52 protein-coding genes (2 of these 52 only partly in view) are annotated in these 57052 nt (G+C 71.5%); 34 read left to right on the top strand and 18 right to left on the bottom strand.

Annotation, left to right across the window (positions count from 1 at the left end; genetic code table 11):
• Window positions 1-703: the 5' portion of an amino acid permease gene (locus ACFZBD_RS13115; RefSeq protein ID WP_391139680.1), read on the bottom strand. Its footprint begins 653 nt before the window's first position; only the first 703 of its 1356 coding nucleotides appear in the window; it begins with the start codon at window positions 701-703; its stop codon lies off the left edge, out of view.
• Window positions 704-898: 195 nt separating this feature from the next.
• Between ACFZBD_RS13115 and ACFZBD_RS13110 the strand changes: the two genes are divergently transcribed.
• Together ACFZBD_RS13110 and ppgK are read left to right on the top strand one after the other, a co-directional pair.
• A complete protein-coding gene (locus ACFZBD_RS13110; protein ID WP_391139425.1) occupies window positions 899-1903 on the top strand; it encodes a 4-hydroxy-3-methylbut-2-enyl diphosphate reductase in 1005 nt (334 codons plus the stop codon).
• Between the two features lie 34 nt (window positions 1904-1937).
• Window positions 1938-2678, top strand: coding sequence for a polyphosphate--glucose phosphotransferase (gene ppgK, locus ACFZBD_RS13105; RefSeq protein WP_391139424.1), 741 nt, complete (start codon window positions 1938-1940; stop codon window positions 2676-2678).
• 24 nt (window positions 2679-2702) lie between these two features.
• On the opposite strand, the gene ACFZBD_RS13100 is transcribed toward ppgK, so the two are convergent.
• Complete coding sequence (locus ACFZBD_RS13100; RefSeq protein WP_391139423.1) at window positions 2703-3317, bottom strand: DUF6542 domain-containing protein; 615 nt, start codon at window positions 3315-3317, stop codon at window positions 2703-2705.
• A gap of 204 nt (window positions 3318-3521) precedes the next feature.
• Here ACFZBD_RS13100 and ychF point away from each other — a divergent pair, with 204 nt between their 5' ends.
• From ychF to ACFZBD_RS13085, 3 genes are all read left to right on the top strand, one after another.
• The gene (ychF, locus tag ACFZBD_RS13095; RefSeq protein ID WP_391139422.1) at window positions 3522-4610 is read left to right on the top strand and encodes a redox-regulated ATPase YchF; all 1089 of its coding nucleotides are present in this window, start codon (window positions 3522-3524) and stop codon (window positions 4608-4610) included.
• A gap of 189 nt (window positions 4611-4799) precedes the next feature.
• A complete protein-coding gene (locus ACFZBD_RS13090; RefSeq protein WP_319342634.1) occupies window positions 4800-5084 on the top strand; it encodes a type II toxin-antitoxin system prevent-host-death family antitoxin in 285 nt (94 codons plus the stop codon).
• Entirely contained in the window at window positions 5081-5335 is a 255-nt protein-coding gene (locus ACFZBD_RS13085) for a Txe/YoeB family addiction module toxin (protein ID WP_391139421.1), read from the top strand. The genes ACFZBD_RS13090 and ACFZBD_RS13085 overlap by 4 nt, the downstream gene beginning before the upstream one ends.
• 33 nt (window positions 5336-5368) lie before the next feature.
• Here ACFZBD_RS13085 and ACFZBD_RS13080 read toward each other — a convergent pair whose 3' ends face one another.
• The 3 genes from ACFZBD_RS13080 to ACFZBD_RS13070 form a co-directional block, all read right to left on the bottom strand.
• Window positions 5369-6097: a HEAT repeat domain-containing protein gene (locus ACFZBD_RS13080; RefSeq protein WP_391139420.1), complete on the bottom strand. Its 729-nt coding sequence runs from the start codon at window positions 6095-6097 to the stop codon at window positions 5369-5371.
• A complete protein-coding gene (locus tag ACFZBD_RS13075; protein ID WP_391139419.1) occupies window positions 6094-6474 on the bottom strand; it encodes a CPCC family cysteine-rich protein in 381 nt (126 codons plus the stop codon). Before ACFZBD_RS13075 ends, ACFZBD_RS13080 begins: the two co-directional genes overlap by 4 nt.
• A 252-nt stretch (window positions 6475-6726) precedes the next feature.
• A complete protein-coding gene (locus tag ACFZBD_RS13070; RefSeq protein WP_391139418.1) occupies window positions 6727-7155 on the bottom strand; it encodes a nuclear transport factor 2 family protein in 429 nt (142 codons plus the stop codon).
• A gap of 153 nt (window positions 7156-7308) precedes the next feature.
• Here ACFZBD_RS13070 and ACFZBD_RS13065 point away from each other — a divergent pair, with 153 nt between their 5' ends.
• Window positions 7309-7791: a cupin domain-containing protein gene (locus tag ACFZBD_RS13065; RefSeq protein WP_391139417.1), complete on the top strand. Its 483-nt coding sequence runs from the start codon at window positions 7309-7311 to the stop codon at window positions 7789-7791.
• Between the two features lie 19 nt (window positions 7792-7810).
• Here the strand turns inward: ACFZBD_RS13065 and ACFZBD_RS13060 are convergent, their stop codons facing one another.
• Window positions 7811-8941: a pyridoxal-phosphate dependent enzyme gene (locus ACFZBD_RS13060; RefSeq protein WP_391139416.1), complete on the bottom strand. Its 1131-nt coding sequence runs from the start codon at window positions 8939-8941 to the stop codon at window positions 7811-7813.
• 191 nt (window positions 8942-9132) lie between these two features.
• Between ACFZBD_RS13060 and ACFZBD_RS13055 the strand changes: the two genes are divergently transcribed.
• Together ACFZBD_RS13055 and ACFZBD_RS13050 are read left to right on the top strand one after the other, a co-directional pair.
• Window positions 9133-10704, top strand: a complete 1572-nt coding sequence (locus ACFZBD_RS13055) for a S8 family serine peptidase (protein WP_391139415.1) — start codon at window positions 9133-9135, stop codon at window positions 10702-10704.
• A 472-nt stretch (window positions 10705-11176) separates the two neighbouring features.
• Window positions 11177-12226, top strand: a complete 1050-nt coding sequence (locus ACFZBD_RS13050) for a DUF4190 domain-containing protein (RefSeq protein WP_391139414.1) — start codon at window positions 11177-11179, stop codon at window positions 12224-12226.
• A gap of 117 nt (window positions 12227-12343) precedes the next feature.
• On the opposite strand, the gene ACFZBD_RS13045 is transcribed toward ACFZBD_RS13050, so the two are convergent.
• The gene (locus ACFZBD_RS13045) at window positions 12344-13732 is read right to left on the bottom strand and encodes a glycosyl hydrolase family 18 protein (protein WP_391139413.1); all 1389 of its coding nucleotides are present in this window, start codon (window positions 13730-13732) and stop codon (window positions 12344-12346) included.
• 256 nt (window positions 13733-13988) lie between these two features.
• Between ACFZBD_RS13045 and ACFZBD_RS13040 the strand changes: the two genes are divergently transcribed.
• From ACFZBD_RS13040 to ACFZBD_RS13020, 5 genes are all read left to right on the top strand, one after another.
• Entirely contained in the window at window positions 13989-14741 is a 753-nt protein-coding gene (locus ACFZBD_RS13040; protein ID WP_391139412.1) for a GntR family transcriptional regulator, read from the top strand.
• A 571-nt stretch (window positions 14742-15312) separates the two neighbouring features.
• Window positions 15313-15492, top strand: a complete 180-nt coding sequence (locus ACFZBD_RS13035) for an SPOR domain-containing protein (protein WP_391139411.1) — start codon at window positions 15313-15315, stop codon at window positions 15490-15492.
• Between the two features lie 24 nt (window positions 15493-15516).
• Window positions 15517-15948: an NUDIX domain-containing protein gene (locus ACFZBD_RS13030; protein ID WP_391139410.1), complete on the top strand. Its 432-nt coding sequence runs from the start codon at window positions 15517-15519 to the stop codon at window positions 15946-15948.
• Between the two features lie 264 nt (window positions 15949-16212).
• Window positions 16213-16632 carry an ATP-binding protein gene (locus tag ACFZBD_RS13025; protein WP_391139409.1) on the top strand — a complete coding sequence of 140 codons (420 nt, stop codon included), beginning with the start codon at window positions 16213-16215 and terminating at the stop codon, window positions 16630-16632.
• Between the two features lie 147 nt (window positions 16633-16779).
• On the top strand, window positions 16780-19353 hold the full coding sequence (locus tag ACFZBD_RS13020; RefSeq protein ID WP_391139408.1) for a SpoIIE family protein phosphatase: 2574 nt from the start codon (window positions 16780-16782) through the stop codon (window positions 19351-19353).
• 106 nt (window positions 19354-19459) lie between these two features.
• Here ACFZBD_RS13020 and ACFZBD_RS13015 read toward each other — a convergent pair whose 3' ends face one another.
• Together ACFZBD_RS13015 and ACFZBD_RS13010 are read right to left on the bottom strand one after the other, a co-directional pair.
• A complete protein-coding gene (locus tag ACFZBD_RS13015) occupies window positions 19460-20167 on the bottom strand; it encodes a PspA/IM30 family protein (protein ID WP_391139407.1) in 708 nt (235 codons plus the stop codon).
• 34 nt (window positions 20168-20201) lie between these two features.
• The gene (locus ACFZBD_RS13010; protein WP_391139406.1) at window positions 20202-22451 is read right to left on the bottom strand and encodes a TPM domain-containing protein; all 2250 of its coding nucleotides are present in this window, start codon (window positions 22449-22451) and stop codon (window positions 20202-20204) included.
• On the opposite strand from ACFZBD_RS13010, the gene ACFZBD_RS13005 reads away from it, so the two are divergent.
• The 13 genes from ACFZBD_RS13005 (at window position 22452) to ACFZBD_RS12945 (ending at window position 40747) form a co-directional block, all read left to right on the top strand.
• Window positions 22452-23603 (top strand): hypothetical protein, encoded by a 1152-nt coding sequence (locus ACFZBD_RS13005; RefSeq protein WP_391139405.1) that lies wholly within the window; start codon window positions 22452-22454, stop codon window positions 23601-23603. It begins immediately after the preceding gene.
• Window positions 23604-23861: 258 nt separating this feature from the next.
• A complete protein-coding gene (locus ACFZBD_RS13000; protein ID WP_391139404.1) occupies window positions 23862-26471 on the top strand; it encodes an ABC transporter substrate-binding protein in 2610 nt (869 codons plus the stop codon).
• A gap of 313 nt (window positions 26472-26784) precedes the next feature.
• Window positions 26785-28686, top strand: coding sequence for a translational GTPase TypA (typA, locus tag ACFZBD_RS12995; RefSeq protein WP_391139403.1), 1902 nt, complete (start codon window positions 26785-26787; stop codon window positions 28684-28686).
• 436 nt (window positions 28687-29122) lie between these two features.
• The gene (locus ACFZBD_RS12990; RefSeq protein WP_391139402.1) at window positions 29123-30742 is read left to right on the top strand and encodes an ABC transporter substrate-binding protein; all 1620 of its coding nucleotides are present in this window, start codon (window positions 29123-29125) and stop codon (window positions 30740-30742) included.
• A gap of 126 nt (window positions 30743-30868) precedes the next feature.
• Entirely contained in the window at window positions 30869-31798 is a 930-nt protein-coding gene (locus ACFZBD_RS12985; protein ID WP_391139401.1) for an ABC transporter permease subunit, read from the top strand.
• A complete protein-coding gene (locus ACFZBD_RS12980; protein WP_391139400.1) occupies window positions 31791-32735 on the top strand; it encodes an ABC transporter permease subunit in 945 nt (314 codons plus the stop codon). Before ACFZBD_RS12985 ends, ACFZBD_RS12980 begins: the two co-directional genes overlap by 8 nt.
• 14 nt (window positions 32736-32749) lie before the next feature.
• Window positions 32750-33808: an oligopeptide/dipeptide ABC transporter ATP-binding protein gene (locus ACFZBD_RS12975; protein ID WP_391139399.1), complete on the top strand. Its 1059-nt coding sequence runs from the start codon at window positions 32750-32752 to the stop codon at window positions 33806-33808.
• Window positions 33801-34946 carry a dipeptide ABC transporter ATP-binding protein gene (locus tag ACFZBD_RS12970; RefSeq protein ID WP_391139398.1) on the top strand — a complete coding sequence of 382 codons (1146 nt, stop codon included), beginning with the start codon at window positions 33801-33803 and terminating at the stop codon, window positions 34944-34946. Before ACFZBD_RS12975 ends, ACFZBD_RS12970 begins: the two co-directional genes overlap by 8 nt.
• Before the next feature lie 159 nt (window positions 34947-35105).
• Window positions 35106-36731 carry an ABC transporter substrate-binding protein gene (locus ACFZBD_RS12965; RefSeq protein WP_391139397.1) on the top strand — a complete coding sequence of 542 codons (1626 nt, stop codon included), beginning with the start codon at window positions 35106-35108 and terminating at the stop codon, window positions 36729-36731.
• Between the two features lie 78 nt (window positions 36732-36809).
• Window positions 36810-37733, top strand: coding sequence for an ABC transporter permease subunit (locus ACFZBD_RS12960; RefSeq protein ID WP_391139396.1), 924 nt, complete (start codon window positions 36810-36812; stop codon window positions 37731-37733).
• Window positions 37726-38712, top strand: a complete 987-nt coding sequence (locus tag ACFZBD_RS12955) for an ABC transporter permease subunit (protein WP_391139395.1) — start codon at window positions 37726-37728, stop codon at window positions 38710-38712. The genes ACFZBD_RS12960 and ACFZBD_RS12955 overlap by 8 nt, the downstream gene beginning before the upstream one ends.
• Window positions 38713-38718: 6 nt before the next feature.
• Entirely contained in the window at window positions 38719-39702 is a 984-nt protein-coding gene (locus ACFZBD_RS12950; protein WP_391139394.1) for an oligopeptide/dipeptide ABC transporter ATP-binding protein, read from the top strand.
• Window positions 39695-40747 (top strand): dipeptide ABC transporter ATP-binding protein, encoded by a 1053-nt coding sequence (locus ACFZBD_RS12945; protein ID WP_391139393.1) that lies wholly within the window; start codon window positions 39695-39697, stop codon window positions 40745-40747. Before ACFZBD_RS12950 ends, ACFZBD_RS12945 begins: the two co-directional genes overlap by 8 nt.
• 22 nt (window positions 40748-40769) lie before the next feature.
• Here the strand turns inward: ACFZBD_RS12945 and ACFZBD_RS12940 are convergent, their stop codons facing one another.
• On the bottom strand, window positions 40770-42941 hold the full coding sequence (locus tag ACFZBD_RS12940) for a prolyl oligopeptidase family serine peptidase (protein WP_391139392.1): 2172 nt from the start codon (window positions 42939-42941) through the stop codon (window positions 40770-40772).
• Window positions 42942-43107: 166 nt separating this feature from the next.
• On the opposite strand from ACFZBD_RS12940, the gene ACFZBD_RS12935 reads away from it, so the two are divergent.
• The 4 genes from ACFZBD_RS12935 (at window position 43108) to ACFZBD_RS12920 (ending at window position 46974) form a co-directional block, all read left to right on the top strand.
• Window positions 43108-43302, top strand: coding sequence for a hypothetical protein (locus ACFZBD_RS12935; protein ID WP_137993529.1), 195 nt, complete (start codon window positions 43108-43110; stop codon window positions 43300-43302).
• A gap of 41 nt (window positions 43303-43343) precedes the next feature.
• Window positions 43344-44234 (top strand): N-acetyl-1-D-myo-inositol-2-amino-2-deoxy-alpha-D-glucopyranoside deacetylase, encoded by an 891-nt coding sequence (mshB, locus tag ACFZBD_RS12930; protein WP_391139391.1) that lies wholly within the window; start codon window positions 43344-43346, stop codon window positions 44232-44234.
• 8 nt (window positions 44235-44242) lie between these two features.
• Window positions 44243-44587 carry a DUF6113 family protein gene (locus ACFZBD_RS12925; RefSeq protein WP_391139678.1) on the top strand — a complete coding sequence of 115 codons (345 nt, stop codon included), beginning with the start codon at window positions 44243-44245 and terminating at the stop codon, window positions 44585-44587.
• Between the two features lie 332 nt (window positions 44588-44919).
• Entirely contained in the window at window positions 44920-46974 is a 2055-nt protein-coding gene (locus ACFZBD_RS12920; protein WP_391139390.1) for a hypothetical protein, read from the top strand.
• Window positions 46975-47067: 93 nt separating this feature from the next.
• Here ACFZBD_RS12920 and ACFZBD_RS12915 read toward each other — a convergent pair whose 3' ends face one another.
• From ACFZBD_RS12915 to ACFZBD_RS12905, 3 genes are all read right to left on the bottom strand, one after another.
• On the bottom strand, window positions 47068-48642 hold the full coding sequence (locus ACFZBD_RS12915; protein ID WP_391139389.1) for an alkaline phosphatase D family protein: 1575 nt from the start codon (window positions 48640-48642) through the stop codon (window positions 47068-47070).
• Window positions 48639-49217: a phosphoesterase gene (locus tag ACFZBD_RS12910; protein WP_391139388.1), complete on the bottom strand. Its 579-nt coding sequence runs from the start codon at window positions 49215-49217 to the stop codon at window positions 48639-48641. Before ACFZBD_RS12910 ends, ACFZBD_RS12915 begins: the two co-directional genes overlap by 4 nt.
• A gap of 288 nt (window positions 49218-49505) precedes the next feature.
• The gene (locus ACFZBD_RS12905; RefSeq protein ID WP_391139387.1) at window positions 49506-49730 is read right to left on the bottom strand and encodes a hypothetical protein; all 225 of its coding nucleotides are present in this window, start codon (window positions 49728-49730) and stop codon (window positions 49506-49508) included.
• Between the two features lie 116 nt (window positions 49731-49846).
• Between ACFZBD_RS12905 and ACFZBD_RS12900 the strand changes: the two genes are divergently transcribed.
• Together ACFZBD_RS12900 and ACFZBD_RS12895 are read left to right on the top strand one after the other, a co-directional pair.
• Window positions 49847-50686: a Scr1 family TA system antitoxin-like transcriptional regulator gene (locus tag ACFZBD_RS12900; RefSeq protein ID WP_391139386.1), complete on the top strand. Its 840-nt coding sequence runs from the start codon at window positions 49847-49849 to the stop codon at window positions 50684-50686.
• Window positions 50658-50933 (top strand): DUF397 domain-containing protein, encoded by a 276-nt coding sequence (locus ACFZBD_RS12895; protein WP_391139385.1) that lies wholly within the window; start codon window positions 50658-50660, stop codon window positions 50931-50933. Before ACFZBD_RS12900 ends, ACFZBD_RS12895 begins: the two co-directional genes overlap by 29 nt.
• A gap of 64 nt (window positions 50934-50997) precedes the next feature.
• Here the strand turns inward: ACFZBD_RS12895 and ACFZBD_RS12890 are convergent, their stop codons facing one another.
• The 4 genes from ACFZBD_RS12890 to ACFZBD_RS12875 all read right to left on the bottom strand — a co-directional run bounded on the left by ACFZBD_RS12890 (window position 50998) and on the right by ACFZBD_RS12875 (window position 55117).
• Window positions 50998-52686 (bottom strand): alpha/beta fold hydrolase, encoded by a 1689-nt coding sequence (locus ACFZBD_RS12890; protein ID WP_391139384.1) that lies wholly within the window; start codon window positions 52684-52686, stop codon window positions 50998-51000.
• A gap of 167 nt (window positions 52687-52853) precedes the next feature.
• Window positions 52854-53177, bottom strand: coding sequence for a hypothetical protein (locus ACFZBD_RS12885; protein WP_391139677.1), 324 nt, complete (start codon window positions 53175-53177; stop codon window positions 52854-52856).
• Window positions 53178-53285: 108 nt separating this feature from the next.
• Window positions 53286-54119: a tetratricopeptide repeat protein gene (locus tag ACFZBD_RS12880; protein ID WP_391139383.1), complete on the bottom strand. Its 834-nt coding sequence runs from the start codon at window positions 54117-54119 to the stop codon at window positions 53286-53288.
• Window positions 54116-55117, bottom strand: coding sequence for a GNAT family N-acetyltransferase (locus tag ACFZBD_RS12875; RefSeq protein WP_391139382.1), 1002 nt, complete (start codon window positions 55115-55117; stop codon window positions 54116-54118). Before ACFZBD_RS12875 ends, ACFZBD_RS12880 begins: the two co-directional genes overlap by 4 nt.
• Window positions 55118-55229: 112 nt before the next feature.
• On the opposite strand from ACFZBD_RS12875, the gene fdxA reads away from it, so the two are divergent.
• Both fdxA and ACFZBD_RS12865 read left to right on the top strand, forming a co-directional pair.
• Window positions 55230-55550: a ferredoxin gene (gene fdxA / locus ACFZBD_RS12870; RefSeq protein WP_003985062.1), complete on the top strand. Its 321-nt coding sequence runs from the start codon at window positions 55230-55232 to the stop codon at window positions 55548-55550.
• 84 nt (window positions 55551-55634) lie between these two features.
• Complete coding sequence (locus ACFZBD_RS12865; RefSeq protein WP_391139381.1) at window positions 55635-56741, top strand: bifunctional succinyldiaminopimelate transaminase/glutamate-prephenate aminotransferase; 1107 nt, start codon at window positions 55635-55637, stop codon at window positions 56739-56741.
• A 231-nt stretch (window positions 56742-56972) separates the two neighbouring features.
• On the opposite strand, the gene ACFZBD_RS12860 is transcribed toward ACFZBD_RS12865, so the two are convergent.
• A protein-coding gene (locus ACFZBD_RS12860) for an ATP-binding protein (RefSeq protein ID WP_391139380.1) crosses the window boundary here: on the bottom strand, window positions 56973-57052 show its 3' end. The gene runs 373 nt beyond the window's last position; only the last 80 of its 453 coding nucleotides appear in the window; its start codon lies off the right edge, out of view; it ends in the stop codon at window positions 56973-56975.

The raw sequence follows: 57052 nt of genomic DNA, 5'->3' as shown, positions 1-57052 counted from the left end.
TCGCCGAACCGCCGGTGACCTCCTCGGCGAAGGAGGCGATGGCGTCGAAGCCGAGGTACGACAGCACGGCCACCGACACCGCGCCGAACACGGCGGCGAGCGAGAACGACGCGTCACCGACGAGCGGCGACCACCAGTCGCGCCGTGCCCCGTCCCGTACGAGCACGGTCACGGCCGACGCGACGAAGATCAGCAGCACCACGATCTCCATCGCGAGCACCGCGAAGCCGACCCGCGCCGCCGCGCGTACGCCCCACAGGTTGAGGAGGGTCGTGATGATCACCGCGATCCCTGTCCACACCCACCGGTCGACCTCCGGAACCAGCGCCTCCATGGCGATCCCGGCGAAGAGGTAGGCCACGGCGGGGATGAGGAGGTAGTCGAGCATCGCCATCCACCCCGCGATGAAACCGGGGCCCTCGCCCAGCCCCTTGCGGGCGTAGGTGAAGACGGAACCCGCCTGCGGGGCGACCCGCACCATCAGGGCGTAGCTGAAGGCGGTGAACGCCATGGCGACCGTCGCGACGAGGTAGACCAGCGCCACCGCGCCGTGCGACTTGGCGTCGAGGGTGCCGAAGACGCCGACCGGGGCCATGGGCGCGATGAAGAGCAGTCCGTAGACGACGAGGTCACGGAAGCCGAGCGTCCGCCGGAGCCCGGTGTGCTCCGCGACCGGCGGATCCTGCGGTGATTCCTGCGCCATGGGGTCAGTCTCGGCCACGGAGCGGATCATCCGCCTGACCGACGCGACCGTACGAGCCCGTACGCGCCGCGACCCGCCCGTAGCGCGCACGACCCGCTCGTACGCGCGCGTGCGGAGGGCGACCGGGGCGGGTCGGGGTCGTGAGGGGGGCGTACGGGTGGCTGCGCGCCGGGGCCCTCATGGCGCGGCCTTACGATGGGACGCATGACTGCTACGCCCGCGACCAACCGCCCGAAGCGTGTCCTGCTCGCCGCTCCCCGCGGCTACTGCGCGGGCGTCGACCGTGCCGTGATCGCCGTGGAGAAGGCCCTGGAGCAGTACGGGTCGCCGATCTACGTCCGCCACGAGATCGTCCACAACAAGTACGTCGTCCAGACCCTGGAGCGGAAGGGCGCGATCTTCGTCGACCAGGCGACCGAGGTGCCCCCGGGCAACATCGTCATGTTCTCCGCGCACGGCGTGGCGCCGACGGTCCACGACGAGGCCCGGCAGGGCCGGCTCGCGACCATCGACGCGACCTGCCCGCTGGTCACCAAGGTGCACAAGGAGGCCGTCCGGTACGCCGACGCCGACTTCGACATCCTGCTGATCGGCCACGAGGGCCACGAGGAGGTCATCGGCACCTCCGGCGAGGCGCCCGACCACATCCAGCTGGTCGACGGCCCGGAGGACGTGGCGAAGGTGGAGGTGCGCGACCCGTCCAAGGTCGTCTGGCTCTCCCAGACGACCCTCTCCGTCGACGAGACGATGGAGACGGTGGACGCGCTGCAGGAGAAGTTCCCGCAGCTGATCTCCCCGCCGTCGAGCGACATCTGTTACGCCACGCAGAACCGGCAGATGGCCATCAAGGAGCTCGCCGGACAGGCGGAGCTGGTGATCGTGGTCGGCTCGAAGAACTCCTCGAACTCCATCCGCATGGTCGAGGTCGCCAAGCAGGCCGGTGTGCCGGAGGCGTACCTCGTCGACTTCGCGAGCGAGATCGACGAGGCGTGGCTGGAAGGCGTCACGACGGTCGGTCTCTCCTCGGGAGCCTCGGTGCCGGACGTCCTGGTCGAGGAGGTCCTGGTGTGGCTCTCCGAGCGCGGCTACGCCGACGTGGAGATCGTGAAGACCGCCGACGAGTCCCTGACGTTCTCGCTCCCGAAGGAGCTGCGCAACAAGGATCTGCGGGCGGAGGCCGCCGCGCTCCTGGAGGAGTGAACACCGGACGGCGTTTCCCCCTACCGTTGATTCCATGAACGTTTTCGGAGTGGACATCGGCGGCTCGGGCATCAAGGGCGCTCCCGTGGACCTGGAACGGGGAGCCCTCGCGGAACCGCGCCACAAGGTACTGACCCCGCATCCCGCGACGCCGGACGACATCGCGGGATGCGTCGCGGAGGTCGTGGAGCACTTCGGCTGGTCCGGGCCGGTGGGCGTCACCTTCCCCGGCGTCGTGACCGGCTCCACGATCCGTACGGCGGCCAACGTCGACAAGGGATGGGTCGGCGTCGACGCGGGCAAGCTGTTCGGGGACCGGCTCGGGGGCCGGGCGGTGACGGTCCTGAACGACGCGGACGCGGCCGGGGTCGCGGAGATGACCTTCGGCGCCGGGCGGGACCGTCAGGGCACGGTGATCATGCTGACGCTGGGTACGGGCATCGGCTCGGCCCTCTTCGTCGACGGGCGGCTCGTGCCGAACACCGAGCTGGGCCACCTGGAGCTGAAGGGGCACGACGCGGAGAAGCGTGCCTCGGTGAAGGCGAAGGAGGACGAGGACCTCAGCTGGGAGCACTGGGCGCGGCGGCTGCACAAGTACCTCGCGCACGTGGAGATGCTGTTCTCGCCGGATCTGTTCATCCTCGGCGGGGGAGTGAGCCGCAAGGCGGACAAGTTCCTGCCGCTGATCGAGGGCATCGAGGCCGAGATCGTCCCGGCGGCGCTGCAGAACGACGCGGGGATCGTGGGCGCGGCGATGGCGTCGAAGCGGAGCTGACGGCGCGCCCCGCCTTCGCCGCGCTTACGGGGCGGGGCGGCGGCGCTGGAGGGGGCGGGCGCCGGTGCGCCGGCGCCGCCCCATGTCCCGTACCTTCCGGACGCTGCTGATCAGACCCGCGACGAGCGTGCCCCCGTACAGCCACCCGGCGTGGACGGCGAGGGCGGTGACGACGGCCATCGCCTGGCCGCCGAAGCCGCCCGAGCCGCCGGCGATGGGGATGACGCCCACGGCGAAGGCGATGGGCACGCTGATCGGGGCCGTGACCAGGTCCGCGGTGCGGACCCAGAGCGCGGTGAGGGCGCTGACCGGGAGGAACAGCAGTCCGTACACGACCGGGGATCCGTCGAGGAGCAGCTGGTCGAGAAAGCCGAGCACGAGCATGACGGCGGAGGCGAAGAGCCCGGCGCCGAGACCGGTCAGGCGGGGACCGGGCAGCCGTTGGCCGGCGGACGCCGCGGGGGCGACGGGCTTGGGGCGGGCGGGCGCGGCGGCGCGCTCGACCCGGCCGCGGCCGGTGGGGCCGGGGCGGGCGGCGACGCGGTAGACGGCGGCGCCCTCGACGAGCGCGCCGGGCGGGGTCAGAGGGGCGTGCGGCCGCCGGCGGCCCTGAGGCTGACTTGTCCTGTGCTGCTCCACTCCACCAACGTAGGTCGGGTAGGGGTCGGTCACCGCCGTGGGACACGCCCTTTGGGTGACCTTGAAGTCGATATCGACCGAGAGTCGACGGGGAACGCACGTCGCTGGCCGGTTCGCCACGCCCGTAAACTGAGGGATCGGCCCACCGTCCACACCGTGGCCCACACCGCGTCCACCGCATCCATCGCTAGGGAAGTCGCCAACGTGTCGCTCACGATCGGAATCGTCGGCCTGCCGAATGTCGGCAAGTCGACCCTGTTCAACGCCCTGACCAAGAACGACGTGCTGGCGGCCAACTACCCGTTCGCCACGATCGAGCCCAACGTCGGCGTGGTCGGGGTTCCCGACCCCCGCCTGACGAAGCTGGCGGAGATCTTCAGCTCGCAGCGGGTCCTGCCGGCGACGGTCGACTTCGTCGACATCGCGGGCATCGTCCGCGGCGCGAGCGAGGGCGAGGGCCTGGGCAACAAGTTCCTCGCGAACATCCGCGAGTCGGACGCGATCTGCCAGGTCATCCGGGCCTTCAAGGACGAGAACGTCGTCCACGTCGACGGCAAGGTCTCGCCGAAGGACGACATCGAGACGATCAACACCGAGCTGATCCTCGCGGACCTGCAGACGATCGAGAAGGTCCTGCCGCGCCTGGCGAAGGAGGCGCGGATCAAGAAGGACGTGGCGCCGAAGGTCGCGGCGGTCGAGGCGGCGAAGGAGATCCTGGAGAAGGGCGACACCCTCTTCTCGCAGGGCATCTTGCAGGGCTCGGAGAAGGCGGAGCTGCTGCACGACCTGCACCTGCTGACGACGAAGCCCTTCCTCTACGTGTTCAACGTGGACGAGGACGAGCTGACGGACGACGCCTTCAAGGACGAGCAGCGCGCGCTGGTCGCCCCGGCCGAGGCGATCTTCCTCAACGCCAAGCTGGAGCAGGACCTCGCCGAGCTCGACGAGGAGGACGCCATGGAGCTCCTCCAGTCCGTCGGCGCCGAGGAGCCGGGCCTGGCGACCCTCGCCCGCGTGGGCTTCGACACCCTGGGCCTCCAGACCTACCTCACGGCGGGCCCGAAGGAGTCCCGCGCCTGGACGATCAAGAAGGGCGCGACGGCCCCCGAGGCGGCCGGCGTGATCCACACGGACTTCCAGAAGGGCTTCATCAAGGCCGAGGTCATCTCCTTCGCGGACCTGGTCGAAACGGGCTCGGTGGCGGAGGCCCGCGCGGCGGGCAAGGCGCGCATGGAGGGCAAGGAGTACGTGATGCAGGACGGTGACGTGGTGGAGTTCCGCTTCAACGTGTGATCGGCTGGTTACTACGAGCTGGACGCTTCGGCGAGTTCGCAGGTGACAGGGGGTTGGCTTCTCGGGGAGTCGACCCCCTGTTGTTTCCCGTGTCGGACGGTGCTGGGAATCCTTCGTCAGGCAGTCACTCCGCCCGACACTGCCGACAGTGGTACGTTATTCGGTACCACTGTCGGGATAGGGTAGGTCATGTCCATAACCGCGAGCGAAGCCCGCAAGGCGCTCTTTCCGCTGATCAAGAAGGTCAACGACAACCACGAGGCCATCGAGATCGTCTCGAAGCACGGCAATGCGGTGCTCGTCTCGGCCGAGGACTATGCGGCGCTGCGCGAAGGCTCGTACCTCCTGCGCTCTCCGGCGAACGCTCGCCGGTTGCTCAAGGCGTACGAGAACGCCCTGGCCAACATCGACGTGTCCGAGCGGGAGCTGATCGACCCCGACTCGCCGGATGCGGCACGTGAGGGTGCCGCGTGAGGCTCGTCTTCGAGGATCAAGGCTGGGAGGACTACACGTCGTGGCTCAAGAACGACCGCAAGATGCTCGTTCGGATCAACAAGCTCATCGAGGACGTCAAGCGTGACCCCTTCACGGGGATCGGTAAGCCCGAGCCGCTGAAGTACCACTTGCCCGGAGCATGGTCCCGACGGATCGACGACGAGCACCGCCTCGTCTACTTGGTGACGGGCAAGGAGATCGTCATTCTCGCTGCTAGGTACCACTACTGATCACTGGGTTTTCGGTGTCCTGGCATTGCCCTTCTAGTCCGGATACAGGTCGGTATGGTCGATCCAGGTAGGGGCGACGAAGATGTTGTCGCCGACGGGGGCTTCGGAGGCTTCCAGCAGAGACCAAGTGCGGGACTCTTCGACCAACTGCTCCCAGGGCGCGGTCCAGTCGAGTTCCCAGTCCAGGCCGGGGCCGGAGACGCCGTACGTGCCGCTGGCGTCCACCCGCCAGAACTGGGAGTAGAGGATCACCTGGGCGTGGTCGGCCAGGTCGTTGATGATCTGGGTGAAGTGGGCCGAGGGCCAGCCGGGGGCGTCGTCCGCCGCGGTGGCTCGTAGGTGTGCGGTGAGCGGCGGGACGACGGGGGTGCGCGCGCCGAGTGCGGTCAGGGCCCAGCGGATGCCTTCCGGCTCGCTCCAGTCCGGTGGCGTCGCTCGTTTCAGGCAGGCGCGATAGGCGCGGCGCACGGGCTCGACCGCGCCGTCGATCTTCAGGCCTGCCAGGGCCATCGCCGCCCATTCTCGGACGGTGGAGTCGTCGCTGTGCAGGAGGGCGATCAGGGCGGGGCCGCAGCGTGCGTCCGCGACCTCTTCGAAGACCTCGATGGCGGTCAGCTGCCCGAAGCCGCCGAGGGATGGCAGTCCGTCGATGACGGCGGGAAGGGCGTCGGAGCCGATGCCGATCAGTTCAGCGCGGGCGTCGTACGACGGACCGGCCGAGTCGTCCAGCTGCTGGACGAGTCTCTCGATGTGGGTGGTCATGGCTGGTCCCGGCGCCAGAAAATAGGCAGCCACCAGCAGAGCACCGAGCGGTCCTCGGGCCACGGGGCACGGTCCTCGGTTGCCCAGTCCTCGAAGGAGTCGCGCGTCAGGTCGATGGGTCGCCAGGCGGGGTCGAGCGGTTCGTCCTCGGCCGGCGGGCGGACGAACCGGCGGCCGTGCTCGTCGCAGGCGCCGAAGTCCTGGTAGTTCCGCTGGGCCTCGATCAAGGAGACCTTGTTCGCGCCGCCGGGCATGGTCGGCCAGCGGAACTGGACCCCGTCGTCCTCCCAGAAGCAGATGGGGCAGATCTCGTACGAGCCGGGCGTCGCGCCCAGCACGTGGTGTCCGCAGCAGGGGCAGGGGTGGGAATCGCTCACCTGCGCAGTCTCGTGGCGGGTCCTGCCGGTGCGCCATGGATTTCTCCGCCTCAGGACCCTCGACCAGTCCGCAGCCAGTCCGCAGGACCACCCCTCACGGCCGGCAGGGAGACTGCCTCAGATTTTGACGACCTCCACGGAAGGGCCGCACAGGAGTGGCCCTCCTGAGGGGGGCCTTCTTGATCCCTACTCGGCGTGTGGAGGGTGCTCGCCGGCGCGAGGGCGCGGCCTCCCGTCCGCGCCCCCCGCCCCCTACGTCGCCGGCAGCAACCCCAGCTGGTCCAGGAACTCCATCTGGTCGAAGTAGAGCCGGTAGCTCACGATGCGGCCGTTCGCGACCGTCGCCAGGTCGATGCCGCGCATCGTGAGGTGTTTGTCCGTCGGCGGGAGGGTCTCCCCCGTGGGGAGTGCGATCGGGCCGGTGTTGCGGCCGCTGTAGATGCCCTCGTCGATGGCGGTGTCGCCGACCTCGTACGCGTGCAGGGACGTGTACGTCGCCTCCGGGACGGCCTCCGTCATCAGGCGCCAGTACTCGACGATGGCCTCGCGTCCGCGCATCTCGCCGCCGTCCGGGGTGTACGCGACGGCGTCCTCCGCGAAGAGGCCGGCGATGGCCTCCAGGTCCGGCTTCCCGGTGATCGCCTCGGTGAGGCGCTCCATCAGGACACGTGCCTCTCCCATGATCCACCTCCTCAGAGGAATGGGTGGCTCACCCCCCATTTTCCCACCGAAAGGCCGCCCCCGCGGGGTACGCCCGGGGCATCCTGGATCTTGCGCGCCCCGCGGGAACCCGACCCCCCCCCGCCCGGCTCTCCACGACGAACGGAGCGCACCATGTCGTACCCCCCGCCCCGCTACCACGGCGACGACGGAGAGATCAGCGCCGCCTTCCGCCCCGCCGGCGCCCCCGCCGAGCTCACCGTCTCCAACGGGACCCGGACGCACTATCTCGCCACCACCGCCTCCACCGGCGGCGAGTTCGGTCTCTACCGCGTCGACATGACGCCCAAGGCCGGCGGGCCCAGTACCCACTTCCACCGGACGATCTCCGAGAGCTTCTTCATCCTCGACGGGACCGTCCGCCTCTACGACGGCGCCCAGTGGGTCGACGCCACGAAGGGCGACTTCCTGTACGTACCGACCGGCGGGCTGCACGCCTTCCGGAACGAGTCGGACGAACCCGCCTCCCTCCTGCTGCTCTTCGCGCCGGGCGCGCCCCGTGAGGAGTACTTCGAGAAGGTCGGGACGGTGGCGCGGATGACCGACGAGGAGCGGGCGGAGTTCTTCCTCGAACACGACACCTACTGGGTCGACTGAAGCGGCCCCCGGGCCGTCCTCAGGGGACCAGGCCCGTCTTCGCGCCCGCCCCGCACAGCGGCACCACGCACCGCCCCGCGGGCGGTGCCGCCCGCACCGCCGCCCAGCACACGGCGCCCGTCGCCTCGACGAAGAGCCCGCGGCGGGCCAGGTCCCGCTGGGCCGAGCGGATCTGGTCCTCCGTCACCGTGCGGAAGGTCCCGCCCGACGCGCGTACCGCAGCCAGGATCTGGCGGGCGCGGGGCGGGGCGGTGATCGCGATCCCCTCGGCGAGGGTGGGTCGGGCGGGGGCGGGCGCGGCCGGTTCCGTCTCGCCCGCGTGGAAGGCCGTGGCGAGCGGGGAGACCGCCTCGGCCTGCACGGCGACCAGCGCCGGGCGCCGGTCGACGAGCCCGTGGCCGTACAGTTCCTCGACCGCGAGCGCGGCGCCCAGGAGGAGGGTGCCGTTGCCGACCGGGACGACGAGCGTGTCCGGAAGGCTGCCGCCGAGGTCCTCCCAGATCTCGTACACGTACGTCTTGGTGCCGTGCAGGAAGTGCGGGTTGTGGACGTGCGAGGCGTAGAAGACGCCGGGCTCGTCCGCCGCCGCGCGGGCGGAGCGCGCCGTGGCCTCGCGGTCGCCCGGGACCTGTGTCAGGCGCGCGCCGTGGGCGCGGATCTGCTCCAGCTTCTTGGGCGAGGTGCCCTGCGGTACGTGGACGACGCAGTCGAGGCCCGCCCGCGCGCAGTAGGCGGCGATCGCCGTCCCCGCGTTCCCGCTGCTGTCCGCCACGACATGGTTGAGACCGCCCCCCTCGGCGAGCCGGAGGGCGAGTTCGGCGAGCATGACGGCGCCGCGGTCCTTGAAGGAGAGCGTCGGCATGAGGAAGTCGAGTTTGGCCGAAACGCCCTCGGTGAGGGGGACGAGGGGCGTACGGCCCTCGCCGAGGGTCACGGCGGGGGCGTGCGTGGCGAGCGGCAGTGCCTCTGTGTAACGCCACAGTGAATTCACGCGGGACGTGAGGGACGGGGGAGACGTGAGGGAAACGGGCCCGCTCGTGAACTCGAGATCCCAGGGACCGCGGCATCGCGGACAACACCAGGTGAGGGAGTCGGCGGGGGCGTGGACCCGGCAACGGGGGCAGACGTAGGCCGTCATGCGGGTCAGCATGGCAGCCGTGTGGCCGCTGTGTGACGGGGCGCTCGCAGGTCTTGTGAGATTCCTATGGATCCGTCAATCTTTCGCTCGGCAGCCGGATGTACGACCCGGCGAGGACACGTCCCGGTGTCCTCGGACGCCGTGTTGTCATGCACCTGCCATTCCCCCACAGCAGCGCAGCACCTATGAGGAGGACCCCTCACATGTCAGTGATGCGTGACTCGCGGCGCAGACTCGCCGCCGCCAGCGCCATAGCCGTCGCCGCTCTGGCCCTCGGCACCGTCTCCGCCCTCCCGGCCACCGCGGCCGAGGCCGCTCCGGAAGGTGTCATCCAGAACGCCGGAGCACCCGGCACGGTGGCCGGCAGCTACATCGTCACCCTCGACGAGTCCGCGCAGGCGGAGACGGCGAAGGGCCGCGCGGTCGCGGCCGAGTACGGCGCCACGATCAAGAAGACGTACACCTCGGCGCTCAACGGCTACCACCTCGAACTCTCCGAGGCGCAGGCGAAGAAGCTCGCCGCGGACCCGGCCGTCGAGTCCGTCGTGCAGAACCGTGTCTTCACGGTCAGCGGGACGCAGCCCTCCCCGCCGTCCTGGGGCCTGGACCGGATCGACCAGCGGGCCCTCCCGCTGAACCAGAGCTACACCTACCCGGACAGCGCGGGTCAGGGCGTCACGGCGTACATCATCGACACGGGTGTACGGATCTCCCACAGCGACTTCGGCGGCCGGGCGTTCAACGGCTTCGACGCCATCGACAACGACAACGTCGCCCAGGACGGCCACGGCCACGGCACGCACGTCGCCGGCACCGTCGCGGGCTCGGCCTACGGTGTCGCCAAGAAGGCCAAGATCGTCGGCGTCCGCGTGCTCAACAACCAGGGCTCCGGCACGACCGCGCAGGTCGTCGCCGGCATCGACTGGGTGACCCGGAACGCCGTGAAGCCGGCCGTCGCCAACATGAGCCTCGGCGGCGGCATCGACTCGGCCCTCGACACGGCCGTGCGCAACTCGATCGCCTCGGGCGTCACGTACGCCGTCGCGGCGGGCAACGACAACTCCAACGCCTCCAACTACTCGCCGGCGCGCGTCACCGAGGCGATCACGGTCGGCTCCACGACCAACACCGACGCCCGCTCCAGCTTCTCCAACTACGGCAACGTCCTGGACCTGTTCGCCCCGGGCTCCTCCATCACCTCGGCCTGGAACAGCAGCGACAGCGCCACCAACACCATCTCCGGTACGTCGATGGCGACCCCGCACGTCGCCGGAGCCGCCGCCGTCTACCTGGCGGACAACCCGTCGGCGACCCCGGCGCAGGTCTCGACCGCGCTGACCACCGCCGCCACCCCGAACGTGGTGACCAACCCCGGCACCGGCTCGCCGAACAAGCTCCTCTTCGTCGGCGGCGGCACCACCCCGCCGCCCGGCAAGAAGTTCGAGAACACCGCGGACTACGCCATCGCCGACAACGCGACCGCCGAGTCCCCGGTCACCGTCAGCGGCGTCGCCGGCAACGCGCCGGCCGCCCTGCAGGTGCCGGTGAACATCGTCCACACCTACATCGGTGACCTCCAGGTCCAGCTGATCGCCCCCGACGGCACGGCGTACACGCTCAAGGGGTACGGCACCGGCGGCAGCGCGGACAACATCAACACCACGTACACCGTCAACGCCTCCTCCGAGGTCGCGAACGGCACGTGGAAGCTGCGGGTCAGCGACAACGCGAACTACGACACCGGGAAGATCGACTCCTGGGCGGTGCAGTTCTGAAGCCTTGCCCGTGGTGCGTGGTCCATGGCGGTGACGCCTGATCGCCTGGACCGCAGGGCATAGCGCGTGACACCGGGGGCGGTCGCCGACGGGCGGCCGCCCCTTCCGTCATGCCCGTACGGGTCGAGCGCGGCCGCCTCGGGCCACCGGATCGAGTCCCCCGCCCTTCGGCCCCGCTCCCCGGACCGCGTACGATGCGCGCGCCCGTTCGTGTGTTCGTATCGCCAGGCCCAACAGGAGCGCCGTACCCGTGGAGTCCCTTCCGCCGCCCCAGGATTCCCCGCCCCCGCGGCAGAACTGGGCCGCTCCCGGCACGGGGCCGGCCGACCCCGGACCGGCCCCCTCCGGCCCGTACGGGGGCCCCTACGGGCCCGGCCCCGGCCCCACGCCCGGCCCCGCGCCCGGCCCCGGGTCCAACCCCTACGCGCCCCCTTACGGGACCGGCCCCGGTCCGCTCGGTGCGCCGCCGCGTGTGACCAACGGGTTGGCCATCGCCTCCCTGGTCTCCGGCATCCTCTGCTGCCTCCCGCCGCTCGGGCTGGTCCTCGGCGTGATCGCCCTGCCGCGGATCAAGAAGAGGAACCAGACCGGGAAGGGCCTCGCGATCGCCGGTATCGCCCTCTCCCTCACCAGCTCCCTGCTGCTGACCCTCGGTCTGGTGACCGGCGGGATCGGCAAGGCCTGGAAGGGGGTCGAGGAGGGGCTCGGCGAGGCGTCCCGCTCCGCGTCGACGTACGGGCTGCGCACCGGCGAGTGTTTCGACGTCGACGGCGCCCTGGACACCCTCGACGCTCCGGTCGAGGAGGTGAACTGCGCCGTCGCCCACGAGGGGGAGGTCACCGCCACCTTCCCGCTCACCGGCTTCACGAAGTGGCCGGGCGACACGGTGCTCGACGGGATCGCGTGGGACCGCTGCGAGCGGCTCGGCGATGAGTACGCCCTGGACTCCTGGGTGGTCCCCGAGAACGTCTGGACGTACTACTACCTTCCCACGAGGGAGAGTTGGCGGACCGGCGACCGGACCGTGATCTGCGCGCTCGTCACCGAGAGCGAACCGGTCACGGGGTCGCTGCGCAACGACGAGACGATGCTCGACGCCGACCAGGTCCACTTCCTCCGGGCCCTCAACACCTTCGACGCCGCCCTGTTCGACGAGCCGGAGGCGGGCCCGTCGGAGGACCTGAAGGCCAACACCGCCTGGGCCTCCCGGGTCCGCACCGCCCTCATCGGGTCCAGCCGGAGCCTGGCCGGCCACCGCTGGCCAGGGGACGCGGCCGCTCCGGTGGCCGAGCTGGTCAAGGAGATGGACACGGCGGCGAAGGAGTGGGCCGCGCTGGCGGGGGCGGCCGACGCGGCCGCCTTCCGCGAGCGGTACGACACGGCCTACGACCTCACCGCCTGGGGATCGGTGTTCGACGTGCGCACGGCCCTGGGACTCCCCGACGAGAGCGGGACGCAGGGCGCGGGGGAGGGCGGTACGCAGGGCGGCGGGCCCGGCTCGGAGCCGGGGGAGGCCGTCTGAGGCTGGCAGCGGGGCCGGGTCGTCCCGAGGAGACCCGGCCCCGGAGGCGGTCTGAGGCAGGCAGTGGGGCCGGGTCGTCTCAAGAAGACCCGGCCCCACTGCCGTACGCCGCGCGCCTCAGCGGCGGCCGAGGCCCCGGTCGACCGAGCTGATCAGCTCACCGTCGGGGGTGTCGCCGTCCAGCGACCAGAACATCGCGCCCCCGAGCCCCTTGGCCCGGACGTACGCCGCCTTGGTGCGCAGCACCTGCGGGTCGTCGTACGTCCACAGCGTCGTCCCGTCGAAGAGCCACGCGTGGCCGTTCCGCCAGTCGCGGTGCACGGTGTACGCCCCCGAGTCGGCGAGCTTCTTCAGGGCCTTGTAGTCCTCGTAACCGTTCGCCCAGGTGGCGGGGGCGGGGCCGGCCGCCGGGTGGCCCATGCCGTTCCCGCCGCCCGTCACTCCCGTCCAGCCCTGGCCGTAGAACGGCATGCCGACCACGAGTTTGCGGGCGGGCGCGCCGCGTCGCAGCCAGTCGCCGACGGTCTGGTCGACGCTGAAGTCGCCGCGGCCCGCGAAGAGGGCCGACTGCTGCGCCGTGGTGGACTCCCAGGGGCCGTGGAAGTCGTACCCCTGGAGGTTGACGAAGTCCAGGTCGCGCATGATCTTGCGGACCTCGAAGCCCGCGTCGATCTTGGCGGGGGCGGTGGGGACGAAGGCGGTCAGCTCGTAGTGCTTGCGCTTCTTGCCGCGCTCCGTGGCCTTGGCGTACGCGTCGAGCTGGCTGCGGAACTCCCGTACGAGAGCGGTGAAGTTCTGCTTGTCCTCCGGGCGGTGGACGGTGTCGACGTCACCGGCCGAACCCGGCCATTCCCAGTCGAGGTCGATGCCGTCGAAGAGTCCGGCGGCGGCTCCGGCGCCGCCGCGGGCGCCGTCGACGGGCAGGTCGCCCTTGATGTAGAGGTCGATGCAGGAGGAGACGAACGCCTTGCGGGAGGCGGGGGTGAGGGCCGCGTCCGAGAAGTGCGTGGACCAGCTCCAGCCGCCCAGCGAGATCATGACCTTGAGGCCGGGGTGCTTGGCCTTCAGCTCGCGCAGCTGGTTGAAGTTGCCGGCCAGGGGCTGTTCGGCGGTGTCGGCGACTCCGTCGACCGAGCCCGCCGCGTCCAGCGGGCGGACGTAGTCGGCCCAGGCGTCGGCCTCGCCGGGGGCGTTGCCGGTGAAGCACTTGCCGTCGGGACCGACGTTGCCGAAGGCGTAGTTGATGTGGCTCAGCTTGGCAGCGGTCCCGCTGGTCTCCAGATCCTTCACCTGGAAGTCGCGTCCGTAGACGCCCCATTGGGTGAAGTACCCGACGCGCTTGTACGACGGGCCGCCGTGGCCGTGGCCGTGGCCCGAGGAGGTGGGGGATGCGGGGGACGAGGAGGCCCGGTCGCCCGGGGCCGCGCCGGCGGTGGGCGCGAAGGCGGCCACCAGACCGAGGGACACGGCGGCGATCGCCAGCCGGGCAAAGGGTGTTCGACGCATGAGGCTCGTTTCCTGTGCGTGTGCCGGAAGGGAGCTGTGCTCACAGGAACGTATTGGTCTGGACCAATGGGGTCAAGGGGTTCGGCGGATCTCGGCACTTCCCGGCGGGCCACTGCGTGCGCCCCGTGGCCATACCTGCGGTAAGAGCGTGCGTAAAGGCAAGTCATCACTTCGAGTGAAACTTTGGCCCATGCTTGCGGGTGCACACCGTGGGTTGTCACTCTGTAGCTGTCCGTCAAGCTGAGGGGAGTGTCCAGTGACGTTCGGTGAGCAGCCCGCCTATCTTCGCGTGGCGAGCGATCTCCGGGAGAAGATCGCCAATGGCTCGCTGCCGCCGCACACCCGACTGCCCTCGCAGGCCCGCATCCGCGAGGAGTACGGCGTCTCGGACACGGTCGCGCTGGAGGCCCGCAAGGTGCTGATGGCCGAGGGTCTGGTGGAGGGCCGCTCCGGGTCCGGGACGTATGTCCGCGAGCGGCCGGTGCCGCGCCGGATCGCCCGGTCCGGGTACCGCCCGCCGTCCGGCGCCAGCCCCTTCCGCCAGGAGCAGGCCGCCGACGGGGCGCGCGGCACCTGGGAGTCCAGCAGCGAGCAGGAGCAGGCGAGCGCGACCGTGGCCGCCCGGCTCGGCATCGAGCCGGGGGAGCGCGTGATGCGCACGCGGTACGTCTATCGCGACGCGGGCGAGCCGATGATGCTCTCCACCTCCTGGGAGCCCCTCGAGGTCACCGGCCGGACCCCCGTGATGCTCCCCGAGGAGGGCCCGCTCGGCGGCTGCGGGGTCGTCGAGCGCATGGCCGCGATCGACGTGGTCGTCGACAACGTGGTGGAGGAGGTCGGGGCGCGCCCCGGCCTGGCGGAGGAGCTGCTCGCGCTCGGCGGCGTGCCCGGCCATGTGGTGATGGTCGTCGAGCGGACGTACTACGCGTCGGGCCGGGCGGTCGAGACCGCGGACGTGGTCGTCCCCGCCGACCGCTACCGCATCGCCTACCACCTCCCGGTGCGCTGACCCGGGGGCTTGATCCGAGGGCTTGACCGGCGGGCTTGACCGGCGGGCTTGACCGGCGGGCGCGAGCGCGGGGCGAGGGCGGCCGTCCGACGGCGCCGCCCGCGGCCGCGCCCGACCCCGCGCACCGGGCCCCGCCCCGCCCCCGACCCGCCGGCGTGGCTCCGCGCCCGACCTCTCCCGTCGGCCCCCCGGCCCCCTCCCCCCGCCCGGCCACGCCCCCCTTTCCCGACACCTCGCATGAAATTCCGGACATCGCCGACGGCCCTTCCCGCCGGCCCCTGTCCGCTCGGCGAACAGCTCCCGGGAGCGGCCGCCCCGGCCTGGTCGGCGACAAGAAACCCGAGGCCGCGGGCCCTGCCCGGGCCCCGGCGCCGGACGATGTCCTCCTGTCCCAAGACCCGACGCCCCGTCAGGTCGCTGGGCTTCCCTTCGATGGTTCCCGGCCGGATTCGTACCTCTTCGTGAAAACCCGTATCCGCTGTGTAAAGGTCAGGCGTAAGCTCAGGCATATGCGGATTGCGGTTTCCTGGAGATCCTTTGAGATGTCCGTACCGGCGGAGGGAGAAGCCCGATGACCGACAGTGGTCCTGTCCTTCCCTGGCTGGTCATACGGCAGGACGACAACGGCAACCGCTATCGCGTCGGGCGGTACGCCACCCAGGACGAGGCCCAGAAGATCGCCGACAGCCTCGACGCGAGCGGACACCGGCAGCTCTACTGGGTGGAGCGCATCGGCCAGCCCGCTCTCTGACCCCCGCGGGATACGCTCCCGCCCATGACAGAGCAGAGCGCGGACCGTGTGATCGTGGTCGCCGGAGCCGTGTACGACCGGGGGCGGCTGCTGGCCGCGCGCCGCAGCGCCCCCGTCGAACTCGCCGGCCGGTGGGAGTTGCCCGGCGGCAAGCTGGAGCCGGGGGAGAGTGCCGAGGACGCCCTCGTCCGCGAGCTGCGCGAGGAGCTCGGCGTCGAGACCGAGCCCGGCGAGCGCATCCCGGGCGAGTGGCCCCTCAAGCCCGGCTACGTCCTCCAGGTGTGGACCGCCCGGCTCCTTTCCGGTGAGCCGCGCCCTCTGGAGGACCACGACGAACTGCGCTGGCTGGCCCGTCATGAACTCGACTCCGTCGACTGGCTCGACCAGGACCGCCCGGCCGTCGCCGAGGCCGGACGACGGCTCCCCGCCGCCCCGGCGGACGACGCGCGCGCCTGAAGTGCCAGGGCTCCGGGGCGACCGGAGCGCGGGGCCGCCGCCACCCCTTCGGGCCGGCCCCGAAAGCCCGGGAAGAGGAGTCGTAAGGGGAGGCCCCGCTTCCGTGTGCCCCCCCGCGCGACCCTTCGTACGCCGTTCGTGCCACCATGCGCCTGCGAGTGACATCCCGCGATATCCCGCCCCGAATATCGGGTATGTCCTGAATAACCCCCCGAAAGAGGACTGGGTCTTCCTGCTGATACTGGGTTGGGGAAGTGATCGGGTGTGATCGACACCGAAGGCGACTGTGCCGAGTGGTCCTTCCCCGCGGAGGCCGACGCCGTGCGCACCGCCCGTCACGCGGTACGCGACACACTCCGGGCCTGGCGGCTCGACGCGGCGATCGGTGATGTCACGGTCCTGCTGGTGAGCGAGCTGGTGACCAACTCCCTGCGCTACGCCTCCGGCCCGATCGGGGTGCGGCTCGTCCTCCTCCACGCCGACGGCGAGGGCTCCGCCCACTACTCCGCGCTCCTCGTGGAAGTCTCCGATCCGCTTCCGGATCCGCCCACGGAACGCTCCGCGGGCCCCGACGACGAGGGCGGTCGCGGTCTGCAGCTCGTGGCCTGTTCCGCTCGCCGCTGGGGGACCCGCAAGGGCAGGACGGGCAAGACAGTGTGGTTCGAGCTGGCTCTGCCTGGTTAGAAGACGGGTGGGACGACGATCAACGGGAGCTCGGCTCAAAATGAACGAGACCACCCTGTGATCGTGAACGTCGTGCCGTCGGGGGCCGTAGTGCTGAATACTGCGGGCATGGCCGGTCCGGTGCGGTGAGCTGGAGGGGACGGTCGCGTGAGCGAGATACCTGAGTCGGCGAGCGGCGTCGTGTGGCAGAGCAGCCCGCCCGGCTCGATCTATGACTACATCCGGGTCGCCTCCTTCTCGATAGGGCCCGACGGGCTCGTCGACCAGTGGAGCCGCCGGGCCGTCGACCTCTTCGGCGTGCCCGCCCAGGAGGCGATGGGCAAGGACCCGGTCGAGGCCTTCATGCCCGCCGACCTGCGGGAACGAGGACGGCGCCGGGTCGCGGAGGTCCTCGACGGCAAGGAGTGGACGGGCCTCGTCCCCTTCCGCATCCCGGGCCAGAAGCGTCCCGAGGGCATCGCCGAGATGTACGTCATGCCCAGCGAGACCTCCGACGGGGAGCGGGCCGCGCTGTGCATCGTCGTCGACGTGCGGGCGCTGCGGCGCATCGAGACCGACCTCGCCGCCTCACAGGCCATTTTCGGCCAATCGCCCTTCGGCTTTCTGCTGTTCGGCACCGACCTCACCGTGCAGCGCGCCAACCAGCGCTTCGCCACCGTCTTCGGCGGCTCCGCCGACGACCACCGGGGCCGTACCGTCCACGACTACCTCTCCCGCCCCGAGGCCGACCGGATGACCGCCGCGCTCCGGCGGGTCCTGGAGACCGGCGAGTCCGTCAACGACCTCCAGATCGTCGGGGCCGCCCCCGGGTCCCGCGACCGGCGCCACTGGGCCATCAACCTCTACCGCGTGCACAGCGGCACCGGCCGGCCCATCGGGGTGGCCGGGCTCGGCATCGACGTGACCCGCCGGCACAACGCCGCCCGGGAGGCCCGCAACGCCCGCCGCAACCTGGCCCTCCTCAACGAGGCGGGCGCCCGGATCGGCAACTCCCTCGACCTGGAGGCCACGGCCCGCGAACTCCTCGCCGTCGCCGTCCCCGGCTTCTGCGACCTCGCCTCCGTCGACCTCTACCAAGGGCTGCTGACCGGCGACGAGGCCCCGCCCGGGCGGTGGGGCAGCTCCCACGACGTGGGCTACGGCGCGGGCAGCGCCGAGCTGCGCCGGGTCGCCTTCGCCAGCGCCGTCTCCGACGCCCCGACCCGTGGCCCGCTCGGGGAGCCCGGCGCCGAGGGCGGCTGTTGCGGCACCGAACCGGTCGAGGTCGGCTCCGTCCACCGCTACCCCTTCAACTCGCCCTGCGCGGGCGCCCTGCGCACCGGGCGGCTGCGCACGATGCCCGGCGAGGAGGGCGGCCTCGTCCAGTCCACCCTCGTCGTGCCGATGGTGGCGCACGACACCGTCGTCGGACTCGTCCAGTTCTCCCGTACCAAGGGCAGCGAGCCGTTCGGCGAGCGGGACCGGGCCCTCGCCGTCGAACTGGCCGCCCGCGCCGCCGTCTGCATCGACAACGCCCGCCTCTACCGCCGCGAGCACGAACGCGCCCTGATCCTCCAGCGCAGCCTCCTGCCGCCCGGCGACCCCGAGGCCGCCGGTCTCGACATCGCCTGCCGCTATCTCCCCGGCACCGCCGCCACCGAGGTCGGCGGCGACTGGTTCGACGTCATCGAGCTTCCCGGCCACCGCACCGCCCTCGTCATCGGCGACGTCATGGGCCGCGGCCTGCGCGCCGCCGTCGCGATGGGCGAACTCCGCACCGCCGTGCGCACCCTGGCCCAGCTCGACCTCGAACCCGCCGAAGTCCTCTCCCACCTCGACGAGATCGCCCGCGGCCTCGGCGCCCCGGCCGGCGCCCAGCAGAGCGGCCGCGCCCACAAGGCCCGCGGGCCCGAACTGTCCGAGGTCTACCTCGCCACCTGCGTCTACGCGGTCTACGACCCGGTCACCCGGCGCTGCACCTTCGCCAACGCCGGCCACCTGCCCCCGGTCCTCGTCGAACCCGGCGAGCGGGCGCTCCTCCTGGACGTGCCGCCCGGCATGCCGCTCGGCGTCGGCGGCGAACCCTTCGAGGAGGTGGAGGTCGAACTGCCGGAAGGCTCCCTGCTCGCCCTCTACACCGACGGGCTCGTCGAGTCGCGGGACCAGACCCTCGACGACGGGCTGCGGGCCTTCCGCAGCGCCCTCACCGACCCCGCGTGCCCCCTCGAGGACGTCTGCGACCACGTCCTGACCACCCTGGACACCTCGCACGGCGAGGACGACATCGCGCTCCTGATGGCGCGGATCCAGGGCCTCCCCACGGAGGCGGTCGGCGACTGGCGGCTGACGAGGGAGCCCCGCTCGGTCGGCCGGGCCCGCGAACTGGCCCGCGCCCAGCTCACCGCCTGGGACCTCGAACCCCTCGTCGACACCGTCGAACTGCTCGTCAGCGAGCTGGTCACCAACGCCCTGCGGTACGGCGAGGGCGAGATCAGACTGCGGCTGCTGCGCGACCGCACCCTGGTCTGCGAGGTCTGGGACGCCGGCCTGGTCCAGCCGAGGCGCCGCCGGGCCCGGGACACCGACGAGGGCGGCCGCGGGCTGCAGCTCGTCGGCCTGCTCAGCGCCGCCTGGGGCTCGCGCCGCACACCGAGGGGCAAGACGGTCTGGTTCGAACTGCCCCTGCCGGACGGCGACGGGGTCGCCGAGCCGACGGTGGAGCAGCTCCTCAGCATGTTCTGACGGCGGGACGGCTTGGCGAGCGTCATGGCGTGATGGCTTGGCGGCGGGACGGCCCGGCCCGCACCCCGCACCCCCCGCCGGACGGGCGGCGCGGGGTGCGGCCGCGTCAGCCCTTGAGCGCCGCGAGGCGGGCCTCGATCTCCGCGCTGTCGCCGAGCGCGTCCAACTGCTCGAACTGCGCGTCCAGCGAGGAGGCGGCCAGCTCCTGCTTGCCCATCGCCTTCGCCTCCTCCCGGCGCACCTTGTCCTCGAAACGGCTCAGCTCGCTCGTCGGATCCAGGACGTCGATGTCCTTCACCGCGTCCATCATCCGGTTCTGCGCCTGCGCGGACGCGGAGCGGGCCACCAGCTCGTCGCGCTTCGCCTTCAGTTCGCCGAGCTTGTTCCCCATCTGGTCGAGCCCGCGCTTGAGCTTCTCCACCACCTCGGTCTGGGAGGCGATCGTCGGTTCGGCCGTCCGCGCCTCCTTCTCCGACTGGAGCTGCCGGCCCAGCGCCACCTTCGCCAGGTTGTCGAACCGGTCCGCGTCCGCCGTCTGCCCCGAGGTCCGCAGCCCGTCCGCCTTCCGGCTGGCGGCCAGCGCCTTCTCGCCCCACTCCTTGGCGGCGTCCACGTCCTCCTGGTGGTCCTGCTCCATCAGCCGCAGATTGCCGATGGTCGTCGCCACGGCCTCCTCCGCCTCCGCGATGTTGCTCGTGTAGTCGCGGATCAGCTGGTCCAGCATCTTCTGCGGATCCTCGGCCTGGTCGAGCAGGGCGTTGACGTTCGCCTTCGCCAGCTGGGCGACACGGCCGAGGATCGTCTGCTTCGTCATGGTCCTTCTCCTTGCGCGCGAATGGTCGACAGGTTCAGAAACGGCCGCCGCCGCCCCGCCGGCCGCGGGTGCCCCCACCGCCGAAGCTGCCGGGCCCGCCCCCGCCGCCCGTCCCCCCGAAGCCACCGCCCCCCATGCCACCCATGCCTCCGAAGCCGCCCAGGCCGCCGCCTCCCCGGCCGCCGCCGAAGAGCCCGCCGAGGATGATCCCGCCGAGCACCGCGCCGCCGAGACCACCGCCCCCTCCTCCCGGGCCGGCGAAACCGCCGCCCGCCGGGCCGCCCGGACCGTGCGGATTCCCGTACGTACGGACGTCCTGCTCGGCCAGCTCCTGCGCCCGCCGGGCCAGCGCGTCCGCCTGCCGGGCCTCCGCGAGCGCGCCCTGCGGATCCTCGGCGGCGAGCGCCTGCGCCTCCGCGAGCCGGCGCTGCGCCTCGGTCAGTCGGGTACGGGCCTCACTGCCCACCGCGCCCCGGTGCGTCGTGACGTAGTCGGTGGCCGCGCCGATCGCCGAACGGGCCGTCAGGAGCGCCTGCTCCAGGAGCGCACGGGCCCGCCGTGACCCCGACTCCCGCTCCCGCGCGCCCTCCAACGCCTCGTCGAGCGCGCCGTCGGCCTCCTCGACCCGGCGAAGCGCGTCGATCGGGTCGTAGCGGCCCGCCTCCGTCATCCGCCGCACATCGGCGACGACGGACTCCGCCCGCGCGATACGACCCCGCAGATCGGCGGTGGAGACCCCCTCCGCCGTGCCCTGGAGCAGACCGCGGGCATCGGCGAGGTCGGCCTCGGTCTCGCTCAGCGCCGTGTCCAGCCTGCCGACCGCCTCGGCCAGCTCCCGCGCCCGCCGGTCCACCGCCTCGCTCAGCCGGGCCGCCTGGTCGACGGCGCTCTCCGCCGCCCTGATGTGCACGGCCGCGGCGCCGTGGTCGCCCGCGTCGACGGCCTGCCGGGCCTGGTCGAGGTTGGCCGTGGCGAACACCAGCCGGTCCTTGGCCTGCTCGACGTCGCTCCCGACGGGGGAGGCCGCCGACTCGGCGTACCGGCCGCGCATCGCGGTCAGCGCCGCCTCCGCCGTGACGACCCGCCCGGACTGCTCCCGGCACGCGGCCTCGACCGCGGCGAGCGCCTCGGGGGCCCGGCGTTCCAGGTCCCGCAGCCGGTCGAAGTCCTCGGACTCGCCGTCGAGCCGGGCGTTCGCCTCGCCGCACCGCCGGAGGATCTCCTCCAGCATGGAGCGGCGGGTCGCGTCGTCCTCCGGGAACGCGTCGTCGAGCCGCTGGCGCAGCCGGAACGCGGCCGTCAGCTCCTCCTGCGCGAACGCGACGGCCTCGGTGAACGGCTCGACCGCCTCCTCGCCGAACTGGGCGGTCGCGAAGCCGAGCTCCTCCCGGCTGGTGCGCAGCGCGTCGTCGGTGGCCACCAGCGTCCGGCGGGACTGGCCGTCCAGCTCGGACAGCGACGGCGCGGCGGGCTTCCTCGGCGCCCCCGGCCCCGCGCCCTCGCCCCAGCCCGGGGCGCCGCCCCCGCCGGGAGCGTCCCCGCCCGGCTCCCTCGCGCCCCAGCCCTCCCGGCCGCCCGCCGGGGCCGTACGGGTCGCGGTGCGCCGGCGCCGCTTGGTGTACGCGTACGCCACCACGGCCCCCGCGCCGCCGACGAGGACGACCGGGAGCACCAGGTCCGTCGCCCAGCCGCTTCCGTCGTCCGCGCCCCCGGGATCGGCGGCCCCGGGCGTGATCGTGGGCGTGGGCACCGGCCGTCCGGCGAGCACGGCGTCGAAGCCGTTCGCCGCGCCGATCGCCGCCCCCGCCCAGTCGTTCTGCCGCAGCGCGGGCTCCACGGCGGTCCGCGCCACGTCGTCGAGCTGGGCCTGGGTGAGGCGCGCGTCGGGGTCGGCCGAGTAGCCGTACTGCCGGTCGTGCGTGGCGACCGCGAGCAGGACGTCGTCGACGCCCAGGCCGTTGCGGACGGCGGTGGCGTCGGCCCAGTCCTGGGCGGAGCGGCCGGAGAAGTCGCGGACGTAGACGACGAAGAGCTGCACGCGCCGGTCGTCGTAGAGGCGGTCGAGCGCCCGGGTGACCGCGCTCCGGCGGTCACCGAGCGCTCCCACCGTGTCGGTGACCTGCCCTTCGCGGGACAGGACGACGGGGTCGTCGGACCGTACGACAGGAGCTACGGCAGGGGCTACGGCGGGGGAGTCGGCACGGGCGGCGGAGACGGCGGGCACGACCGGCCACCCCGCCGCCACCAGCGCCGCGAGCAGGATTCGGGTGGCTCTTCGCGTCACATGGGGAGGTTATGTCCCGTTCTGATCACCCGCGACCGGGCGGAACCCCGACCGCTGGGCAGGGCGTCACTGTCAGTGGCCACCCCTACGGTGGTGATCACGAGTACGGCGACCTTGGGGGCACGGGTGAGCGGACGCGTACGGAACTGGTGGCGGCGGGGACGGGGGCGGTGGATCGCCCTCGGCCTCGTCCTGCTGCTGGTCCTGCCACCGGTCGGCAGCGCCCTCGCGCTGCGGCTCAACTACGCGGGAGACCTGCGGCCCGGGACGCAGACCCGCGGCAAGGACGCGATCTGGCTGGGCCACGCCTGGGTGGACGGGCGGAAGAAGGACGCCGATCTCACGGCGTTCGCCGCGCGGATCAAGGACACAGGCATCCGTGACCTGTACGTCCACGCGGGCCCGCTTGAGCACGACGGCACCCTCCCCGCCGACCGCTACCCCCGCGCGAAGTGGCTGATCGAGGGCGTGCACCGGACGATGCCCGGAGTGCGGGTCCAGGCGTGGCTGGGCGACATCCTCGCCACCGAGGGCCCGGAGGGGCTGCGGCTGGAGGACGCCGGATCGCGGGCCGCGGTGGTCGGCTCGACGCGGCAGATCCTGGACGCCGGGTTCGACGGCGTCCACTTCGACCTGGAGCCGCTGCTCTCGGACGACCGGAACTACCTCTCCCTCCTCGACGACCTCGGTGAGCTGACCAGGGCCCGCAAGGTGCCGCTCTCGGTCGCCGCCCACCAGATCGACCCCCTGCCCGCCCTGCACGCGGTGAACGGCGCCGTGAGCGGCAGCGAGAAGTGGTGGTCCCAGCGGTTCTTCGGGGAGGTCGCCCGCCGGGTCGACCAGATAGCCGTCATGTCGTACGACACCTGGATGCCGCTGGAGGGGATGTACGGCGGCTACGTCGCGCAGCAGACCAGCCTCGCCCTGGAGGTCACGCCCGACACCACCGACCTGCTGATGGGCCTGCCGTTCTTCCACGAGGACGACCTCGGCCACCACGAGTCGGCGGAGACCGTCGAGGCCGCGATCCGCGGCACCCGCCTGGGGCTGGGGCGCACGGACCCGGGCCGGGCGCGGTTCGGCGTCGCGCTCTACGTCGACTTCGCCGCGCGGGAGGGGGACTGGACGGCGTACCGCGAGGGCTGGCACTGAGTCCCGGTCGGCGGACTGCCCCGCCGACCCGAGCCCCCGCCGCCCCGCACCCATCCGACCCGCGCCCCGCCGACCAAGGCACCCCGGACGTCCGCGCCCGCACCGGAGCCGTCCGGTCGGCGGTTGGGCCGCACGGGTGGGCTTGAGCGGCCGTGTCGCCGTGTCGCCGGGAACGGCGCGGCTCCTTCCTCTTCAGTGGATGAGCAATAGGTGTGATCATCGCCAAATGCCATAAAACTGGACGAAGGGGTACAAGTCATGTCCCAAGTCGGCGCCCCTCGCGGGAGGACATGCTCCAGGAGCCCCCGCTCCCGCACACTCGCCTCCGTCGCCACGCTCACCAGTGCGGTGCTCGCCGTCTCCGTGCTGGCCGGCTGCAGCTCCGGCGACGACGCCGACTCCTCGTTGGTCGCCGCCCCGGACCACGCACCCGCCGCGCGCGCCCGGGTCGACGACGGCGGCACTCTGCGCTGGGCCGTGGACGCGCTGCCCGCCACCCTCAACACCTTCCAGGCGGACGCCGACGCGGCGACCACCCGCGTCACCCAGGCCGTGCTCCCCTCCCTCTACGTCCTCGACGAGCGCGGCCGGCCGCAGCGCAACCCGGACTTCCTGGAGTCCGCGCAGATCATCGAGACGGAGCCGAAGCAGGTCGTCCTCTACAAGCTCAACCAGCAGGCGGTGTGGAGCGACGGCCGGGAGGTCGGCGCCCCCGACTTCGTGGCCCAGTGGCGCGCGCTGAGCGGCCGTGACACGGCGTACTGGACGGCCCGCAACGCCGGGTACGAGCGGATCGAGAAGATCGAGCGCGGCAAGAACGACCTGGAGGTACGGGTCACCTACGCCAAGCCGTACGCCGACTGGCAGTCCCTCTTCACCCCTCTCTACCCGAAGGAGGTGATGGGGTCCCCCGACAGCTTCAACGACGGCGCCCGCGCCGCGCTCAAGACGACCGCGGGACCGTTCCTGCTCGGGCCCGTCGACCGTGACGCGGGCACCGTCACCCTCTCCCGCAACCCCCGCTGGTGGGGCCAGCCGGCCAAGCTGGACAAGGTGGTCCTGCGGGCCGTGCCCCGCGCGGAGCGGGTCGAGGCGATGGCCGCCGGCAACCTCGACCTGGCCGAGATCGACCGCTCCACCGCCGACCGGATCGCCCTGGCGGTCAAGGACGCCCGGTCCGGCCAGCACGGAAGCCGGCCGCTTCTGCACGGGCCCGGCGCCGCGATCACCCCGTCGGCGGCCCTGAAGTCCTGGGCGCTCGCGCACGGCTCCGACGAGGAGCAGGCGGCCACGGTCCAGGCGGCCCGCGAGAAGAACCGGCAGGCCGTCGCGCGGTACGCGAAGGAGCAGGGCGCCCTGAGCGCGTTCGCCGTACGCAAGTCCCTGGAGCCCGTCTACACCCAGCTCTCGCTGAACGGCGAGTCCGGGCCCCTCTCCGACGAGCGGGTACGGCGGGCGGTGGCCCGGGCGATCGACCGCCAGGCCCTGGCCGAATTCGTGCTCAAGCCGCTCGGGCTGCCGGCCCAGCCGCCCGGCAGCCACCTGGCCCTGGCCGGGCAGGCGGCGTACAAGGACAGCAGCGAGGCGCTGGGCGGCCAGGACACCGAGGAGGCGCGCGCGCTCCTCGCGGACGCCGGCTGGGTGCCCGGCGGTGCCGCCACGAAGCCGGGCGGGACGAAGGCGGGCAGCGAGGCGGAGAAGAAGAAGGGGACGGCCTCGGCCTCCGCCACGGCGGACGCCGAGAAGAAGCCGGCCGAGAAGGCACCGGCCGCCGAGAAGAAGCCGGCGGAGAAGAAGCCGGCGGGCGCGACGCCCATGGAGGGGAAGCCGACCGCCGCCTCGAAGACGGCGGAGAAGAACCCGGGGGAGAAGACCGACGGCGCCCGGCCGCCGGCTGGGAAGCCCGCGGCCGACGCCGCCTCCGACGAGGGCCTTTACATCGTCGGCGACGACAAGCCGGGCGGCACGGCGGCCTCCTCGGACGACAAGGCCCGCACGGCCGACGACAAGGCCCCCCGGGCCGCCGAGCCCGCGCTCGCCGCGACCGGACCCGGGAGCGGTGTCGACATCCTCGCCCCCGCCCCCGGCGCGGCCCTGCAGAACGTGGCCCTGCTCCGCCAGGCCGCCTCCCTGGGCGCCGCCCGCCGGGCCGCCGGGACCGAAGCCGGCACGGCGACCGAGTCGAAGGCACAGGCCCAGCGGTCCGACCGGGCCACCACCACCGACAAGGGCGTCGCCGGGGCCTACGCCCCGCGCGGCACCGCGGCCCCGGCCGTGCCGGCGGCCGCCGTCCAGCCCCTCGGCAAGGACGGCAAGGCGCTCAGTCTCCGCTTCGTCCTTCCCTCGGGACCGGGCTCGGAGACGCTCCGGGCGGTCGGCGACAAGATCGTCCAGATGCTCGACGTGGTGGGCATCCGCACCACGGTGACCAAGGTCTCCGACGACAGCTTCTTCAAGGACCACATCGCGTCGGGGGAGTACGACCTGGCGCTCTACTCCTGGCCCGCCACGGCCTTCCCGGCCACCGACGCCCGGCCGATCTTCGCCAAGCCCGAGCCCGCATCGGACGGATCCCTGTTGGTCGAGCAGAACTACGCCCGCGTCGGCACCGACCGCATCGACCAGTTGTTCGACCAGGCGGTGGCCACGCTCGACGAAGAGGAGGCCCGGGAGCTGGTCCGTCAGGCCGACGCCCGGATCTGGGCCGCTGCAGGATCGATTCCCCTCTATCAGCGCCCCCAGCTCGTCGCCGCGCGGAACAACGTCGTGAACGCGGGAGCCTGGGGCTTCGCGACGCCGCGCTACCAGGACATCGGGTTCAAGAAGCCCGAAACGGCCAAGGGCGCCGAGCGCAATACCAAGAAGTAGCGGAAAGAGGCTGGTCACAACCTCATATGCAGCTCAACTTCCTTGCCCGCCGGTGCTCCCGGCGGGCAGGATCACCATCGGCCCCTTGACCCGGCCGGCTGTATCCGCACTCCGCACCCCCAGTGCACCGGCACCACGGCACCATCACACTCCGGAGGCATTCCCGAACCTCCGGTCGAACCTCTCGGATCCGGTCGGGGAAGCCCCTTGCATGGCGGCCCCGTACCATGGGACGTAGCCGTGGCGCGTCCGCCCGGCGGGCGTAAGAGGAACCGACGCCGCATCCCACGATCCGAGAGAAGCGCAAGCACCCATGCCCACGCGCCACGACATCCGTAACGTCGCCATCGTCGCCCACGTCGACCATGGCAAGACGACCATCGTCGACGCCATGCTCAAGCAGGCCGGTGCCTTCGCCGCCCACCAGCAGCTCGACGACCGCATGATGGACTCGAACGACCTGGAGCGTGAGAAGGGCATCACGATCCTCGCCAAGAACACGGCGGTGAAGTATCACCCCAAGGACGGCGGGGCCCCGATCACGATCAACATCATCGACACCCCGGGCCACGCCGACTTCGGTGGCGAGGTCGAGCGCGGTCTGTCGATGGTCGACGCGGTCGTCCTCCTCGTGGACGCCTCCGAGGGTCCGCTCCCGCAGACCCGTTTCGTGCTGCGCAAGGCCCTCCAGCAGCGCAAGCCCGTCATCCTCTGCATCAACAAGACGGACCGCCCGGACTCCCGGATCGACGAGGTCGTCAACGAGACCTACGACCTCTTCCTCGACCTGGACGCGGACGAGGACCAGATCGAGTTCCCGATCGTCTACGCCTGCGGTCGTGACGGCGTCGCCTCGCTGACCAAGCCGGAGAACGGCACCGTCCCCGCCGACTCCACCAACCTGGAGCCGTTCTTCTCCGCCATCCTGGAGCACGTCCCGGCCCCGGTGTACGACGAGGAGGCCCCGCTCCAGGCCCACGTCACCAACCTGGACGCCGACAACTTCCTCGGCCGCATCGCGCTGCTCCGCGTCGAGCAGGGCGAGCTGCGCAAGGGCCAGACGGTCGCGTGGATCAAGCGTGACGGCACCATCTCCAGCGTCCGCATCACCGAGCTGATGATGACCGAGGCGCTCACCCGCAAGCCGGCCGAGGTCGCCGGCCCCGGTGACATCTGCGCCGTCGCCGGTATCCCGGACATCATGATCGGCGAGACGCTGGCCGACCCGGAGAACCCGATCGCGCTGCCGCTGATCACGGTCGACCAGCCGGCGATCTCCATGACCATCGGTACCAACACCTCGCCGCTCGTCGGCCGCGGTGGCACCGGCAAGGGCGCGGACGCCAAGTCCGCCGTGAAGGACCGCAAGGTCACCGCCCGCCAGGTGAAGGACCGTCTGGACCGCGAGCTGATCGGTAACGTCTCGCTGCGCGTCCTCGACACCGAGCGTCCGGACGCCTGGGAGGTCCAGGGCCGTGGTGAGCTGGCGCTCGCCATCCTGGTCGAGCAGATGCGCCGTGAGGGCTTCGAGCTGACCATCGGCAAGCCGCAGGTCGTCACCAAGCTCGTCGACGGCAAGGTCCACGAGCCGGTCGAGCGTCTGACGGTCGACGTGCCCGAGGAGCACATGGGCGCGGTCACGCAGCTCATGGGCGTCCGCAAGGGCCGCATGGACAACATGTCGAACCACGGCTCCGGCTGGGTCCGCATGGAGTTCGTCGTCCCGTCCCGCGGCCTCATCGGCTTCCGTACAGAGTTCCTCACCAACACCCGCGGTACGGGTATCGCGCACTCCATCCACGAGGGCCACGAGCCGTGGTTCGGCACCCTGACGACCCGTAACAACGGCTCGCTGGTCGCCGACCGCGCGGGCGCGGTCACCGGGTTCGCGATGACCAACCTGCAGGAGCGCGGCGTCCTCTTCGTCGACCCGGGCACCGAGGTCTACGAAGGCATGATCGTCGGCGAGAACTCCCGCGCCGACGACATGGACGTCAACATCACCAAGGAGAAGAAGCTCACCAACATGCGCTCCTCCTCGGCGGACTCCTTCGAGGCGATCGTCCCGCCGCGCAAGCTCTCCCTGGAGCAGTCCCTGGAGTTCTGCCGCGACGACGAGTGCGTCGAGGTGACTCCGGAGGCCGTGCGCATCCGGAAGGTCGTCCTGGACCAGAAGGAGCGCGGCCGCACCGCCTCGCGCGCCAAGCACAACTGACGCTGAACGGCGCCTTCCGCTTATAACACGCCGGTTGACGCCGTCTCACCGCAAGGCCCGGGCCCCCGCAGACACTGTGGGGGCCCGGGCCTTTCGTCAAGTCGATTTTGTGGGCACCCTGTCCGGATATCGGCCGTCGCTCTCCGGAACGTGTGTTAACGGTCCGTTTCGCGGGTGTCTGTCTGTGATCGCTTTGTCCGGATTTCGGTCTCATGGCCCCTGGTGATGTTGCCAAAACGAGACCGCTTAAGTGTGGTTTACAGCCCTGACGTACTTAATAGTTGGCTCCATTGAGCTCGGGTCAATGGGTCACGCACTGTGGGGAGTGCCGACTCACGAGCACACTCAGGGCACTTGAGTGCAACGCCGTCAGGGGTGTCGGCGGACTCGGAGTGCCCTTCTTGTAGTGACTAAGTGGACTCATGAGGAGGAACCCATGCGCGGTGCCAAGAGCGCCAAGTGGGTAGTGGGCGCGATCGTCGTCGCCCTGGCAGCGACCGCCTGTGGCGGGGGCAAGGGCAGTGACGACTCTGCGTCGAAGGAGAAGGGCAAGCCCGCCGGCTACGTCTCGATCGACGTCGGTGAGCCGCAGAAGCCGCTGATCCCGGCCGACACCAACGAGTCGCAGGGCAGCTACGTGATCCAGTCGCTGTTCACCCAGCTTCTGGACTTCGACGCGCAGGGCAAGATCGTCTACACCAACGCCGAGTCGATCAAGACGACCGACTCGAAGACGTGGACGGTCAAGCTCAAGAGTGGCTGGAAGTTCCACGACGGCACCCCCGTCACGTCGAAGTCGTACGTCGACGCGTGGAACTGGTACGCCAACATCGAGAACAAGCAGCAGAACGCCTTCTGGTTCGAGGACATCGCCGGCTACGCCGACGTCCACCCGGACAAGGGTGCGCCGAAGAAGAAGGAGATGTCCGGTCTGAAGATCGTGGACGACACGACCTTCACGATCGAGCTCACCAACGCCGTCCCGTACTTCGAGTACAAGCTCGGCTACACCACCTGGGCGCCGCTGCCGGAGTCCTTCTACAAGGACCCCAAGGCGTTCGGCCAGAAGCCGATCGGCAACGGTCCCTACATCTTCGAGAAGTGGGACCACAAGAAGCTCATCAAGGTCAAGGCCAACCCTGACTACCTCGGCCCGAACAAGGCCAAGAACAAGGGTGTCCTCTTCAAGAACTACGCGACCGTCGAGGCCGCGTACCAGGACCTCCTCTCCGGCAACCTGGACATGATCCGCCAGGTCGGCCCGAAGGACCTGCCGAAGTACAAGTCGGACCTCGGCGACCGCGCGATCGAGCAGCAGTACGCGGCCATCCAGAGCCTCGTGCCGACCTTCTACTCGAAGACCTTCAAGGGCATCAACCCGAAGGTCCTCCAGGGTCTCTCGATGGGCATCGACCGCGAGACGATCACCAAGACCGTTCTCAACGGCACCCGCAAGCCGGCCACGAGCTTCATCCCCGAGGGTGTCGCCGGCAAGCAGGACCTCGGCAGCGACGTCTTCACCTTCAACCCGGCGAAGGCCAAGCAGCTCGTCACCGAGGGCGGCGGCGTTCCGGAGAACAAGATCTGGATCCAGTACAACGCCGACGGCGGCCACAAGGAGTGGATCACGGCCGTCTGCGAGTCGATCCGCAACTCCACCGGGGTGGACTGCGTCCCGGACGCGAAGCCGGACTTCCAGACCGACCTGGAAGCGCGTGACAACAACAAGGTCAAGTCGATGTACCGCGGTGGCTGGGTCGCCGACTACCCGGTGAACGTCAACTTCATGCGTGAGCTCTACGGCACCACCGCCGAGGCGAACAACGGTCGCTTCTCGGACCCCGAGGTCGACGCGGCGTTCAAGAAGGGCGACAACGCGAAGTCCCTGGAGGAGTCGATCAAGGCTTACCAGGAGGCCGAGAAGCTGGTCCTCACCAAGATGCCGGCCATCCCGCTGTGGGAGTACAAGATCAACGGTGGCCACTCGAAGGCTGTCGACAACGTGACCGTCGACTTCCACGGTGACCTCAACCTCACCGACGTCACCGTCAAGTAACGAGCCCACGGGCCCACCCCCACTCGGCCATCACCCGCCGGCGCGACCGGTGGTAGGCCCCCGGGGCCGATTCCCGCATCCAGGAACCGGCCCCGGGGGCCGCAGGTATTCATATCGGAGGCAAACATGGGGCGTTATGTCGCGCGGCGACTGCTCCAGATGATCCCGGTCTTCATCGGGTCAACCTTGCTGGTCTTCTCCATGATGTACGCGCTGCCCGGCGATCCCGTGCGCGCGCTCGCGGGCGAGCAGACCGTCGACCCGGCGCAGATCGCTGCGATGAAGAAGGACCTCGGACTCGACCAGCCGCTCCTGGTCCAGTACGGGAACTATCTCCTCAACCTGTTCCAGGGCGACTTCGGCACGCAGATCGCCAGCGGGGTACCGGTCGCGGACATCATCGCGGACGCGTTTCCCATCACGATCAGACTCACCCTGTTCGCCTTCACCTTCACCGCGCTCGTCGGTATCTCCCTCGGCGTCTTCGCCGGGCTGAAGGCCGACACGCTCCGGGACCGCGGTCTGCTGGTCCTGACCCTGCTCCTGATCTCCGTCCCCTCGTTCGTCCTCGGCTTCCTGGCGCAGTACTTCTTCGCGCACCAGCTCGGCTGGGTCGACCCGAACGTGAGCGCCCTGGCGGAGTGGAACGAGCTGATCCTTCCCGCCATCGTCCTCGGCTCGCTGTCGCTGGCGTACGTCGCCCGCCTCACCCGTACCTCGATCGCCGAGAACCTGCGCTCCGACTACATGCGCACCGCGGTGGCCAAGGGCCTGCCGAAGCGCCGCATCATCGGCGTCCACCTGATGCGCAACTCGATGATCCCCGTCGTCACCTTCCTGGGCACCGACCTCGGTGCCCTGATGGGCGGCGCGGTCGTCACCGAAGGCATCTTCAACGTCCAGGGCGTCGGCTACAACGTCTTCTCCGCCCTCAGGCACCGTGAGGGCGCCACCGTCGTGGGCATCGTGACCCTGATCGTGGTCGTCTATCTCGTCGCCAGCCTGCTCGTCGACCTGCTCTACGCGGTCCTGGACCCGAGGATCCGTTATGCCTGAGGCACTCAAGGAAGCCGTCAGCGAGCAGTCCGCGACGGGCGCGCCCGCCGCCAAGCCGGCCGAGAAGCAGGAGAAGCCGCGCAGCCTCTGGTCGGACGCCTGGCACGATCTCCGCCGGAACCCGATCTTCCTCGTCTCCTCGGTTCTGATCGTCGTCCTGCTGACCATGGCCGTGTTCCCCGGCCTGTTCACCAGCGCCGATCCGCGCCACGCGGACCTCGCCAAGCACTACCTCCAGAAGCCGAACTGGGGCAGCTTCTTCGGTGAGGACTGGTTCGGCTACGACATCCAGGGCCGCTCGATCTACGCGCGTGTCATCTACGGCGCCCGCGCCTCGATCTCCGTCGCCGTCGTCGTCACCGCGCTCGTCACCATCCTGGGCACGGTCGTCGGCATGATCGCCGGCTACTTCGGCGGCTGGATGGACACGCTCCTGTCCCGGGTCACGGACATCTTCTTCGGTGTCCCCTTCATCCTCGGCGCGATGGTCGTCCTGACCTCCTTCGAGGAGCGCAAGCTCTGGGTCGTCATCATCGCCCTGGCCTTCCTGGGCTGGACCTCGATCGCCCGGGTCGCCCGCGGCTCAGTGATCACCATCAAGCAGGCGGACTACGTCATGGCGGCCAAGGCGCTCGGCGCCTCCACCACGCGCATCCTGCTCCGGCACATCCTGCCGAACGCCATCGCCCCGGTCATCGTCGTCGCGACCATCGCGCTCGGCGGTTACATCTCGGCGGAGGCGACGCTCTCCTTCCTGGGCATCGGTCTCGCAGAGCCGACCGTCTCGTGGGGTGTCGACATCTCGTCCGGTCAGGAGCAGCTGCGCAACGCGGCCTTCGTCCTGATCATCCCGTCGGTCATGGTGTCGATCACCGTTCTGGCGTTCATCATGCTCGGCGATGCGGTCCGCAGCGCCCTCGACCCCAAGCTGCGCTGAGGAGGGCGTAAAACGTGACCACCATCGACAAGACGGCGACCGTTCCCGCGCCGCGAGACGGCGACGACCACAACGGGCCCCTGCTCGAAGTCCGTGACCTGCACGTGGAGTTCCACACCCGCGACGGTGTGGCCAAGGCGGTCAACGGTGTCAACTACTCCGTGAACGCGGGCGAGACGCTCGCCGTGCTCGGCGAGTCCGGCTCCGGCAAGTCCGTCACCGCGCAGGCCATCATGGGCATCCTCGACATGCCGCCCGGCAAGATCCCGCGGGGCGAGATCCTGTTCCGCGGCGAGGACATGCTGAAGATGTCCTACGAGGAGCGCCGGCAGATCCGCGGCCGGAAGATCGCCATGATCTTCCAGGACGCCCTGTCCTCCCTCAACCCGGTCCTCAACGTCGGCTACCAGCTCGGCGAGATGTTCCGGGTGCACCACGGCCTCTCCAAGAAGGAGGCCAAGGCCAAGGCCATCGAGCTGATGGACCGGGTCAAGATCCCCGCCGCCGCGGCGCGGGTGAACGACTACCCCCACCAGTTCTCCGGCGGTATGCGCCAGCGCATCATGATCGCCATGGCGCTCGCCCTGGAGCCCGACCTGATCATCGCGGACGAGCCCACCACGGCGCTCGACGTGACCGTCCAGGCCCAGGTCATGGACCTCCTCGCGGAGCTCCAGCAGGAATACAACATGGGCCTGATCCTGATCACCCACGACCTCGGCGTCGTCGCCGACGTCGCGGACAAGATCGCGGTCATGTACGCGGGCCGGATCGTCGAGACCGCCCCGGTCCACGAGCTGTACAAGCGCCCGGCCCACCCCTACACCCGCGGCCTGCTGGACTCGATCCCGCGCCTGGACCAGAAGGGCCAGGAGCTCTACGCGATCAAGGGCCTGCCGCCCAACCTGCTCCGCGTGCCCGCCGGCTGCGCCTTCAACCCGCGCTGCCCCAAGGCCGAAGACATCTGCCGCACCGAGATCCCGGCGCTCGCGCCGGTGTCCGAGCGGGACGGCACGGAGCTGCCCGGCCGTGGCAGCGCCTGCCACTTCTGGAAGGAGACGATCCATGGCTGAGCTCGGCAAGAAGGACGACGCCGTGGACGCGACCCCGAACGTCACCGAGGTGGAGACGGTCGACGCGGCCACCGAGGCGGAGGCCGTAGCCGCCATCGAGGCTCCGGTCGAGCGCGGGGAGCCGATCCTCCAGGTGCGCAACCTGGTCAAGCACTTCCCGCTGACCCAGGGCATCCTGTTCAAGAAGCAGGTCGGCGCGGTCAAGGCCGTGGACGGGGTCTCCTTCGACCTCTACCAGGGCGAGACCCTCGGCATCGTCGGCGAGTCCGGCTGTGGCAAGTCCACCGTCGCCAAGCTGCTGATGAACCTGGAGCGCGCCACCGCGGGCGAGGTCTTCTACAAGGGCCAGGACATCACCCGGCTGTCCGGCCGCGCGCTGAAGGCCGTCCGCCGGAACATCCAGATGGTGTTCCAGGACCCGTACACCTCGCTCAACCCGCGCATGACCGTCGGTGACATCATCGGCGAGCCCTTCGACATCCACCCCGAGGTGGCCCCGAAGGGCGACCGGCGCCGCAAGGTGCAGGAGCTGCTCGATGTGGTCGGTCTGAACCCCGAGTACATCAACCGCTACCCGCACCAGTTCTCCGGCGGCCAGCGCCAGCGCATCGGCATCGCCCGCGGCCTCGCGCTCAACCCGGAGATCATCATCTGCGACGAGCCGGTCTCGGCCCTGGACGTCTCCGTCCAGGCGCAGGTCATCAACCTGATGGAGAAGCTGCAGGACGAGTTCAACCTCTCCTACGTCTTCATCGCGCACGACCTGTCGATCGTCCGGCACATCTCCGACCGGGTCGGCGTGATGTACCTCGGCAAGATGGCCGAGATCGGTACGGACACGCAGATCTACGACCACCCGACGCACCCCTACACCCAGGCGCTGCTGTCGGCGGTCCCCGTCCCGGACCCGGAGGCCCGCGCGCACCGCGAGCGGATCATCCTCACCGGTGACGTCCCCTCGCCGGCCAACCCGCCGTCGGGCTGCCGCTTCCGCACCCGCTGCTGGAAGGCGGAGGAGAAGTGCTCCGTCGAGGTGCCGGTCCTGGCGATCCCGGAGCGTTTCCAGGGGCAGGACACCCCGGCCGCGCACGAGTCGGCGTGCCACTTCGCCGAGGAGAAGGCCGTCCTGGTCAGCTGAGCCAGGTGGCCTGACCCGATCGGGTGACAGCGAGCCCCCGGTGCCCTTCGCGGCGCCGGGGGCTCGCCGTATTCGTACGGACGCGATAGACGTGCATAGGGGCGCAAAGGGGGTGATATTGGGGCCTACGTGAGATCCAGGACACTCAGGAGGCACCTCATGCGCGGAGCCACGCACGCCAAGTGGGCCGCTCTGGCCGCGGCCGTCGCCCTCACGGCCACGGCCTGTGGCGGCGGGAGCGACAGTGGCGGGAGTGGCGCCGACGGCATCGTGAGCTCCTCGTGGGGCGATCCGCAGAACCCCCTGGAGCCCGCCAACACCAACGAGGTGCAGGGCGGCAAGGTCCTCAACATGATCTTCCGCGGGCTGAAGAAGTACGACCCGAAGACCGGCGAGGCCACCGACATGCTGGCCCAGAAGATCGAGACGACCGACTCGGTCAACTTCACCGTCACCCTCAAGGACGGCTGGACCTTCTCCAACGGCGAGAAGGTCACCGCCGCGTCCTTCGTCGACGCCTGGAACTACGGCGCCCATCTGAAGAACAACCAGAAGAACGCCTACTTCTTCGGCTACATCGAGGGCTACGCCCAGGTCCACCCGGAGAAGGGCCGGCCGACGGCCGAGACCATGTCGGGCCTGAAGGTCGTCGACGACAAGACCTTCACGGTCAAGCTCAGCCAGAAGTTCTCCACCTTCCCCGAGACCCTCGGCTACGTCGCCTTCGCCCCGCTGCCCAAGGCGTTCTACGACGACCACGCCGCCTGGCTGTCCAAGCCCGTCGGCAACGGCCCGTACACCGTCGGCTCGTACTCCAAGGGCTCGCAGATGGAGCTGAAGCGCTGGGACGCCTACCCCGGCGCCGACAAGGCGCAGAACGGCGGAGTGACCCTCAAGGTCTACACCGACAACAACACCGCCTACACCGACCTGACGGCCGGGAACCTCGACCTCGTCGACGACGTCCCCGCCTCCCAGCTCAAGAACGTCCAGGCCGACCTGGGCGACCGTTACATCAACGTCCCCGCCGGCATCATCCAGACGCTCTCCATCCCGTTCTACGACCCCGCCTGGAACAAGCCCGGCCAGGAGAAGCTCCGGCAGGGCATCTCCCGGGCCATCAACCGGCAGCAGATCACCGACACGATCTTCCAGAAGACCCGCACCCCGGCCGTCGACTGGACCTCCCCGGTCCTCGGCGAGGAGGGCGGCTTCAAGGACGTCTGCGGCGACCTGTGCGTGTACGACGCGGCCGCGGCGAAGAAGCTGGTCGCCGAGGGCGGCGGCATCCCCGGCGGCACGATGAAGGTCTCGTACAACGCCGACACCGGCTCCCACAAGGAGTGGGTGGACGCCCTCTGCAACTCCGTCAACAACGCCCTCGGCAACAACCGGGCCTGCGTCGGCAACCCCGTCGGCACCTTCGCCGACTACCGCAACCAGGTCACCACCCAGAAGCTCAACGGCCCCTTCCGGGCCGGCTGGCAGATGGACTACCCCCTCATCCAGAACTTCCTCCAGCCGATGTACTACACCAACGCCTCCTCCAACGACGGCAAGTACACGAGCCCGGAGTTCGACAAGCTCGTCGACCAGGCCAACGCCGAGTCCGACACCGCGAAGGCCGTCCAGCTGTTCCAGCAGGCCGAGGAAGTCCTCCGCGACGACATGGGCGCCATCCCGCTCTGGTACCAGAACGGCAGCGCCGGCTACTCGGAGCGGATCTCGAACGTCGCGCTCGACCCGTTCAGCGTGCCCGTCTACAACGAGATCAAGGTCAACTGACGCAAGGGCAGCGGCGTACGGCCCGGCGGCACCCCCACGCCGGGCCGTACGCCTTCCCCCCACCCCCCGGAGCCCCCCATGGGTCGTTATGTGATCCGGCGTCTGCTGCAGATGATCCCGGTCTTCTTCGGCGCCACCCTGCTGATCTTCCTGATGGTCAACGTGATGGGCGACCCCATCGCCGGACTCTGCGGCGACCGCGCCTGCGACCCGGCCACCGCCGCCCAGCTACGGGCCGAGTTCGGCCTCGACAAGCCGGTCTGGCAGCAATACCTGACCTACATGGGCAACGTCTTCACCGGCGACTTCGGCACCGCCTTCAACGGCCAGCCGGTCACCGAGCTGATGGCCAACGCCTTCCCGGTCACCATCCGGCTCACCCTCGTCGCCATCGTCTTCGAGATCGTCATCGGCATCACCCTCGGCGTCGTCACCGGCCTGCGCCGCGGCCGCCCCGTCGACACCGGCGTGCTGCTGCTGACCCTCGTCGTCATCTCCGTGCCGACCTTCGTCACCGGCCTCCTGCTCCAGCTCCTCCTCGGCGTCGAATGGGGCTGGATCAAGCCGGCCGTCTCGCCCGAGGCCCCGCTCGACGAGCTCATCGTCCCCGGCCTCGTCCTCGCCTCCGTCTCGCTCGCCTACGTCACCCGGCTCACCCGGACCTCGATCGCCGAGAACAAACGCGCCGACTACGTCCGCACCGCCGTCGCCAAGGGCCTGCCGCGCCGCCGGGTCGTCACCCGCCACCTGCTGCGCAACTCGCTCATCCCCGTGGTCACCTTCATCGGCACCGACGTCGGCGCCCTGATGGGCGGAGCCATCGTCACCGAACGGATCTTCAACATCCACGGCGTCGGCTACCAGCTCTACCAAGGCATCGTCCGTCAGAACACCCAGACCGTCGTCGGCTTCGTGACCGTCCTCGTCCTCGTCTTCCTGGTGGCCAACCTGCTCGTCGACCTCCTCTACGCCGTCCTTGACCCGAGGATCCGCTATGCCTGAACGCCACGAGCCGTACGACGACGGACGCGCGATCGCCCACACCGGCGCCGGCGGCGGGACCGACCTCGCCATGGACGAGGGCGAGACCCTCGAGAAGACCCCCGGAGGCCCCCAGGGCACCGGCCCCGCCGACCGGCCGCGCTCCCTGTGGTCCGACGCCTGGCACGACCTGCGCCGCAACCCCGTCTTCCTCGTCTCCGCCCTCGTCATCCTCTTCCTGGTCGTCATCTCCGTCTGGCCCTCGCTCATCGCCTCCGGGGACCCCCTCGACTGCGACCTCGCCAAGGCCCAGGAAGGCTCCCAGCCCGGGCACCCCTTCGGCTTCAACGGCCAGGGCTGCGACGTCTACACCCGTACCGTGTACGGCGCCCGGACCTCCGTCGCCGTCGGCGTCCTCGCCACCCTCGGCGTCGCCGTCCTCGGCTCCGTCCTCGGCGGTCTCGCCGGCTTCTTCGGCGGCTTCTGGGACGCGATCCTCTCCCGCCTCACCGACATCTTCTTCGCCATCCCCGTCATCCTCGGCGGCCTCGTCCTGCTGTCGGTCGTCACCAGCAACACCATCTGGCCCGTCATCGGCTTCATGGTGCTCCTCGGCTGGCCCCAGCTCTCCCGGATCGCCCGCGGCTCCGTGATCACGGCCAAGCAGAACGACTACGTCCAGGCCGCCCGCGCCCTCGGCGCCTCACACTCCCGCATGCTGCTCCGCCACATCGCGCCCAACGCCCTCGCGCCGGTCATCGTCGTCGCGACCATCGCCCTCGGTACGTACATCTCGCTGGAGGCGACCCTGTCCTTCCTCGGCGTCGGCCTCAAACCCCCGACCGTCTCCTGGGGCATCGACATCTCCTCCGCCTCCCAGTACATCCGCAACGCCCCGCACATGCTGCTCTGGCCGGCGGGCGCGCTGGCCGTCACCGTGCTGGCGTTCATCATGCTCGGCGACGCGGTGCGCGACGCCCTCGACCCCAAGCTGAGGTAGGCGCCCATGCTGCTCGAAGTCCGTGACCTGCACGTGGAGTTCCACACCCGGGACGGGGTGGCCAAGGCGGTCAACGGCGTCGACTACTCCGTCGACGAGGGCGAGACGCTCGCCGTGCTCGGCGAATCCGGTTCCGGCAAGTCCGTCACCGCCCAGGCCGTCATGGGCATCCTCGACGTTCCGCCGGGCAGGATCACCCGGGGCGAGATCCTCTTCCAGGGCCAGGACCTGCTCACGCTCAAGGAAGAGGAGCGGCGGAAGATCCGCGGCGCCAAGATGGCGATGATCTTCCAGGACGCCCTCTCCTCGCTCAACCCCGTGATCAGCGTCGGCGACCAGCTCGGGGAGATGTTCCAGGTCCACCGCGGCATGTCCAGGAAGGACTCCCGCGCCAAGGCCGTCGAGCTCATGGACCGGGTCCGCATCCCGGCCGCGAAGGAACGCGTCGGCCAGTACCCGCACCAGTTCTCCGGCGGCATGCGCCAGCGCATCATGATCGCCATGGCGCTCGCCCTCGAACCCGAGCTGATCATCGCCGACGAGCCGACCACCGCCCTCGACGTCACCGTCCAGGCCCAGGTCATGGACCTGCTCGCCGAGCTCCAGCGCGAACTCCACATGGGCCTCATCCTCATCACCCACGACTTGGGCGTCGTCGCCGACGTCGCCGACAAGATCGCCGTCATGTACGCGGGCCGGATCGTCGAACACGCCCCCGTCCACGAGATCTACAAGTCGGCCGCCCACCCCTACACCAAGGGGCTCCTGGAATCGATCCCGCGCCTGGACCAGAAGGGCTCGGAGCTCTTCGCCATCAAGGGCCTGCCGCCCAACCTGCTCGCCATCCCGCCCGGCTGCGCCTTCAACCCCCGCTGCCCGCTGGCCCGCGACCGGTGCCGCACCGACGTCCCCCCGCTCTACGAGGTGACCGAGTCGCCGGTCCCGCGCGCGAGCGCCTGCCACTACTGGAAGGAATGCCTCCATGGCTGAGGTGCGGGACGAACCGATCCTCCGCGTCCGGGACCTGTACAAGCACTACCCGCTCACCCAGGGCGTCCTGATCAAGAAGCAGATCGGCGCCGTCAAGGCCGTCGACGGGGTCTCCTTCGACCTCCGGGCCGGCGAGACCCTCGGCATCGTCGGCGAGTCCGGCTGCGGCAAGTCCACCGTGGCGAAGATGCTGGTCAACCTGGAACGCCCGACGTCCGGCTCGATCCTCTACAAGGGCGAGGACATCACCACGATGTCCGCGAAGGCCCTGCGCGCGGTCCGCCGCAACATCCAGATGGTCTTCCAGGACCCGTACACCTCGCTCAACCCCCGCATGACCGTCGGCGACATCATCGGCGAGCCGTACGAGATCCACCCCGAGGTCGCCCCCAAGGGCTCGCGGCGCAAGAAGGTCCAGGACCTCCTCGACGTCGTGGGGCTCAACCCCGAGTACATCAACCGCTATCCGCACCAGTTCTCCGGCGGCCAGCGGCAGCGGATCGGGATCGCCCGCGGCCTCGCGCTCCAGCCGGAGATCATCGTCGCCGACGAGCCCGTCTCGGCGCTCGACGTCTCCGTGCAGGCCCAGGTCGTCAACCTCCTGGAACGCCTCCAGGCGGAGTTCTCCCTGTCGTACGTCTTCATCGCCCACGACCTGTCAATCGTGCGGCACATCTCCGACCGGGTCGGCGTGATGTACCTCGGCCGGATCGTCGAGATCGGCACCGACGCCGAGATCTACGACCACCCCACCCACCCCTACACCCAGGCGCTGCTCTCCGCCGTCCCCGTGCCGGACCCCGAGGCCCGCGCCCACCGCGAGCGGATCATCCTCACCGGTGACGTGCCCTCCCCGGCGAACATCCCTTCCGGCTGCCGCTTCCGCACCCGCTGCTGGAAGGCGCGGGAGCGCTGCGCCCTGGAGGTCCCGGAGCTGGCGGTGCCGGCCGTCTTCCGCCTGACGGAGAGCCCGGCGCGGCACGACTCGGCCTGCCACTTCGCGGAGGAGAAGCACGTGGTGCCGACGGACGACGAACGGGCCTGAACCCGGCGGTCCGGCGGCGGGATCACTCCCGTTCGTCGGGCCGGATGCCCAGCGACCGCCGGAGGAAGTCGACCTGGAGCAGCAGCAGGTTCTCCGCCACCTGTTCCTGCGGGGTCATATGGGTCACCCCCGTCAACGGCAGCACCTCGTGGGGCCGCCCCGCCGCCAGCAGCGCCGACGAAAGCCGCAGGGTGTGGGCCACCACCACATTGTCGTCCGCCAGGCCGTGGACGATCATCAGCGGCCGGGCCGGGTTCTCCAGCCCGGACAGGCCCTCGTCGGTGAGGAGCGAGTTCGCCGCGTACACCTCCGGAGCCTCCTGGGGGAGCCCCAGGTACCGCTCGGTGTAGTGGGTGTCGTACAGCCGCCAGTCCGTCACCGGCGCCCCCGCGATCCCCGCGTGGAAGACGTCGGGCCGCCGCAGCACCCCCATCGCGGCGAGGTACCCGCCGTACGACCAGCCCCGGATCGCCACCCGGCCCAGATCCAGCGGGTGATCCCCCGCCAGCGCGTGCAGCGCCTCGACCTGGTCGTCCAGAGCCAGCGTGAGCCGGTTCCCGATCGCCTTCTCCCAGGCGGGGGACCGGCCCGGGGTGCCCCGCCCGTCGGCCACCACCACCGCGAACCCCTGGTCGGCGAACCACTGCGACGTCAGATGCGGCTGGTGCGCGGCCACCGCCCGCTGGGCGTGCGGACCGCCGTACGGATCCATCAGCACGGGGAGTAGTCCGTCACCTTCGCGGTACCCCTCGGGGAGCAGGACGGCGCACGGAATCCGCCGTGCGCCCCCCGTCGTGAGACGGACCCGCGCGGCCAGCACCGGCGTCTCGGCGTACGAGGCGACCACCGCCACCTCCACGCCGTCCCGCAGCACCCGCACCACGGTCCCCGGAGCGTCCGGACGGGCCGAGGCCAGCACCGTCACCGGGCCGCCGCGCACCGCCGAATGCACTCCCGTACCCCGGGAGAGCCGTTCCACACCCCGCTCGCCCACCCGGTACACGTGCAGCTCGCCGGTCTCCGGATCCGCCGCCGCCTCCCCGGCCGACGCGGCGACCAGCACGTCGTCCACGCCGATGTCCAGGACCGCCCGGACGTGCAGCTCCGCCCCCGTCAGCGCCCGGTCCCCGGCCATGAGCACCCGCGCCCCGTCCGGGCCGGGACGGTCCTCGACGCGCACGAGCCGCCCGTCCGGCGACCAGGCCGGCACCCCCTGCAGCAGCTCCAGCCAGTCCGGATCCTCCTCGGCGTGCACCGTCCGCGTCGCCCCGGTCCCGGGATCCACCGCCAGATGGAGCTGGGAGCGCTGGTCACGCGCCTGCACCAGCAGCAACGGCGGCCCGTCCGACGACCAGTGCACCCGGGCCAGATACGGGAACCGCTCCCGGTCCCACACGACCTCCGTCCGCTCGCCGGCCAGATCCACGACGTACAGCCGGACCTCCGCGTTCGGCGTCCCCGCCGCCGGGTACGCCACCTCCTGCGGCTCCCGGTCCGGATGCGCCGGATCCGCGATCCAGGACCTGCGCACCGGCCCCTCGTCCACCCGCGCCACCAGCAGCCGGTCCGACTCCGGCGACCACCAGAAGCCCCGGCCGCGCCCCATCTCCTCGGCCGCCACGAACTCCGCCAGACCGTACGACGTCCGCGCGTCCTCCGGCTCGGCGAGCGGCCGGTCCCCCTCCCCGTCCGCGCCCGTCACCCGCAGGGCGCCCCGCGCCACGTACGCGACGAGCCGCCCGTCCGGCGAGGGCCGCGGATCGAGCACCGGACCCGGGACCGGCAGTTCCCGCGCCGTCCCCGCCCTCAGCTCCGCGGCGAACAGCCGCCCCGACAGCGGGAAGGCGGCCAACTCCACGGCCGCGTCCACCGCGTAGGAGACGATCCCGCCCGAGCCCTCGCGGGCGCGCTCCCGCCGTGCCCGCTCCTCGGCCGACAACTCCTCGGCCAGGCCGCCCAGCAGCGTCTCCGGATCCGCCGCGACCCGCTCCAGGGCCCCGCCCGCCGCCCCGTCGAGGTCCAGCACCCAGAGCGCGTGCGAGCGTTCGGTGCCGGAGGCGGAGCGGACGAACACCACCCGCCCGCCGTCCGGCGAGACCGTGAAGGCGCGCGGAGCCCCCAGGGAGAAGCGCTGGGTCCGGGCGTACTGACGGGGAAACGAGAGCGGATACGACTGGTGCCGCGGCGAGGTCATGCGATCGAACCTAGCGCTGTGCGCCCCCCTGTGCCTCCGTACACCATGGATACGAAGCCACACATAGTTATGATCCGTAGCGCTAGGTGGGTAGAGGACTCCTGGCACATGCTCGCTGACCTGACCGTCCGAATATCCGACCGAAGAAGTGTGGAGGTGAACCGCCGTGGCACTCTCGATTTCGGCGGTGGTGCTGCTGGCGATCGTCGTCTTCCTGCTGATCCGGAAATCCGGACTCAAGGCGGGACATGCGGCGGTCTGCGCGCTCCTCGGTTTCTACCTGGCGAGCTCCTCCATCGCCCCGTCCATCAGCACCCTGACCACGAACGTCGCCGGCATGATCGGCGGCCTCAAGTTCTGAGCCTCGTGCTGGTCACCGGCCCCGCCTCGTAGGGTGGGGCCATGACGGATCTCCCAGCCCGTCGTCTGCTCCTGGTGCACGCGCACCCCGACGACGAGTCGATCAACAACGGCGCCACCATGGCCAGGTACGCGGCGGAGGGCGCGCTGGTCACCCTGGTGACCTGCACCCTCGGCGAGGAGGGCGAGGTCATCCCGCCCGGACTCGCCCATCTCGCCCCCGACCGGGAGGACCGCCTCGGCGACCACCGCGTCGGCGAACTGGCCGCCGCCATGAAGGAGCTGGGCGTCACCGACCACCGCTTCCTCGGCGGCCCCGGCCGGTTCCGCGACTCCGGAATGATGGGCGTGGAGCAGAACCGCCGTGCGGGCGCCTTCTGGAACACGGCCGTGGACGACGCCGCCCCGTACCTCGTGGAGGTGATCCGCGAGACCCGCCCGCAGGTCCTCGTCACCTACGACCCCGACGGCGGATACGGCCACCCCGACCACATCCAGGCCCACCGCGTCGCCATGCGCGCCGCCGAACTGGCCGCCGACACCGGCTACCGCCCCGACCTCGGCCCCGCGCACACCCTCGCCAAGATCTACTGGAACCGCGTGCCCCGGCCGGCCGCCGAAGCCGGCTTCGCCCGGCTGCGCGCCGAGGGAGCGGCCTTCCCCGGCATCGCGGACATCGGTGACGTCCCGGGCGTGGTCGACGAGTCGCTCATCACCGCCTGCATCGACGGGGATCCCGTCTGGGCCGCCCGCAAAATCGCCGCGATGCGTGCCCATGTCACACAAATCGCCGTGGACGGGCCCTTCTTCGCCCTCTCCAACAACCTCGGCCAGCCGATCCTCACCACGGAGTACTACCAGTTGGTGGCGGGGACGTCCGGCGCCCCCGAGGGCGTGCGCGAGGACGACCTCTTCGCCGGAGTGAGCGCGTGAACGACCGCATGAACGTACGAGTGGTCTGGTACGTACTCCTCTTCGTCCTCGGCGCGGTGGTCGCCGCGGCGGGCGCGCTCGTCCAGAACGCGTGGTTTCCTGGCGGTCTGTTCGCCGGGCTGCTCGGCGTCGCGGGCCTCTTCTACGGCGGGCTGCGCGCCACCGACCGTCAGCTCGGGGTGGTCGCCCCGGCGGCCGGCTGGCTGGCCGCCGTCGTGCTGCTGAGCCTCGGACGGCCGGAGGGCGACGGCCTCTTCGCGGGAGGCTTCGCCGAGATGCTCTACCTGCTGGGAGGCATGGCCATCGCTGTGATGTGCGCCACGGTGGGGCGGCTGCCGCGACCGGCCCCGTGAACAGGCCGAGTTGAGCGGAGGGTGCCCGGACTTCGGCCGGAATCACCGTAGCTCGGCGCCGGGCCGTCCGCTATGTGCCGGCGGCGGACAGTATGGTGGTGCGCGCCGCCGAACCGCCCGGGTATACGAGCATCAGCAAGAGCGGGCGGCGGAGCCAACCGGGAGATCCTGCTTTGAGTCGTGAAACTGGTCGAGAGACTGACAGTTCCTCCTCCGGCGCCCAGGGGCGCGGTGGAGCCGCGTACCCCTCGGGTACACCGCCGTACGGATCCCGTCAGTATCCGTCGCTCCATCCGACGCAGGACGCGGCGGAGGAGAGTCCCGCGGCGCCCGTGCGGCCGCAGCCCGAGGAGCCCAAGACCGAGACGACGCTGACGACCCGGATCAGAATCAACATTCCGGGTTCGCGTCCGATCCCGCCCGTGGTGGTCCGCAAGACCGTCGGGGACTCGGCCTCGGACACCGCCCCCTCGGACCCGTCCGGGGACGGCGGCGGGAAGGCCGCGGCGTCCCGCACCCCCGCTCCGGCGCCCGCCCCGGCCGCCGAGCCGGAGCCCGCTCCGGCGCCGGCCGAGCCCGCGAAGGCGGAGGAGAGGCCGACCAGCGACTGGTTCGCCCCGCGCAAGTCCGCGGCGCCCGCGGCGCCGTCGTCACCCGCCGGGCCCGCGGGCCCCGCGGGCCCCGGCGCCGGGGCCCCGGCGCCGGGTGGGCCGAACGGCCCGCGGACCCCCGCCTCCGGGACGCCCGGACCGTCGGGGAAGCCGGGCGGCCCGCGCGGTTCCGGTTTCGCCGGTCCCGCCACCGGGGGCATCCCGACGGTCGGCGGCTCCTCGATGGCGGCCACCCCGCCGGGCGGCACGCCGATGTACCTCGCCACCCCGCCCCTCGACGAGAGCGGCGGCTACGGCGGCGAGGCCCCGCAGCCCCCCACCGGTCCGACGACCGGCCCCATGACCGGCCCGATGTCCGGCCCGGGCGCGGGCCCGTCGGCAGGCCCCGTGCCGGACCACGGCGCGAGGGGCGCGGACCCGTACGCCGGGAACCCCCTGGCCCCGCCCGTCCCGCACCCGTTCGCCGAAGGCCCGCACGCGGGGAACCCCCTCGCCGCGGACCCGCACACCGGGACCCCGCACCCCTTCGCGGCCGGCCCGCACGGCGACCCCGCGTTCCCCGGCGCACCGCGCATGTCCGACGACACGGCGGTCCTCACCCCGCAGGGCCCCGGCCCGGGCGCCCCGGCCGACGGCGGCCACGTCTCGGGCGACACGCTCACGAGCGGCATCCCGGTCGTCCCCTCGGGCCCCGACCCGGCCCGGCGGGGCCCCGAGGGCTTCTCCGCCCCCGAGGTCGCCTCCTCCGGCAGGCCGGCGGCCCCGGCCCCGGCGCGCGAGCCCGCCCGCCCGTCCTCCGCGACCCGGCCCGCCCCCGCCCCGGTGAAGAAGGGCCGCTCCAAGCTGCCCCTCCTCGCCTTCGGCGTCGTCGGTCTCGCCGGTGTCGCCTACGGCGCCGGTCTGCTCCTCAACCACTCCGACGTCCCCAAGGGCACCACCGTCCTCGGCGTGGACATCGGCGGCGGTACGCGCGAGGAGGCCGTCAACAAGCTGGAGGCGGCCCTCGGCAAGCGCGCCGCCGCCCCCCTCCAGCTCAGCGTCGGCGGCAAGAAGGTCGAGCTGGCCCCGGACAAGGCGGGCCTCTCGCTCGACAGCCAGGAGACCGTCCGGGGCGCCGCGGGCAGCGACTACAACCCCGTCTCCGTCATCAGCACCCTCTTCGGCGGCGAGCGCGTCGCCGAGCCCGTGCTCCCGGTCGACGAGGAGAAGCTGAGCGTCGCCCTCAAGGACGTGGCCGGCGCCTCCGGTTCGGCGACCGAGGGCACGATCGTCTTCGCCCCCGGCAAGGTCACCGCCGTCGAGGGCAAGCCCGGCAAGGGCGTGGACGTCGCGCGTTCCATGATCTCGGTGAAGGACGCGTACCGCGCCCAGGTCCAGACGGGCCGGCCGAACACCGTCGAGCTGCCCGTCACGACCCGCCAGCCCACGATCACCCGGGCCGAGCTGGACCGGGCGATGAACGCCTTCGCCAAGCCCGCCATGTCCGGCCTGATCACGATCAAGGCGGGCTCGAAGAGCATCCAGTTCGGCCCGGCGAAGTCCCTGCCGAAGATCCTCTCCATGAAGCCGGTCGACGGCCGCCTGGTGGAGGTCTACGACAAGAACGCCATCGACCAGCTCCTCGACGGCGTCTTCGACGGCATCATGATCACCAAGGGGGACGGCAAGAAGCACCAGGTCTCCGCCGACGACGTCGCCTTCGCGATGCGCGACGCCCTGGTGGGCAAGACGCAGGCCGAACGCACCAAGGTCATCGACCTGGACGGGCAGGGCTGACCGCCGCTCTGACACGGCCGACCGGCCCACGGCCGGCAGCACACGGGCGCCCGTCCCACCGGTCACGACCGGCGGGACGGGCGCTTCGGCGTCTCAGTCCCGGCGGTACTGCGCCGGGGAGTTCCTCGTCGCCGGGTCCTCGTACGACCCCGCCCGCCCCCGGTCCACGTGGAACGTGGTCAGCGTCGAGACGCGGGACGCCGGGTCGCGGCGGTCGTCGACGACCCGCATGTGGGCGCTGAACCGCTCCGGGGTGACCTCGTACACGTCATAGCCGTAGCGGTCGCCCTCGAAGTACTTCAGATGCGGGTTGGCCGCGCCCATGACCGGCCCGTTCGCGGCGTTCCAGCTCGGCGCGTACGCCCCCGAGGTGACCGAGTGGGCCGTGAACTCCGTGCCGATGACCGGCGAGGTGACGTCGTCGAAGTCGGGCCGGATGTCGTCGACGAACGCCGAGTGCCAGTCGCCCGTGACGACGACGAGGTCCTCCATGCCCGAGTCGTGCACATGGCCGAGGACCTCCTTCCGTTCGGCGAGGAAGCCGTCCCACTGGTCGGTGAACATGTAGGAGCCGCCGGGGCTCCGCCGCAGCTGGCTGAGCATGATCGAGTTGGCCCAGACGTGCCAGGAGTCCGGGGCCCGGTCGACGGTCCCCTTCAGCCAGGACTTCTGACCGGCGCCCAGGATCGTGCCGTCGGCGAGGTTCTGCGCCGAGCGGTACGAGCGCAGGTCGAGCACCGTCAGCTCCAGCAGGTCCCCCCAGCGGCGCACCCGGTGGATCTCCGGGTCCGGCAGCCCGGCCGAGGCGCCGGCGCCGCCGTCGCGGTGCGGCATGTTCTCGTACCAGGCCTGGTACGCGGCCGCCCGCCGCCGCATGAACGGCGCGCCTCCGCCCGTACCGGAGTAGTCGTTGACGACCTCGTGGTCGTCCCAGGTGAGGAACCAGGGGTGGGCCGCGTGCGCCTCGCGCAGGGAGGCGTCGCCCTTGTAGAGGGCGTGACGGCGGCGGTAGTCGGCGACCGTGAAGACCCCGGGGCCCTCGTGGTCGCGGACGTGGTCGGCCGGGACGCCGCCGACCTGCCCGTGTTCGTAGATGTAGTCGCCGAGGTGGACGACGAAGTCGACGTCCTCGCGGGCGATGCCCCGGTGGGCGGCGTAGAACCCGTCGTGGAAGGCCTGGCAGTTGGCGGCGGCGAAGCGGACGGAGGAGACGCGGCCGACGGGCGCCGTCCGCGTGCGGCCGGTCCGGCTCCGCTTGCCCAGCGCCGTGAAGGCGTACCAGTAGCGGGTGCCCGGGCGGAGCCCCGGGACCGGGACGTGCACGCTGTGCCCGAGCGTCGCCGAGGCGGGCGCGGTGCCGCGCGCGACGACCTGCCGCAGCCGGGGGTCGGTGGCGACGACCCAGTCGACCTCGACGATCTCGGGCAGGCTCTGCTCGGCGGCCAGCGGCTCGGGGGCGAGCCGGGTCCACAGCAGCACGCTGTGCGGCTGCGGGTCGCCGGAGGCGACGCCGAGGGTGAAGGGCGCCGGGTCGTAGTCGGCGCCGAGCGCCCGGGCGGCCTCCAGGGCCTGCGCGGGCGAGAGCCCGGCGGCCAGAGGCCAGGCGAGGTTCAGGGCGCCGGCGGCCCCGGCCGCCTTGAGCAGATCGCGGCGGTTGAGCCTGGTCACGAGCGTCCCCCGGTGGCGTGCAAGGTGAGCGATATGGAGTCGGCGTAACCGTCGTTGGACGTCCCGCCGCCGCTGCGGGTGAAGACGAGCAGCACCCGCGCGGTGCGGGCGCCGGGCGGCACCGTGGCGGTAGCGGTGCGCTCCAGGAGCGCGGTGCGGGAGAGCCGCTCGCCGGCCGTCACCGGGCCGAGCACGGACAGCGCGACCGGGGTCCCCTGGGCGTCCCGGAACTCCACGGACAGCCTGGCGCCGTCCTCCTGCGCCGCATAGCCGCCCAGCCAGCCGGCGAGGGTGTAGCGCACGCTCCCCGTGTCGACGGCCCGGCGGCCCGTGGAGCCCCGCTCGGGCAGGGCGATGTCCTGCACGAGGGCGGTACGGGGGCTGTCGCCGCCGGAGAAGAACCTGCCTCCCCGGTCGGCGGGCCCGGGGTCCGCCGGTCCGGGATAGCCACCGCCCAGGGTGTACGCGACGAGCGCGGGCGCTCCCTCCCGCACCTCCCAGCCGGTCACGGCGGTGACCGGCCGGGCGGTCCCGCCGGGTCCGCTCTCCGCGTCGCCGTTGACTACGAGATTCACTCGACCTCCTCGATCGTGCGCCGTTCGCATGGCGCGTGTATCGCAGCAGTCGCCGGTGAACCGTCGTGGACGCCCCGGCGAACAGCGGTGCCGGGTGGCGCGGACAACTCGCGCGCGGCGAACGGCTACCCGCCCGCCCGCAGGCTCCGCGTCGGCGCGACGAGGCAGGCGGGGCAGTGGCACGGCGGATAGCGGAGAGCCGACTCGACCGGCACCTCTCCCCGCCGGGGTGTGAAGGTCCGCGTGGCGGCCAGGTCCGCCCGCCGTCGCGCGAGACGCGCAGCGTCATCACCACTCGCCGCCGTACCGCCGGCGCTTCTCGCGGAGCCAGTCCTGCATCTCGCGCGTCTCGCGGGGCGAGGCGGCCCGCAAGTCGTCGGCGCGGATCGTCGCCACGAAGTGCACGAATCGCACACGCCGGTGGACGCCGTCCACGCCGATGACCTTCCCGGGGCCGTAGACGTCGGTTCCGGTATGGGCGACGAAGTCGCCCGGACCGTGGGGGGTTTCCATTACGTGCTGAGCCCTTTCGCTCTGTGTGTTGTTCCGGTCACACAGTGGCGTGGATCACGTTACGCTCGGCAGGGGTTCGCCCGTGACAACGCGACCAGCACGTCGGGGAGTTGGCCATGGCAATCGAGGACAATCCGGAGTCGCGCCGAAAATACGGTGAAGAGCTGAAACGCCGAAGGGAGTCGGCGGGCCTCACCCAGGAGCGCCTGAGCGAACTGACGATCATCTCGCGCACCCACCTGGCCCACATGGAGGCGGGCCGCCGCCGCCCGGACGTGGCGGACGCGAGACGCCTGGACCAGGTGCTGGACGCGGGGGGCTTCTTCGAGCGGTTCCTGCCGACGCTGGACGGGAAGAAGGTCGCGGAACACTTCGCGGAGGCGCTGGAGTTCGAGGGCCAGGCGACGACGATCCGTGAGTACGCCCCGAAGCTGGTACCTGGCATTCTCCAAACGGAGCCTTATGCCAGAGCCGTCCTCAGCTCCGGGCATCCGCCCAAGAGTGAGCAGTCGCGTGACAAGCTGCTTGTCACGCGCTTGGCGCGTGCGCGCATACTGGACGACTTCGATTCTCCCGTGGTGTGGATGTTGCTCGACGAAGCGGTGTTGCGACATCGCATCGGCGGGCCTGCCGTGATGTGCGAGCAGCTCCGTCACATCGTGAGCCTGGGCGAAAGTCGTCGCATTCGGGTCCACGTCCTGCCGTTCACGGTGGGCGCGCACGCAGTGCTTGAAGGCTTCGTTTCCCTCATGTGGTTCAAGGATCAGCCGCCCATCGCATACGTGGAAGGCCTCAAGTCCGGCCGTGTTTGGGAGACTCCGTCCGTGGTCCGAGAGTGCCAAGAGGTCTACGATCATGCCTTGGGCGACGCGCTGTCCCATCGCGAGTCGCTGGCCCTGATCAGGTCCGTCGCGGAGGAATACGAGCATGCAGCACGCACCGGCCAGCATCCCTGACGCCTCGGTCCTCTACGCCTGGCGCAAGTCCTCCTACAGCGGTGGCAGCAGCGGCGAGTGCCTCGAGGTGAGCGACGCCTGGCGGAAGTCTTCCTACAGCGGCGGCAGCAGCGGCGACTGCCTCGAAGTCAACGACGCCGCCTGCTCCGCCCACGTCCCCGTCCGTGACAGCAAGAACCCCACCGGCCCCGCCCTGGTCTTCAGCGCCACCGCCTGGGCGGCGTTCGTCGGCGGGGTGAAGGGCTAGGGGCCGAAGGGGGCCGAACCCCGCCACGCGAGGGCGTGGGCGGGGTCCGTACGCGCCGGGGGTGTCAGCGGTCGCGGCGCCGACTGCGCAGGGCGAGCAGCAGTGCGCCTCCGGTGAGGAGGAGGGCCGCGCCGAGGCCCGCGAGATTGGCCGTGGTGGTACCGCCGGTCGCGGCCAACTCGGGTGCCGCGAAGGGGGGCGCGTCCTGGCGGCAACGGGTGTCGACCGGCGGGAGGGTTCCGTCGACGAGGTAGCGGCTCGTCCGGGCGTCGACGCAGGTGCTCGGGTTGAACAGGGCCGTGTGCCCGACGGCGTCCTGGGTCAGCAGGCGGGCGTCGGCCAGCTCCTTCGTCATGGCCTGTGCGCCCGACAGGGGCGTGGCGGGGTCGTGGGTGTTCCCGACCACCAGGATGGGGTTCGCCGTCGGCGTGTTCCACGGGCCGCGGTAGCGGTCCTCGACGATCGCCGGCCAGGCTGCGCAGCCCGCGGAGGCCCAGATCCAGAAGCGCCCGGTGTCCCCCGCGCCGATGGCCGCGGCGTCCGCCAGCGTGCGGTAGGCGTCCGCGTCCCGGGGGTTGGGGCTGTCACCGCAGACGACCGCCGTGCTCTGCTCCTCGCCCAGGTACGGATTCGGTTGGGCGACCGGCGGCGGGGGCGGAGGCGGGGAGGGCTCGGGGACGCGGCCCTGCCACAGGTCCTGCAGCCTGCCGGCGAGCTGCGTGGCCCCGGGTTGGACGACGTAGAGGCTGCTCACCGTGTCCGCCACGGTTCCCGCGTAGGTCCACGTGCCCACCGGCTCCTTGCGAAGCCGCTCCAGCAGCCGCTCGTACTTGTCCCGGGTCGCCTGCGGGGTGCCGGCGGAGAACGCGCAGCGGGCCGTCGTGGTGGATCCGCACAAGGTGAGGAACCGGTCCACGGCGGCCGCCGCGCTCCGGCCCGAGCCCAGGCGCTGGAACGCCGTGGTCCGTGGGACCGCGTCGGAGGCGTTGTCCGTCCAGGCCCGCGGATCCCAGTTGGCGTCGAGGACCATGGCGCGGACCCGCTGGGGGAAGAGGTTCGCGTAGGTGGCGCCCAGGTAGGTGCCGTAGGAGATCCCGTAGTAGGTGAGCTGCTCGTCGCCCACAGCCCTGCGCAGCTGGTCGAGGTCGCGGGCGGTGTCGGCGGTCGACACGTGGCGCAGGAGCTCGGGGGTGCGCTGTTCGCAGCGCCGGCCCAGCTCCGCGTACGCGGAGCTGAACGCCGCTCGCTCCTTCTCCCCGACCGGGAAGCCCGCCGGTTTGCTCGCGCTCCACTCCGCGGCCTCCTCGGGGCTCCCGAAGCAGTTCACCGCGGTGCTGCTGCCGATGCCACGAGGATCCCAGCTGACGATGTCGAACCGCTCCCGCACCTCGCGCGGGAAGGACTCGTAGTTCTGTGGCATCTGGACCGTTCCGGGCCCGCCGGGCCCGCCGGGATTGAAGAACAGGGTGCCGATCCGCGGGCCGGGGCCGGTCGCCTCCCGTTTGACCACGGCCAGCTCGATGCCGCGGCCGCCCGGGTCGTCGTAGTCCAGGGGAACCTTCACGGCCGCACAGTCGAACGGGCTGCCCTCCGTGCAGGGTTTCCAGTTCGGCTCCGGGGCGGGTAGCGACGGGGTGGGGGCCCCGCCGGCCACGGCCGGGCCCTGGCCGGTCCAGGCGGCCGAGCAGGTCACCAGCGCGGCGACGACGGCGACGTAACCTCGGCGGCGCGCTGCCGCTCCTGGTATGGGCATGGGTTGTCCCGCCTTTCCGGACGCGGGCCCGTCGCCCGGCGCTCGGGGACGTCGGCACGCATCCAGGTCCACGGCACCGCACCCCGGGAACCCGCACGAGTCGGCTGCGGCTGGATGGCCGAACCGGCCGTCTCGTCCCGTCCGGAGGCGAGGCCGCGGACACCCTCCTAGGGGGTGTGGTGCGGGCCGTCGAGGAAGCGGAGCAGGACCTCCGCCTCCGCGCGGAGCCGCGCCGCCCGGTCGGCGTGGGCGGGGGCGGTCAACTGCTCGGCGGCGTCCAGGCGCTCGGCGGCCTCGGCGCGTACGACGTCCAGCACCGCGCGCTCGGTCAGCTCGCGGCGCACGGCCTCGGTGGCGCCGACGCCGGCGGGGGACGCCTCCAGGGCCGTGCCACGGAGCCGGTCCTCGGACAGCGGCACCGCCTCGGCGTTGTCCAGCGCGGCGAGCGTGGAGCGCAGGGCGCTCACGGCGGCCTTGTCGCGGGCGCGCATCGCTTCCGGCAGGGCTTGACGCATACGGAGACGCAGAGACATGCCGGTGACCCTAGGCCGGTCCCCGGGACCCCACAACGCGATATCGCCCGCGGGGCCGGGCACCCCCTAGTTCAGGAGGGCCCTGGCCGCCTGGGCGCGGTGGCGGATCGAGGCGGCCGCGCTCGGTTCGACCGCGGCCACGATCGTCGCGTACGCCTCCATCTCCGCCGCGCCCGCCTGGAACTCGCCGCGCTGCACCAGCAGCTCCGCGTGTTCGTAGCGCAGGCGCGCCGGGTGCGAGGGGAGCAGCAGGGAGAGCTCCACCGCCCAGAGGGCGACCTCCGAGCGCTCGGGGCGGGGGGAGGCCCAGGCGCGGATGTTGTTCAGGATGCGCTGGACGATCTCCAGCGAGTCCGCGGGGCGCAGCATCGACGGTTCCAGGGGCGCGCCCGTGGCGCCCGCGACCAGCAGCTCCGCGTCGACTCCGGTCATCGCACGGCCCCCGGCGAACGGATCCGCGAAGACCTGCTCGGCCGGGTCGCCGAAGCCCACCACGAAGTGACCCGGCAGGCCGAGGCCGTACACCGGCGCCCCCGCCCGGCGGGCGACCTCCATCCACACCACGGAGAGGAGGATCGGTAGGCCCCGGCGGCGGCGCAGCACCTCGTGCAGCAGGGAGGAGTCCAGTCGCTGGTAGTCGGCCGGGACGCCCTGGAAGCCGCACTCGCGGCCCAGGAGCTCCTCCAGGGCCGCGACCCAGGCGTCGGCGCCGGCGCCGCGCGTGCGGTACGGCAGGAGACCGGCCAGGCGGTCCAGTTCGATCTCGGCGGAGTCCAGGTCGTGCCGGGTCACCGCCGGGTCCGCCTCCGCGCCGATCAGCAGACAGAGCCGCGCCAGATCCGGCCGTCGCGCCCGGGCCTCCTGCGCGAACTCCCGCCGCCAGTCGGTCACGTCGCTCACGCCTCCGCCGCTCGGTAGTGGTGGTAGTGGTGGTGGACCGCGAAGCCCATGCCTTCGTACAGTGCCCGGCCGCCGGCGTTGTCCGCCTCCACTTGGAGCCAGGCCGCCGACGCGCCCTCGTCCAGCGCCTTCCGGGCGAGCGCCGTCATGACGGACGTGGCAAGGCCCCGGCGCCGCTGCGCGGGGTCGACCTCCACGGCCATGAACCCGGCCCAGCGGCCGTCGACCACACACCGTCCGATCGCCGCCGGTATGTCTCCCGTGCCCGGTATGGAGGCGAACCACACACGGGGGCCGCTCTCCAGGACCGTGAGCACATGGGGGCCGGGCACACCGAACCGCTGGTAGCGGTGGAGCCAGAAGGGGTCCAGGGAGCGGGAGAGCGCGACGGGGGAGACGTCCGCGTCGAGGTCGGCGACCGGCGCCAGGCCCCCGGTCCGTACCTCGGCCGAGACCTCCCGGCGCCAGCCGCGCTCCTCCAGCTCCGCGCAGAGCAGCTCCTGCGTCCCCTCGGCGCCGGTGGCCGTCTGGACGTAGGCCGGGAGCTCCCGCGCCGCGTACCACGCGCGGACGCGCGCGAGTGCGGAGTCGAGGGGCAGGCCGGGGTCGCCGAGCGGCAGCACCGAGTTCGCCCGCCGGGTGAATCCGGCGGCCGCCCGCAGCGTCCACTCGCCGAGCCGCTCGCTCTCCACCGGCTCCCAGGCGCGCGCCGTGACCCGGGCCAGCTCCTCGAAGGAGGCCGCCGGGCCCCGCCTGCGGGCCGGCGCGGCGGGCACCACCTTGCCCGCGACCAGCGCGGATTCCGCGATCCGGACGCTCTGGCCGGTCCGTCGTGTGATCAGCACCACACCCGCGTCCCATGATGTGAGCACGCCGACCGCGTCGGTGAACCGCGCGCCGGGGCCGCCCGAGTCCGTCACGTACCGAACTGAGACACGTTTTCCCACGTCAGCGCGGGTGATACGCACCTCAAGGCGCCCTCCGGCGGTGAATTCCACGGCTTCTCCGGCCCTCCTGTTCGGATCGTCCCCAAGAACGGAGATACTAGGTGCGGGCATCGACGACGCCGCGCTCCCGCGCAGACCAGCCCTACCGAGGAGGAACGACAGCGTGACCTACGTCATCGCGCAGCCTTGTGTCGACGTCAAGGACAAGGCATGCATCGAGGAGTGCCCCGTCGACTGCATCTACGAGGGCTCCCGGTCCTTGTACATCCACCCGGACGAATGCGTCGACTGTGGTGCTTGTGAGCCGGTCTGCCCGGTCGAGGCCATCTTCTACGAGGACGACACCCCGGAGGAGTGGAAGGACTACTACAAGGCGAACGTCGAGTTCTTCGACGAGCTCGGCTCGCCCGGTGGTGCCTCCAAGCTCGGCCTGATCGAGCGTGACCACCCCTTCATCGCCGCTCTGCCGCCGCAGAACGGCTGATCGAACCGCCCTCGGTCCCGTACGGCCTCGCCCGCTGTACGGGACCGACGCGTTCTCCGTACGTACGAGGAAGTGAGCCATCTCGTGAGCGCAGTCTCGGGCGCCGTCTCATCGCGCCTGCCGGTCTTCCCCTGGGACAAGCTGGAGCCGTACAAGAAGACGGCGGCGGCCCACCCGGACGGCATCGTGGACCTGTCCGTGGGCACGCCGGTCGACCCGGTGCCGGAGCTGATCCGGCGGGCGCTGGTCGCGGCGGCCGACTCCCCGGGCTATCCCACGGTGTGGGGGACCACCGAGCTGCGGGACGCGCTGACCGGCTGGTGCGAGCGGCGCCTCGGCGCAGTCGGCTTCGGCCACCGCAACGTGCTGCCGGTCGTCGGCTCGAAGGAGCTGGTGGCCTGGCTGCCCACCCAGCTCGGCCTCGGCGCCGGGGACCGGGTCGCCTACCCGCGCCTGGCCTACCCGACGTACGAGGTCGGCGCACGGCTCTGCGGGGCCGAGGCGGTCGTGTACGACGACCCGACGGAGCTCGACCCCGCCGGTCTGAAGCTGCTGTGGCTCAACTCGCCGTCCAACCCCACCGGCAAGGTCCTCGGCAAGGACGAGCTGACCCGGATCGTGGCCTGGGCGCGGGAGCACGGCGTCCTCGTCTTCTCCGACGAGTGCTATCTGGAGCTGGGCTGGGAGGCCGACCCGGTCTCCGTCCTGCACCCGGACGTCTGCGGCGGTACGTACGAGGGCGTCGTCGCCGTCCACTCGCTCTCCAAGCGCTCCAACCTGGCCGGCTACCGCGCCGCGTTCATCGCGGGCGACGCGGCCGTCCTCGGCGAGCTGCTGCAGATCCGCAAGCACGGCGGCATGATGACGGCCGCCCCCGTGCAGGCCGCCACGGTCGCCGCGCTCGGCGATGACGCGCACGTGGCCGAGCAGCGGGAGCGGTACGCCGCCCGGCGCACGGCGCTGCGGACGGCGCTGGAGGCGCACGGCTTCCGGATCGAGCACAGCGAGGCGAGCCTCTACCTGTGGGCGACCCGGGACGAGCCCTGCTGGGAGACGGTGGCGTACCTCGCCGAGAAGGGCGTCCTGGTCGCGCCCGGCGACTTCTACGGCGCGGCGGGGGAGCGGTTCGTCCGGGTGGCGTTCACCGCCACCGACGAGCGCGTCGAGGCGGCGGTCAAGCGCCTCGGCTGACGGCCGGCACGCACGACGAGGGGCCCCGGGGGGGGGGGGGGCCCCGGGGCCCCCCGGGGGGGGGCCGGGGGGGGGGGGGGGGGGCGGCGGGGGGGGGGGGGCCCGGGGGGGGGCCCCCCCGGGGGGGGGCGGGGGCCGCCCCCCCCGGGGCCCGCCCGCCCCCCCCCCGGGGGGCCCCGGGGGCCCGCCCCCCCCCGGGGCCCCTCGTCGTGCGCCCGTGGGCGCGGGCGGTCAGCCGCCGAGCGGAAGGCCGCCCAGGGACGGCACGCCCTGGGTCGGCAGGGTCTCGCCGAGGGCGCCCGTGGACGGGG

It is taken from the genome of Streptomyces sp. NPDC008121 (assembly GCF_042957155.1).
Lineage (GTDB): Bacteria > Actinomycetota > Actinomycetes > Streptomycetales > Streptomycetaceae > Streptomyces.
This window is presented reverse-complemented; position numbering and strand designations above follow the sequence as displayed.

Coding starts and splice junctions, on each gene's coding strand:
- ACFZBD_RS13065 (WP_391139417.1), top strand. CDS start 7,309: ATGTCGTACCCCCCGCCCCGCTACCACGGCGACGACGGAGAGATCAGC.
- ACFZBD_RS12965 (WP_391139397.1), top strand. CDS start 35,106: ATGCGCGGAGCCACGCACGCCAAGTGGGCCGCTCTGGCCGCGGCCGTC.
- ACFZBD_RS13045 (WP_391139413.1), bottom strand. CDS start 13,732: ATGCGTCGAACACCCTTTGCCCGGCTGGCGATCGCCGCCGTGTCCCTC.
- ACFZBD_RS12940 (WP_391139392.1), bottom strand. CDS start 42,941: ATGACCTCGCCGCGGCACCAGTCGTATCCGCTCTCGTTTCCCCGTCAG.
- mshB (WP_391139391.1), top strand. CDS start 43,344: ATGACGGATCTCCCAGCCCGTCGTCTGCTCCTGGTGCACGCGCACCCC.
- typA (WP_391139403.1), top strand. CDS start 26,785: ATGCCCACGCGCCACGACATCCGTAACGTCGCCATCGTCGCCCACGTC.
- ACFZBD_RS13015 (WP_391139407.1), bottom strand. CDS start 20,167: ATGACGAAGCAGACGATCCTCGGCCGTGTCGCCCAGCTGGCGAAGGCG.
- ACFZBD_RS13070 (WP_391139418.1), bottom strand. CDS start 7,155: ATGGGAGAGGCACGTGTCCTGATGGAGCGCCTCACCGAGGCGATCACC.
- ACFZBD_RS13080 (WP_391139420.1), bottom strand. CDS start 6,097: ATGACCACCCACATCGAGAGACTCGTCCAGCAGCTGGACGACTCGGCC.
- ACFZBD_RS12900 (WP_391139386.1), top strand. CDS start 49,847: ATGGCAATCGAGGACAATCCGGAGTCGCGCCGAAAATACGGTGAAGAG.
- ACFZBD_RS12990 (WP_391139402.1), top strand. CDS start 29,123: ATGCGCGGTGCCAAGAGCGCCAAGTGGGTAGTGGGCGCGATCGTCGTC.
- ACFZBD_RS13110 (WP_391139425.1), top strand. CDS start 899: ATGGGACGCATGACTGCTACGCCCGCGACCAACCGCCCGAAGCGTGTC.
- ACFZBD_RS13060 (WP_391139416.1), bottom strand. CDS start 8,941: ATGCTGACCCGCATGACGGCCTACGTCTGCCCCCGTTGCCGGGTCCAC.
- ACFZBD_RS12905 (WP_391139387.1), bottom strand. CDS start 49,730: ATGGAAACCCCCCACGGTCCGGGCGACTTCGTCGCCCATACCGGAACC.
- ACFZBD_RS12885 (WP_391139677.1), bottom strand. CDS start 53,177: ATGCGCGCCCGCGACAAGGCCGCCGTGAGCGCCCTGCGCTCCACGCTC.
- ACFZBD_RS12970 (WP_391139398.1), top strand. CDS start 33,801: ATGGCTGAGCTCGGCAAGAAGGACGACGCCGTGGACGCGACCCCGAAC.
- ACFZBD_RS12890 (WP_391139384.1), bottom strand. CDS start 52,686: ATGCCCATACCAGGAGCGGCAGCGCGCCGCCGAGGTTACGTCGCCGTC.
- ACFZBD_RS12925 (WP_391139678.1), top strand. CDS start 44,243: ATGAACGTACGAGTGGTCTGGTACGTACTCCTCTTCGTCCTCGGCGCG.
- ppgK (WP_391139424.1), top strand. CDS start 1,938: ATGAACGTTTTCGGAGTGGACATCGGCGGCTCGGGCATCAAGGGCGCT.
- ACFZBD_RS13055 (WP_391139415.1), top strand. CDS start 9,133: ATGTCAGTGATGCGTGACTCGCGGCGCAGACTCGCCGCCGCCAGCGCC.
- ACFZBD_RS13035 (WP_391139411.1), top strand. CDS start 15,313: ATGACCGACAGTGGTCCTGTCCTTCCCTGGCTGGTCATACGGCAGGAC.
- ACFZBD_RS12945 (WP_391139393.1), top strand. CDS start 39,695: ATGGCTGAGGTGCGGGACGAACCGATCCTCCGCGTCCGGGACCTGTAC.
- ACFZBD_RS13000 (WP_391139404.1), top strand. CDS start 23,862: ATGTCCCAAGTCGGCGCCCCTCGCGGGAGGACATGCTCCAGGAGCCCC.
- ACFZBD_RS12950 (WP_391139394.1), top strand. CDS start 38,719: ATGCTGCTCGAAGTCCGTGACCTGCACGTGGAGTTCCACACCCGGGAC.
- ACFZBD_RS12980 (WP_391139400.1), top strand. CDS start 31,791: ATGCCTGAGGCACTCAAGGAAGCCGTCAGCGAGCAGTCCGCGACGGGC.
- ACFZBD_RS12895 (WP_391139385.1), top strand. CDS start 50,658: ATGCAGCACGCACCGGCCAGCATCCCTGACGCCTCGGTCCTCTACGCC.
- ACFZBD_RS12985 (WP_391139401.1), top strand. CDS start 30,869: ATGGGGCGTTATGTCGCGCGGCGACTGCTCCAGATGATCCCGGTCTTC.
- ACFZBD_RS13030 (WP_391139410.1), top strand. CDS start 15,517: ATGACAGAGCAGAGCGCGGACCGTGTGATCGTGGTCGCCGGAGCCGTG.
- ACFZBD_RS13090 (WP_319342634.1), top strand. CDS start 4,800: ATGTCCATAACCGCGAGCGAAGCCCGCAAGGCGCTCTTTCCGCTGATC.
- ACFZBD_RS12960 (WP_391139396.1), top strand. CDS start 36,810: ATGGGTCGTTATGTGATCCGGCGTCTGCTGCAGATGATCCCGGTCTTC.
- ACFZBD_RS12955 (WP_391139395.1), top strand. CDS start 37,726: ATGCCTGAACGCCACGAGCCGTACGACGACGGACGCGCGATCGCCCAC.
- ACFZBD_RS13005 (WP_391139405.1), top strand. CDS start 22,452: ATGGGGAGGTTATGTCCCGTTCTGATCACCCGCGACCGGGCGGAACCC.